The sequence below is a fragment of the Acidovorax sp. Root219 genome (genome assembly GCF_001428665.1).
In the GTDB taxonomy this organism is placed as follows: Bacteria; Pseudomonadota; Gammaproteobacteria; order Burkholderiales; family Burkholderiaceae_C; genus Acidovorax.
The window spans coordinates 277,267-328,464 of record NZ_LMIJ01000030.1 but is presented as its reverse complement, the minus strand read 5'-3'; the positions used below and the strand labels follow the sequence as shown (position 1 = coordinate 328,464).

46 protein-coding genes are annotated in these 51,198 nt (G+C 67.1%); 34 read left to right on the top strand and 12 right to left on the bottom strand.

Translation table 11 applies throughout. From position 1 onward, the window contains the following. Window positions 1-118 precede the first annotated feature (118 nt). Window positions 119-1,237 carry an MBL fold metallo-hydrolase gene (locus ASE28_RS26765; protein ID WP_057269171.1) on the bottom strand — a complete coding sequence of 373 codons (1,119 nt, stop codon included), beginning with the start codon at window positions 1,235-1,237 and terminating at the stop codon, window positions 119-121. 117 nt (window positions 1,238-1,354) lie between these two features. On the opposite strand from ASE28_RS26765, the gene ASE28_RS26760 reads away from it, so the two are divergent. The 9 genes from ASE28_RS26760 (at window position 1,355) to ASE28_RS26720 (ending at window position 10,295) form a co-directional block, all read left to right on the top strand. Continuing rightward, window positions 1,355-1,750: a MerR family DNA-binding transcriptional regulator gene (locus tag ASE28_RS26760; protein WP_057269170.1), complete on the top strand. Its 396-nt coding sequence runs from the start codon at window positions 1,355-1,357 to the stop codon at window positions 1,748-1,750. Between the two features lie 53 nt (window positions 1,751-1,803). Beyond that, entirely contained in the window at window positions 1,804-2,265 is a 462-nt protein-coding gene (locus ASE28_RS26755; RefSeq protein WP_057269169.1) for a PaaI family thioesterase, read from the top strand. Window positions 2,266-2,312: 47 nt separating this feature from the next. Continuing rightward, the gene (locus ASE28_RS26750) at window positions 2,313-3,503 is read left to right on the top strand and encodes an isovaleryl-CoA dehydrogenase (protein WP_057269168.1); all 1,191 of its coding nucleotides are present in this window, start codon (window positions 2,313-2,315) and stop codon (window positions 3,501-3,503) included. A gap of 40 nt (window positions 3,504-3,543) precedes the next feature. Further along, entirely contained in the window at window positions 3,544-4,203 is a 660-nt protein-coding gene (gene can, locus ASE28_RS26745; RefSeq protein ID WP_057269167.1) for a carbonate dehydratase, read from the top strand. A gap of 33 nt (window positions 4,204-4,236) precedes the next feature. Next, window positions 4,237-6,039: a bifunctional isocitrate dehydrogenase kinase/phosphatase gene (aceK, locus tag ASE28_RS26740; RefSeq protein ID WP_057269166.1), complete on the top strand. Its 1,803-nt coding sequence runs from the start codon at window positions 4,237-4,239 to the stop codon at window positions 6,037-6,039. Between the two features lie 78 nt (window positions 6,040-6,117). After that, a complete protein-coding gene (locus tag ASE28_RS26735) occupies window positions 6,118-7,302 on the top strand; it encodes an acetyl-CoA C-acyltransferase (protein ID WP_057269165.1) in 1,185 nt (394 codons plus the stop codon). A gap of 70 nt (window positions 7,303-7,372) precedes the next feature. Beyond that, window positions 7,373-8,413: a hypothetical protein gene (locus tag ASE28_RS26730; RefSeq protein ID WP_057269164.1), complete on the top strand. Its 1,041-nt coding sequence runs from the start codon at window positions 7,373-7,375 to the stop codon at window positions 8,411-8,413. A gap of 33 nt (window positions 8,414-8,446) precedes the next feature. After that, window positions 8,447-9,115: an SDR family oxidoreductase gene (locus ASE28_RS26725; RefSeq protein ID WP_057269163.1), complete on the top strand. Its 669-nt coding sequence runs from the start codon at window positions 8,447-8,449 to the stop codon at window positions 9,113-9,115. A gap of 49 nt (window positions 9,116-9,164) precedes the next feature. After that, window positions 9,165-10,295: an acyl-CoA dehydrogenase family protein gene (locus ASE28_RS26720; RefSeq protein ID WP_057269162.1), complete on the top strand. Its 1,131-nt coding sequence runs from the start codon at window positions 9,165-9,167 to the stop codon at window positions 10,293-10,295. A gap of 169 nt (window positions 10,296-10,464) precedes the next feature. Here ASE28_RS26720 and ASE28_RS26715 read toward each other — a convergent pair whose 3' ends face one another. The 3 genes from ASE28_RS26715 to ASE28_RS26705 are packed head-to-tail and all read right to left on the bottom strand — an operon-like array spanning window position 10,465 to window position 14,753. Then, the gene (locus tag ASE28_RS26715) at window positions 10,465-12,246 is read right to left on the bottom strand and encodes a hybrid sensor histidine kinase/response regulator (protein WP_057269161.1); all 1,782 of its coding nucleotides are present in this window, start codon (window positions 12,244-12,246) and stop codon (window positions 10,465-10,467) included. A gap of 15 nt (window positions 12,247-12,261) precedes the next feature. After that, window positions 12,262-14,088, bottom strand: a complete 1,827-nt coding sequence (locus ASE28_RS26710) for a hybrid sensor histidine kinase/response regulator (protein ID WP_057269160.1) — start codon at window positions 14,086-14,088, stop codon at window positions 12,262-12,264. Next, window positions 14,088-14,753: a response regulator transcription factor gene (locus ASE28_RS26705; protein WP_082608268.1), complete on the bottom strand. Its 666-nt coding sequence runs from the start codon at window positions 14,751-14,753 to the stop codon at window positions 14,088-14,090. The genes ASE28_RS26710 and ASE28_RS26705 overlap by 1 nt, the downstream gene beginning before the upstream one ends. Window positions 14,754-15,014: 261 nt before the next feature. Between ASE28_RS26705 and ASE28_RS26700 the strand changes: the two genes are divergently transcribed. Continuing rightward, window positions 15,015-16,154 carry a hypothetical protein gene (locus ASE28_RS26700; RefSeq protein WP_235516225.1) on the top strand — a complete coding sequence of 380 codons (1,140 nt, stop codon included), beginning with the start codon at window positions 15,015-15,017 and terminating at the stop codon, window positions 16,152-16,154. 6 nt (window positions 16,155-16,160) lie between these two features. Here ASE28_RS26700 and ASE28_RS26695 read toward each other — a convergent pair whose 3' ends face one another. Next, a complete protein-coding gene (locus tag ASE28_RS26695) occupies window positions 16,161-16,640 on the bottom strand; it encodes a DUF421 domain-containing protein (protein ID WP_057269157.1) in 480 nt (159 codons plus the stop codon). A gap of 150 nt (window positions 16,641-16,790) precedes the next feature. Between ASE28_RS26695 and ASE28_RS26690 the strand changes: the two genes are divergently transcribed. The 4 genes from ASE28_RS26690 to ASE28_RS26675 all read left to right on the top strand — a co-directional run bounded on the left by ASE28_RS26690 (window position 16,791) and on the right by ASE28_RS26675 (window position 20,331). Continuing rightward, window positions 16,791-17,495, top strand: coding sequence for a DUF4197 domain-containing protein (locus ASE28_RS26690; RefSeq protein ID WP_057269156.1), 705 nt, complete (start codon window positions 16,791-16,793; stop codon window positions 17,493-17,495). Between the two features lie 257 nt (window positions 17,496-17,752). Next, window positions 17,753-18,166, top strand: a complete 414-nt coding sequence (locus ASE28_RS26685) for a YchJ family protein (RefSeq protein WP_057269155.1) — start codon at window positions 17,753-17,755, stop codon at window positions 18,164-18,166. Window positions 18,167-18,198: 32 nt separating this feature from the next. Beyond that, on the top strand, window positions 18,199-18,855 hold the full coding sequence (locus tag ASE28_RS26680; protein ID WP_057269154.1) for an HAD family phosphatase: 657 nt from the start codon (window positions 18,199-18,201) through the stop codon (window positions 18,853-18,855). An 81-nt stretch (window positions 18,856-18,936) separates the two neighbouring features. Further along, entirely contained in the window at window positions 18,937-20,331 is a 1,395-nt protein-coding gene (locus tag ASE28_RS26675) for a patatin-like phospholipase family protein (RefSeq protein ID WP_200964001.1), read from the top strand. Window positions 20,332-20,337: 6 nt separating this feature from the next. Here the strand turns inward: ASE28_RS26675 and ASE28_RS26670 are convergent, their stop codons facing one another. After that, entirely contained in the window at window positions 20,338-21,006 is a 669-nt protein-coding gene (locus tag ASE28_RS26670; protein ID WP_057269153.1) for a glutathione S-transferase family protein, read from the bottom strand. Between the two features lie 70 nt (window positions 21,007-21,076). After that, complete coding sequence (locus ASE28_RS26665) at window positions 21,077-22,159, bottom strand: AraC family transcriptional regulator (RefSeq protein WP_057269152.1); 1,083 nt, start codon at window positions 22,157-22,159, stop codon at window positions 21,077-21,079. Between the two features lie 142 nt (window positions 22,160-22,301). On the opposite strand from ASE28_RS26665, the gene ASE28_RS26660 reads away from it, so the two are divergent. The 13 genes from ASE28_RS26660 (at window position 22,302) to ASE28_RS32635 (ending at window position 35,396) form a co-directional block, all read left to right on the top strand. Then, complete coding sequence (locus tag ASE28_RS26660; protein WP_057269202.1) at window positions 22,302-24,020, top strand: AMP-binding protein; 1,719 nt, start codon at window positions 22,302-22,304, stop codon at window positions 24,018-24,020. Between the two features lie 12 nt (window positions 24,021-24,032). Continuing rightward, window positions 24,033-25,640, top strand: a complete 1,608-nt coding sequence (locus tag ASE28_RS26655; RefSeq protein WP_057269151.1) for a carboxyl transferase domain-containing protein — start codon at window positions 24,033-24,035, stop codon at window positions 25,638-25,640. Window positions 25,641-25,652: 12 nt separating this feature from the next. Continuing rightward, window positions 25,653-26,453 carry an enoyl-CoA hydratase/isomerase family protein gene (locus tag ASE28_RS26650; protein WP_057269150.1) on the top strand — a complete coding sequence of 267 codons (801 nt, stop codon included), beginning with the start codon at window positions 25,653-25,655 and terminating at the stop codon, window positions 26,451-26,453. Between the two features lie 20 nt (window positions 26,454-26,473). Next, window positions 26,474-27,193 carry a DUF4126 domain-containing protein gene (locus ASE28_RS26645; RefSeq protein WP_057269149.1) on the top strand — a complete coding sequence of 240 codons (720 nt, stop codon included), beginning with the start codon at window positions 26,474-26,476 and terminating at the stop codon, window positions 27,191-27,193. A gap of 6 nt (window positions 27,194-27,199) precedes the next feature. Further along, window positions 27,200-29,212: an acetyl/propionyl/methylcrotonyl-CoA carboxylase subunit alpha gene (locus ASE28_RS26640; RefSeq protein ID WP_057269148.1), complete on the top strand. Its 2,013-nt coding sequence runs from the start codon at window positions 27,200-27,202 to the stop codon at window positions 29,210-29,212. Between the two features lie 30 nt (window positions 29,213-29,242). Continuing rightward, window positions 29,243-30,163, top strand: a complete 921-nt coding sequence (locus tag ASE28_RS26635; protein ID WP_057269147.1) for a glyoxylate/hydroxypyruvate reductase A — start codon at window positions 29,243-29,245, stop codon at window positions 30,161-30,163. Between the two features lie 36 nt (window positions 30,164-30,199). Beyond that, window positions 30,200-30,673 carry a DUF3592 domain-containing protein gene (locus tag ASE28_RS26630; RefSeq protein ID WP_057269146.1) on the top strand — a complete coding sequence of 158 codons (474 nt, stop codon included), beginning with the start codon at window positions 30,200-30,202 and terminating at the stop codon, window positions 30,671-30,673. 29 nt (window positions 30,674-30,702) lie between these two features. Further along, a complete protein-coding gene (locus tag ASE28_RS26625) occupies window positions 30,703-31,611 on the top strand; it encodes a hydroxymethylglutaryl-CoA lyase (protein ID WP_057269145.1) in 909 nt (302 codons plus the stop codon). Window positions 31,612-31,694: 83 nt separating this feature from the next. After that, window positions 31,695-32,219, top strand: a complete 525-nt coding sequence (locus tag ASE28_RS26620) for a YbaK/EbsC family protein (RefSeq protein WP_057201566.1) — start codon at window positions 31,695-31,697, stop codon at window positions 32,217-32,219. Further along, a complete protein-coding gene (locus tag ASE28_RS26615) occupies window positions 32,216-32,485 on the top strand; it encodes a DUF1289 domain-containing protein (RefSeq protein ID WP_057201567.1) in 270 nt (89 codons plus the stop codon). The genes ASE28_RS26620 and ASE28_RS26615 overlap by 4 nt, the downstream gene beginning before the upstream one ends. Then, window positions 32,482-33,135 (top strand): 2-hydroxychromene-2-carboxylate isomerase, encoded by a 654-nt coding sequence (locus ASE28_RS26610; RefSeq protein ID WP_057201568.1) that lies wholly within the window; start codon window positions 32,482-32,484, stop codon window positions 33,133-33,135. The genes ASE28_RS26615 and ASE28_RS26610 overlap by 4 nt, the downstream gene beginning before the upstream one ends. Window positions 33,136-33,382: 247 nt before the next feature. Continuing rightward, window positions 33,383-35,053, top strand: a complete 1,671-nt coding sequence (locus ASE28_RS26605; RefSeq protein ID WP_057269144.1) for an MFS transporter — start codon at window positions 33,383-33,385, stop codon at window positions 35,051-35,053. 184 nt (window positions 35,054-35,237) lie between these two features. Next, window positions 35,238-35,396, top strand: a complete 159-nt coding sequence (locus tag ASE28_RS32635; RefSeq protein WP_007858372.1) for a hypothetical protein — start codon at window positions 35,238-35,240, stop codon at window positions 35,394-35,396. Window positions 35,397-35,600: 204 nt separating this feature from the next. Here ASE28_RS32635 and ASE28_RS26600 read toward each other — a convergent pair whose 3' ends face one another. After that, window positions 35,601-36,668, bottom strand: coding sequence for an ABC transporter substrate-binding protein (locus ASE28_RS26600; RefSeq protein WP_057269201.1), 1,068 nt, complete (start codon window positions 36,666-36,668; stop codon window positions 35,601-35,603). A gap of 157 nt (window positions 36,669-36,825) precedes the next feature. Continuing rightward, the gene (locus ASE28_RS26595; RefSeq protein ID WP_057269143.1) at window positions 36,826-37,944 is read right to left on the bottom strand and encodes an ABC transporter substrate-binding protein; all 1,119 of its coding nucleotides are present in this window, start codon (window positions 37,942-37,944) and stop codon (window positions 36,826-36,828) included. Window positions 37,945-38,125: 181 nt separating this feature from the next. On the opposite strand from ASE28_RS26595, the gene uvrA reads away from it, so the two are divergent. The 4 genes from uvrA to ASE28_RS26575 all read left to right on the top strand — a co-directional run bounded on the left by uvrA (window position 38,126) and on the right by ASE28_RS26575 (window position 46,182). Then, window positions 38,126-44,002, top strand: a complete 5,877-nt coding sequence (gene uvrA, locus ASE28_RS26590) for an excinuclease ABC subunit UvrA (RefSeq protein ID WP_057269142.1) — start codon at window positions 38,126-38,128, stop codon at window positions 44,000-44,002. A 224-nt stretch (window positions 44,003-44,226) separates the two neighbouring features. After that, on the top strand, window positions 44,227-44,949 hold the full coding sequence (locus tag ASE28_RS26585) for a hypothetical protein (protein WP_057269141.1): 723 nt from the start codon (window positions 44,227-44,229) through the stop codon (window positions 44,947-44,949). Between the two features lie 236 nt (window positions 44,950-45,185). After that, complete coding sequence (locus tag ASE28_RS26580) at window positions 45,186-45,686, top strand: hypothetical protein (protein ID WP_057269140.1); 501 nt, start codon at window positions 45,186-45,188, stop codon at window positions 45,684-45,686. A gap of 148 nt (window positions 45,687-45,834) precedes the next feature. After that, window positions 45,835-46,182 (top strand): hypothetical protein, encoded by a 348-nt coding sequence (locus ASE28_RS26575; protein ID WP_057269200.1) that lies wholly within the window; start codon window positions 45,835-45,837, stop codon window positions 46,180-46,182. A 16-nt stretch (window positions 46,183-46,198) separates the two neighbouring features. Here ASE28_RS26575 and ASE28_RS26570 read toward each other — a convergent pair whose 3' ends face one another. Together ASE28_RS26570 and ctlX are read right to left on the bottom strand one after the other, a co-directional pair. Then, the gene (locus tag ASE28_RS26570) at window positions 46,199-47,092 is read right to left on the bottom strand and encodes an SMP-30/gluconolactonase/LRE family protein (protein ID WP_057201575.1); all 894 of its coding nucleotides are present in this window, start codon (window positions 47,090-47,092) and stop codon (window positions 46,199-46,201) included. An 81-nt stretch (window positions 47,093-47,173) separates the two neighbouring features. Then, a complete protein-coding gene (ctlX, locus tag ASE28_RS26565; RefSeq protein ID WP_057269139.1) occupies window positions 47,174-48,100 on the bottom strand; it encodes a citrulline utilization hydrolase CtlX in 927 nt (308 codons plus the stop codon). Window positions 48,101-48,224: 124 nt separating this feature from the next. Here ctlX and ASE28_RS26560 point away from each other — a divergent pair, with 124 nt between their 5' ends. Further along, window positions 48,225-48,656, top strand: a complete 432-nt coding sequence (locus ASE28_RS26560) for an Lrp/AsnC family transcriptional regulator (protein WP_057201577.1) — start codon at window positions 48,225-48,227, stop codon at window positions 48,654-48,656. Between the two features lie 110 nt (window positions 48,657-48,766). Continuing rightward, window positions 48,767-49,735: a tripartite tricarboxylate transporter substrate binding protein gene (locus ASE28_RS26555; protein ID WP_057202438.1), complete on the top strand. Its 969-nt coding sequence runs from the start codon at window positions 48,767-48,769 to the stop codon at window positions 49,733-49,735. 49 nt (window positions 49,736-49,784) lie between these two features. On the opposite strand, the gene ASE28_RS26550 is transcribed toward ASE28_RS26555, so the two are convergent. Beyond that, on the bottom strand, window positions 49,785-50,762 hold the full coding sequence (locus ASE28_RS26550) for a magnesium and cobalt transport protein CorA (protein WP_057201578.1): 978 nt from the start codon (window positions 50,760-50,762) through the stop codon (window positions 49,785-49,787). Between the two features lie 184 nt (window positions 50,763-50,946). On the opposite strand from ASE28_RS26550, the gene ASE28_RS33260 reads away from it, so the two are divergent. After that, window positions 50,947-51,198: TorF family putative porin (locus tag ASE28_RS33260; protein ID WP_235516224.1), on the top strand; the 252-nt coding region annotated here is incomplete at its 3' end.

Below are 51,198 nucleotides of genomic sequence, written 5' to 3'. Positions count from 1 at the left end.
GTGTGGCTTGCGCAGGCTCGGATGTTGTTGGGGCGGTTGAAATAGATTTCTTCTACACCCTCTCGGACACGGCCAAAAAATTCCCAGCCTCTGAGCGGCCGGCGCCTTTACCTTCGCTTTAGGCTACGGCGGCGCTGGCCGTCTCCTGCTGCTGTGCAGCGGCAAGGGACCCTGCCGGTCCGAATCGGTACACCCCTTTGGCGTCCATCACCCGGTCGAAGCGCCCATCGAGCCACAGCAGGTGCAGGTGGGCGAGCGCCTCGCCCAGCGCAAAGGTCATCTGGTGCGGGTCGAGCGGGCGCTTGAACATCACCGGCAGCACGTCGGTGGCCGACAGCGGGCCGCTGCGGCTGGCCTCCAGGATTTCCTGCAAGCGGTCCTGGTGGTGGCTTTGCAGCTGCCCTATGCGCACGTGCATGCCGGTAAAGGGCTTGCCGTGCGAAGGCAGGGTCAGCGTATCCGCCGGCAGGTCCAGGTAGCGCGCAATCGAGCTGAGAAACAGCCGCAGTGGGTCGGCTTCGGGCTCGGCCGCATGCACGCTCACATTGGTGGAGATGCGCGACAGCACCATGTCGCCGCTGATCAAGACCGACAGCCCGGGGCAGTGCAGCGCGATATGTTCGGGCGCATGGCCATAGCCGCTGATGCAGTTCCAGGTGCGCCCGCCGATCTCGATGGCATCGCCGTCCATCATGCGCCGGTAGGTGGTGGGCAGGTCCGGCACCAGCGAGTGGTAGTAGGAGCCACGGCCGTGCACATGGCTGAGGAACGCCTCGTCACGCGCACCGTGCGAGGTGTAGAAGTCGGTCCCGGCCTCGCCACTGAATCCGTCGCGGCTGCCGATCGCTGCGCGTGCAGCGTAGTAGTCGGTGGCACTGATCCACAGGCGTGCATTCCAGCGCGCGCACAGCCAGTGCGCCAGGCCGATGTGGTCAGGGTGCATGTGCGTCACGATCACACGCAGCACGGGCAGCCCGTCCAGGCTGGAGGCGAACACGTCCTCCCACTGTGCACGCGTGAGCGGGTTATCGATGCAGCAGTCCACCACCGTCCAGCCGTCCACCAGGGTGTTGGCCACGCGCTGGCGGTCGCGCAGCAGCCACAGGTTGATGTGGTCCAGCGCAAACGGCAGCCCCATGCGGATCCAGCGCACCCCTAGTGCCACGTCCATCGCCACCCCGGGTGCGGGAAGGGTGTCGCCCATGGGGTAGGTGATTTGGTGTTCGAGGGGGTTCATGCGGTGCCTGCTTGGGTTAGCATTGACGTTAACGTAAACGTCAGATTCACTGCATTGTAGGGACGGTTCGCGAAGCGACTGTCGCCAGTGCGAAACCTGCATTCTCCCGACAGCCCCATGGCCACCTCCTACACCATCAGTGACCTCGCCAAAGAGTTCGACCTCACCACGCGTGCCATGCGCTTCTACGAAGACATGGGGCTGCTGCAGCCCGAGCGCACCGGCCCGGCCGGGCGCAACCGCATGTACAGCGCGCGCGACCGCACGCGGCTGCGACTGACCCTGCGCGCCAAGCGACTGGGCTTGTCGCTGACCGAGGCCAAGGAGATCATCGACCTCTACGACAGTCCGCGCGACACGGGCGCGCAACTGCGCAAATTCCTCGAGGTGCTGGGCTTGCACCGCAAGCAGTTGGAGGAGCAGTTGGCCGACCTGCAGGCCAACCTGGAAGAGGTGGAAGAGCACGAGCAGGAGGCCCGGGCACTGCTAGACAAGGTGGAGCAGCAAAAATGAGCCATAATTGACGTTTACGTAAACGTCAACCAATTTCCTTCCAGGAACCTGCCGTGACCAGCCCAGCTTTCGAGGTAAGAAGCCCGCGCTATGCGGACCGCGTGAGAGACAGCTTTGCGCTGCAGGGCGCCATGCAGACGCTGGGTGCGCGCCTGGCCCGCATCAAGCCGGGTGCGGTGGACATCGAGTTCGATTGGGCTGCCAGCCTCACGCAGCAGCACGGTTTCCTGCATGCCGGCATGGTCGCCACAGCGCTCGATTCCGCCTGCGGCTATGCGGGGTTCACTTTGATGGGCGACGATGCGTCAGTGCTCACCATCGAATTCAAGATCAACCTGCTGGCCCCTGCCCAGGGCGAGCGCTTTCGCGTGGAAGGCCGGGTGCTCAAGCCCGGCCGCACCATCACCGTGACCGAAGGGCGCGCCTATGCCCTGGGCGCCCAGGGCGACAAGCTGGTGGCCACCATGGGCTGCACGCTGATGGCCGTGACCGGCCGAGACAACATCCGTAACTGAGACGTTCGTACCCCGAATCCGCATTACTTCCTACCAGGAGACAAACCATGAGCATCCCCGCCAACCTGCCAGGCCTGAACTTCCAGGTGGGCGAAGACATCGACGCGCTGCGCGACGCCGTGCGCGATTTCGCCCAAGCCGAGATCGCCCCGCGCGCCGCCGAGGTGGACAAGAATGACCAGTTCCCCATGGACCTGTGGCGCAAGATGGGCGAGCTCGGGGTGCTGGGCATCACCGTGCCCGAGCAGTACGGAGGTGCCGCCATGGGCTACCTGGCGCACATGGTGGCCATGGAGGAGATCTCGCGTGCAAGCGCTTCCGTGGGCCTGTCCTACGGCGCGCACAGCAACCTGTGCGTGAACCAGATCAACCGCAACGGCAGCGAGGCGCAGAAAGCCAAGTACCTGCCCAAGCTGATCAGTGGCGAGCATGTGGGTGCGCTGGCCATGAGCGAGCCGGGCGCCGGCTCCGACGTGATCAGCATGAAGCTCAAGGCCGAGGACAAGGGCGGCTACTACCTGCTCAACGGCAGCAAGATGTGGATCACCAACGGCCCCGACGCCGACACCCTGGTGGTCTATGCCAAGACGGAGCCTGAGCTGGGCGCGCGCGGCGTCACCGCCTTCCTGATCGAAAAGGGCATGCCCGGCTTCAGCGTGGCGCAAAAGCTCGACAAGCTCGGCATGCGTGGCAGCCACACGGGCGAGCTGGTGTTCAACAACGTCGAGGTGCCCGCCTCGCAGATCCTGGGCGGCCTGAACCAGGGCGCCAAGGTGCTCATGAGCGGGCTGGACTACGAGCGTGCGGTGCTGACCGGTGGACCCCTGGGGATCATGCAATCGGTGATGGACAACGTCATCCCTTACATTCACGACCGCAAGCAGTTCGGCCAGAGCATCGGCGAATTCCAGCTCATCCAGGGCAAGGTGGCCGATATGTACACCGTGCTCCAGGCGGGGCGCTCGTTTGCCTACACCGTGGCCAAGAACCTGGACATGCTGGGGACCGACCATGTGCGCCAGGTCCGCAAGGACTGCGCCAGCGTCATTCTCTGGTGTGCCGAGAAGGCCACCTGGATGGCGGGCGAGGGCGTGCAGATCTTCGGCGGCAACGGTTACATCAACGAGTACCCCCTGGGGCGCCTGTGGCGTGATGCCAAGCTGTACGAGATCGGCGCGGGAACGAGCGAAATCCGCCGCATGCTGATTGGCCGGGAGCTGTTTGCCGAGACCTGCTGAGCCTGCGGGCCGATTCCACCTTTTTGAGAGCCAGAGACCCATGTCCACATCCATCGAAGAACTCTTTGTCCACAACCGCGCATGGGCGGCCCAGATGGAGCGTGAACGCCCTGGCTTCTTCACCGGCCTGCTGGCACAGCAAAAGCCCAAGTACATGTGGATCGGCTGTTCCGACAGCCGCGTGCCGGCCAACCAGATCACGGGCCTGGAGCCCGGCGAAGTCTTCGTGCACCGCAACGTGGCCAACGTGGTGGTGCCTACCGACCTCAACTGCCTGTCCACCATCCAGTACGCGGTGGACCAGTTGCACATCGAGCACCTCATGGTCGTGGGCCACTACGGCTGCGGCGGCGTGCTGGCCGCACTGGAAGGCACGCGCGTGGGCCTGGCCGACAACTGGATCCGCCACGTGCAGGACGTGCGCGACCGCCACCGTGAGCTGATCGCCGCCACCGCACCCGAATGGCGCCACGACGTGCTGTGCGAGCTCAACGCCATCGAGCAGGTGGTCAACATCGCACAGACCACGGTGATGCTCGACGCCTGGGGTCGCGGCGACAAGGTCACCCTGCACGGCTGGTGCTATGGCCTGAAAGACGGGCTCATCAACGACCTGCACATGACCATCGCCGGCACCGAAGGCCTCGACTCACTGTACAGGGCCGCCATTGCCGGCGTGGCCGCCACCCAGCGGGGCTGAGCCTACAGGCTCTGCAGGATCGGTAGGCAGACCATGTTCCCACAACGACTCGACTCGCCCCAGGCGTACGACATCGCCAAGGCGATGATGGATGGTTTCAACCGCCACTACCGCCTGTTCCGCACCGAGTCCGCGCGGGCCAAGCACCGCTTCGAGACCGCTGACTGGCATGGCCAGCAGCGCGCCCAGCGCGAGCGCATCGAGTTCTACGACCTGCGCGTCAAGGAGTGCGTGCGCCGGCTCGAAAAGGAATACGACGCGGGCACCCAGCCCATGGACGTCTGGCACCAGGTCAAGCTCCACTACATCGGCCTCCTGGTCAACCACCACCAGCCAGAACTGGCCGAGACCTTCTTCAACTCGGTGACCTGCAAGATCCTGCACCGCACGCACTTCCACAACGACTTCATCTTCGTGCGGCCCGCAGTCAGCACCGAGTACATCGAGAACGAAGAGCCTGCGGCACGACCCACCTATCGCGCCTACTACCCCTCGCGCGAGAGCCTGCACGACACGCTTACCCGCATCATCGACAACTTCCAGCTGCAGGGCAGTTTCGCCGACCTGCCGCGCGACACCGGCCATGTGCTGCGCGCCATGCAGGGCCGCCTGGACAAGGTGCGCCTGCGCGCCAACTTCCAGATCCAGGTGCTGGCCAGCCTGTTCTTTCGCAACAAGGGCGCCTACGTGGTGGGCAAGATCATCAACGGCTTCCAGGAAGTGCCGTTCGCCCTGCCCATCCTGCACGACGACGAGGGCCACCTGTATATCGACGCGGCCCTGTTCGGCGAGGACGATCTGCAGATGCTGTTCAGCTTTGCGCGCGCCTACTTCATGGTGGACATGGAGATACCGAGCGCCTACGTGCAGTTCCTGCGCAGCCTCATGCCGCGCAAGCCGCGCGCCGAGATCTACAACGCCCTGGGCCTGGCCAAGCAGGGCAAGACGCTGTTCTACCGCGACTTCCTGTACCACCTCAAGCATTCGAGCGACCGCTTTCGCATCGCGCCCGGCATCAAGGGCATGGTCATGCTGGTGTTCGACCTGCCGTCGTTCCCCTTCGTTTTCAAGCTCATCAAGGACTTCTTTCCGCACCAGAAGGAGACCACGCGCGAGCAGATCAAGGCCAAGTACCTCCTGGTCAAGCAGCACGACCGCGTGGGGCGCATGGCCGATACGCTGGAGTACAGCGAGGTGGCCTTTCCGCGCGACCGCTTCGACGACGAGCTGATCGCCGAGATCCAGAAGTTCGCACCCAGCCAGCTCGAGATCAGCGACCGCGACGGCGATGGCCAGACCGAGGTCATCATCAAGCACCTGTACATCGAGCGGCGCATGATCCCGCTCAACATCTACCTGCAGGAGGCCTTCGACACCGGCCTTTCGGACAACCGCGCGCGCCAGCAGATGGAACACAGCGTCATCGAATACGGCAATGCCATCAAGGACCTGGTGGCCGCCAACATCTTCCCGGGCGACATGCTGTGGAAGAACTTCGGCGTCACGCGCAACGGCAAGGTCGTGTTCTACGACTACGACGAGATCGAATACCTCACCGACTGCCACTTCCGCCGTGTGCCCACGCCGCGCAACGAGGAAGAAGAAATGAGTGGCGAGATCTGGTACGCCGTGGGACCGCGCGACGTGTTTCCCGAGACCTTCGGCCCCTTCCTGCTGGGCAACGACGCCGTGCGCGCCGTGTTCATGCAGCACCACGCCGACCTGCTGGACGCCGCGTTCTGGCAGTCGCACAAGGAGCGCATCCAGGCGGGCCATGTGTACGACGTGTTCCCCTACGACACCGACCGGCGCTTCACGGGCGCCCCGCGCGACTGACGAGCCAGCCCTTTCAGCCCGTGGCATCCCACCGCAACCCTAGCGATTCACTCCCCCCACCTTTCAGGAGACAACACCATGAACCAGGACCCCATTGTCATCGTCGGCGCCGCACGCACCCCCATGGGCTCGCTGCAGGGCGATTTTTCCAGCCTGTCCGCCCATGACCTGGGCGGTGCCGCGATCAAGGCCGCCATGGAGCGCGCCGGTGTCTCGCCCGACGCGGTGGGCGAAGTGCTGTTCGGCAACTGCCTGATGGCCGGCCAGGGCCAGGCGCCTGCGCGCCAGGCGGCTTTCAAGGGCGGTCTGCCCAAGGGCGCGGGTGCGGTCACCCTGTCCAAGATGTGCGGCTCGGGCATGAAGGCGGCCATGATGGCGCACGACATGCTGCTGGCCGGCACGCACGATGTGATGGTGGCCGGCGGCATGGAGAGCATGACCAACGCCCCCTACCTGCTGCAGAAGGGCCGCGGCGGTTACCGCCTGGGCCACGACCGCATCTTCGACCACATGATGCTCGACGGGCTGGAGGACGCCTACGAGGCCGGCCGCTCCATGGGTACCTTCGGTGAAGACTGCGCCGCCAAGTACCAGTTCACGCGCGAGCAGCAGGACGCATTCGCCACCGCCAGCGTGCAGCGTGCCAAGGCCGCCACCGAGTCGGGCGCGTTCGCGGCTGAGATCGTGCCCGTCACCGTCAAGACCCGCGCGGGCGAGACCGTGGTGTCGGTGGACGAAGGCCCGGGCAAGGTCAAGCTCGAAAAGATCGCCAGCCTGAAGCCCGCCTTCAAGAAGGACGGCACCATCACCGCTGCATCGAGCTCCAGCATCAACGACGGCGCCGCCGCGCTGGTGATGATGCGCGAATCGACGGCCAAGAAATTGGGCTGCAAGCCCATCGCCCGCATCGTGAGCCATGCCACGCACGCGCAGGAGCCCGAGTGGTTCGCCACCGCCCCCCTGGGCGCCACGCAGAAGGCGCTGGCCAAGGCCGGCTGGGCAGTCGGCGACGTGCAGCTGTGGGAGATCAACGAGGCCTTCGCCGTGGTGCCCATGGCGCTGATGAAGGAGCTCGACCTGCCGCACGACAAGGTCAACGTGAACGGCGGCGCCTGCGCCCTGGGCCACCCCATCGGTGCCAGCGGCGCGCGCATCATGGTCACGCTGATCCATGCGCTCAAGGCCCGGGGCCTCACCAAGGGCCTGGCCACGCTGTGCATCGGTGGCGGCGAGGCCACGGCCATGGCGCTGGAACTGGTCTGATTTCGGCCAGCATATTCGGCCAACAATAGTGCCTTCACCACCACCATCCTCCGCACCGGAGCACGCTGCCATGGAATCCAGCACCGCCGCCATCACCGCCTTCTGGCGCGAGTTCGCCGATACCGAGGCTGCCCTGCATGCCATGCCTTTGCGCGAACGTGTGGAGGAGGGCAATGTGCTGCTGGAGCGGCACCTGGAAGGCCTGGCGCTGGAGATGTCCGGTGGCGATGGGGATGCGGTGGTGGACATGATCGTCACCGCCCACGGCAGCATCGACTGCTTTCCCCTGCTGATGCAGGTGGTGGCGGCCGCGCCCAGGCTGCAGCACCACACGCTGCGGGCGTTCCGCGAGCGCACGCAGCAGCCGGACTTTCCCATCGGCATGGACGGCTTCGAGCTGTCCACCTCCGAGGTGCTGATCGCCTGCAGCCAGGACGACGGCCAGGCCGCGCTCGAGATCCGCTTCGACCGCGAGATCCCGCAGGATTTTCAGGACCATGCGCGCAACATGGCGTTCATCATGCTCGACCACGTGCTGGGCGAGTACGACTTTGCCGTGAAGGTCGGTGCCGTGGACTTCGTGGAGGAGTCTGCGGACCCGGATGCCGAGTGGACCCCGCTCAGCCTGCTGCCCCCCGTGTTCGACCGCTACTGGAGCGAAACCCTGGGGCGCACCGGCGACTTCCCCAGCGGCGAGCATGTCTGGGGGGGCATGACCCTGGCCTTTGGCGGTTCGGACGACGAAGACGCCGGCGAGCCGCAGGACACGGCGCTGGTGATGGTCAATCGCAGCGCCAACCCGGTCGCGATGCGCGCCGACCTGGCCTATGCCCTTACGCTGGACATGCCCGTCGGTGACCGCGACGAGCTTCAGGTTGCGCAGGACCTGCACGACCAGGCGGCCACCCTGCTGGAACTGTCGCAGCTGGGCATCCTGGCCTACACCATGACGCGCAGCGGGCGCCGCAAGGCCGTGTACTACGTGGGCGATGAACAGCTGGCCAAGCAGGCGCTGGCGCCGCTGCTGCTGCGCGATGAGGCCGCCTCGCTGGAAACCACCACGAGCTTCGATCCCGCCTGGTCGGGCTATTTCGAGTTCGCCATCCACTGACCAGCGCTTTCATCTGACAAGGATTCCCATCCCATGGCAACGATTCTCATCATCGGCGCATCGCGCGGCATTGGCCTGGAGTTGGCGCACCAGTACGTGGAGGCGGGCGACCGCGTGATCGCCACCGCGCGCGATGACGCCGGGCGGGAGCGCCTGCAGGCACTGGGGGCCCAGCCGCTCACCGTGGACGTGGCCAACCCCGCCAGCGTGAGTGGCCTGTCCTGGCTGCTCGATGGCGAGAAGATCGACCTGGCGCTGTACGTGGCGGGCGTGATCCGCCGGCCCAACGCGCTCACGCCGCCCACGCAGCAGGATTTTGACGCCGTCATGCACACCAACGTGCTGGGTGCCATGCAGGCCCTGCCTCAGGTAGCGCCGATGGTGGCAGACGCGCAGGGCGTGTTCGCCTTCGTGTCCAGTTCCATGTCGCAGATCGGCAGCGTGGACGACAGTGGCTCCTGGCTCTACCGCACCAGCAAGGCCGCGCTCAACATGGCCGTGGCCTCGGCCCAGCACGACTACCCGGGCGCCACCCTCGTCACCATCGACCCCGGCTGGGTGCAGACCGAGATGGGCGGCGGCGAGGCCCCGCTCACGGTGCAGGAGAGCGTGCGCGGCATGCGTGCCACCCTGGCCAGCGTGACCGATGCCGACAAGGGGCGCCTGCTGCACCATGACGGCCGGCGTGCTGCGCACTGGTAGCCGTGCCCGCCTTTCTTCCTTTCCAACAACAAGTGCTTTCGGAGACCCCATGCTGCTGACCCAAGACCAGGAAATGATCCGCGACGCCGTGCGCGATTTTGCACAGGCCGAGCTGTGGCCCCACGCGGCACGCTGGGACAGGGAGCACCACTTTCCCAAAGAAGCGCACCAGGGCCTGGCCGCACTGGGTGCCTATGGCATCTGCGTTCCCGAAGACCTGGGCGGCGCGAACCTCGACTACGTGACCCTGGCCCTGGTGCTCGAAGAGATTGCTGCGGGTGACGGTGGCACCAGCACCGCCATCAGCGTGACCAACTGCCCCGTCAACGCCATCCTCATGCGCTATGGCAATGCGCAGCAGAAGAAGGACTGGCTCACGCCGCTGGCCCAGGGCCGCATGCTGGGCGCCTTCTGCCTGACCGAGCCACATGTGGGGTCCGACGCCTCTGCGTTGCGCACCACTGCCGTGCGCCAGGGCGACGAATACGTGATCAACGGCGTCAAGCAGTTCATCACCAGCGGCAAGAACGGCCACGTGGCCATCGTCATCGCCGTGACCGACAAGGGCGCGGGCAAGAAGGGCATGAGCGCCTTCCTCGTGCCCACCGACAACCCCGGCTACGTGGTGGCGCGCCTGGAAGACAAGCTGGGCCAGCACAGCAGCGACACGGCGCAGATCAACTTCGACAACTGCCGCATCCCGGCCGAGAACCTGATCGGCGCCGAGGGCGAGGGCTACAAGATCGCCCTCGGGGCGCTCGAAGGCGGGCGCATCGGCATCGCCGCGCAGAGCGTGGGCATGGCGCGCAGCGCCTTCGATGCGGCGCTGGCCTATTCCAAGGAGCGCGAGAGCTTCGGCACGGCCATCTTCAACCACCAGGCGGTGGGTTTTCGCCTGGCCGAATGCGCCACGCAGATCGAGGCCGCGCGCCAGCTCATCTGGCATGCCGCCGCGCTGCGCGATGCCGGGCGCCCCTGCCTCAAGGAGGCGGCCATGGCCAAGCTGTTCGCCAGCGAGATGGCCGAGCGGGTCTGCAGCGCCGCCATCCAGACGCTGGGCGGCTACGGCGTGGTGAACGACTTCCCCGTCGAGCGCATCTACCGCGACGTGCGCGTGTGCCAGATCTACGAAGGCACGAGCGACGTGCAGAAGATCATCATCCAACGCGCCCTGGCCTAAGAGGCTGAGAATCTTTCGTCCATGCCCGCCTTGCCCGCCAAAACACCCCGGCTCGTTGTTACAAATGCTCGCCATAGCCCGAGCTATGGCTGTGCTTTGCGCCTAGATCCGAGGCGTTTTGACGCGCACTTCGGACACGGCCAAAAAATTCCCAGCCTCTGGGTCGCGCTCACGCGCCGGTGGGCCGCAGCCACTGCGCCAGCAGGGCGTGCAGCGTGTCGGCGTCGACCGGCTTGCGCAGCACCAGGTAGCCTTGCGCGTCGGCCTCCTGCAACTCGGGCGCATCGAACTCGCCGCTGACCATGGCGCCGTGCGCATCGGGGTATCGCTCCAGCAGGGCTCGCAGCACCTCGAAGCCGCTTTCGCCCGAGCGCAGCCGCTGGTCGCACAGAATGGCCTGCGGCGTGAACCCGGCTTCGATGTGGGCGAAGGCCTCGCTCGCGTTGGAGGCCAGGCGCACTTCCACCTCCCAGGTGCCGAGCAGTGCCGACCAGGCTCCCAGTACCTGCGGGTCATCGTCCAGTACCAGGCAGCGCCCCTGCAGCGGGCCGTGGCGCCCTTGCGCGCCCATCGGCGCCAACTGGGCGGACAGCGGCGGCGCCTCGGTGGCAGGCAGCTCGATCCAGAAGCACGAGCCCTTTCCGAGCTGGGATTGGAGGCCCTGGCGGGCGCCCATCAGTGCCACGCAGCGTGCCACCACGGCCAGTCCCAGGCCATGCCCGCTGCGGTGCAGCTCCCATGCGTGGTGGGGGCGGTAGAAGGCCTGGTAGATCTGGCCCTGCTCTTCCAGGGCCACCCCCACCCCGGTGTCCCACACCTCGATGCGCCAGTGCTGGCCACGCCGCCGCGCGCCCACCAGCACCCCGCCGTGCGGCGTGTAGCGCAGCGAGTTGTGCACCAGGTTGGCCAGTGACTGGCGCACCAGCGCAGGGTCGGCCAGCACGGTGGCCTCATGGGGCGGCCGGTGCAGGCGCAGGGCCAGGCGCCTGGCCGCCGCTTCCGTGGAGAACTGGGTCTGCAGGTCATCGAACAAGCTGGCCAGTGCTACGGGTGCGGGCCGCAGTTCCACCGCGCCCGACTCGATGCGCGACAGGTCCAGCAAGGCATCGAACATGTGGCTCACCGAGCGCATGCTGAGCCGCCACTGCGTTAGCAGGCCCTCCAGCCGCGGGATGCCCTGGCCATGCAGGGCAATGGCTTCGGCCAGCAGGCCCATCGCATGCACGGGCTGGCGCAGGTCGTGCGCGGCGGTGCTCAGAAAGCGGTTTTTCTCCGCCAGGGCCGTCTCTGCGGCGCGGCTGGCCCGGAGGTAGCGCTCGGCCAGGTCCCGGCTGCGCTCCTCAAGCACGATCTGGCGCACGAAGAAGCGGTGCGCATGGAAGGCACTGCGGTAGATCACCAGGTTCATCACCAGCGTCATGGGCAGGATGAAATACCAGTGTCCCGGAAACGACCAGGGCAAAAGCGCCAGGCTCCAGGCCATGCCGAAGAACAGCGCGCGATAGATGCCCCAGTGAGCGGTCATCTGCGCCGCATTGACGGCTGCGATGCCCATGAGGGTGGTGTGCAGCAGCAGCATGAAGTCATAGGTCGCACCTGTGATGGACAGCGCGACCGACAGGGACAGGGCCCCTCCGTGGCCCAGCGCGAGCCATTGCAAGCGTGGCTGCCAGGTGGCGAGCACCTCCATGGCCTTGCGTTCCGACTGATCCCGCAGGTAGCGGCGATGCAGCCGCCATACGGCCCACAAGGCCGGCAGGTACAGCGCCCCCCACACGAAAAGCCCTACGGGGTTTCCGCCCAGCCAGGCCAAAAGTCCTCCGAACAGCAGGCCCATGGAGGGCATGGCCATCATGCTCAGGCGCAGGCGGGCAAAGGCGGCACTGAGCAGCCGCAAACGGCCTTCGTCGCTGGGCGTGCTGGTTTCCAACAGGTGCTCTGGCGTGTCCATGCGCAACGGGCTTCGTCAGTGGCTGTACCGGGGCGCCAGCCACTGGGCCAGCACGGCATGCAGCCGGACCACGTCGAGCGGCTTGGACAGCACCAGGTAGCCTTGGTTCTCGGCCTCCTGCAGATCGGGCGAATGCAGTTCGCCGCTGACCATGGCGCCATAGGCGTCGGGGCAGTGCGCCATAAGCGCCCGCAGGATGTCGAAGCCGCTCTCGCCCGAGCGCAGGCGCTGGTCGCACAGGATGGCGCGGGGGCGAAAGCCGCCGTCCACCAGGTCCCAGGCCTCGCTGGCACAGCTGGCAAAGCGGGCGTCGATGCCCCAGGCCTGCAACAGCGCTGACCAGGCTGCGGCCACCTGCGGGTCGTCGTCGATGACCATGCAGGTGCCCGCCAGCGAACTCAGGTCGGGGCGGTCGCTGCCCTCGCCTGCGTCCCATGCCAGGCCTCTGTAGCGTGCCTGCTGGGGGTCGCTCTCGACCAGGGTGGCACGGGGCAGGTGCAGCCAGAACCGAGACCCCTTGCCCAGGCGCGAGGCCAGTCCATAGTCTGCGCCCATCAGTTTTGCGCAGCGCGCCACCACGGCCAGTCCGAGGCCGTGGCCGTTGTTGTCGATGTTCCAGGCGTTCTGCGGGCGGTAGAACGGCGAGTAGATGCGCAATTGGTCCTCCAGGGCCACGCCCACACCGGTGTCCCATACCTCGATCTGCCAACCCCCGCGGCGCGGGCGGGCGGTGAGCAGCACGCCGCCGCGTACGGTGTAGCGCAACGCGTTGTGCACCAGGTTCACGACCGACTGGCGCAGCAGGTCCGCATCGGCCTGCACGGCGGCATGGGGGCCTGGCGGGCGCACGCGCAGCCGCAGCCCACGCGTGCGCGCCTCCTCGCGAAAGAGCGCGAGCACGTCGTCGAAGAGCGCATCCAGCGCTACGGGCCCGGCATGCGCGGTCACATGGCCGCTTTCGATGCGCGACAGGTCCAGCAGCGAGTTGAACATCAGGTTCACCGAGCGCACGCTGCGCTGCAGGTCGGCCAGGGGTGCATCCAGGCCTCCATCGCGGTTGCGCCGCGCAATGGCTTCGGCGAGCAGGCCCATGGCGTGCACGGGCTGACGCAGGTCGTGCGCGGCAGTGCTCAGGAACCGGTTCTTCTCTTCCAGGGCCGCCTGGGCTTCATCACGTGCCGCCAGGTAGCGCGCTGCCATCTGCGCGCCGCGCTCCTCCAGCCGGATCTGCTGCACGAAGAAGCGGTGCGTCGTGTGTGCGTGGCGGTAGATGATCAGGCTGTGCAGCAGCGCCAACGGCAGGATGAAAGGCCAATGGTCCGGAAACACCCAGATCAGCAGGGGCAGCGATGCATTCCAGCCCGCCATGAACAAGCGCATGAACACGCTGAGCACGGGTGTCTGGAGTGTGGCGTTGCCGACGATGATGGCGGCGTTGGTCACCAGCAGCAACAGTGCGAAGTCGTAGCTCGCGTGGCCCGCCACGATGGCCATGGGCGCGGTGATGCCCGCTCCGTGCAGCAAGGCGCATGTTTCGAGCCGGGGCTTCCATTTGCGCACCAATGCCTCGGCATCCAGGCGCTTGCGGTCGCGCAGATGCAGGCGCCGCTGCACGACCATCACCCCGGCAAACAGGGCGTAGAAGCCGCACCATGCCCACATCCAGCGCGCATCGTGCCCTCGCGCATAGAACAGCGTGAGCGTCAGTGCCAGCAGCGGCAGCACGAAGATGCTGGTGAGCAGAAGGCCAAAGGTCATCTGCAGCAGGCGGGCTCGCCCCTCCATGCTGATGGGGGCGTCGTCGGACCACTCGGCCGGTGGCGCTGCCGCAGGCGAGGCCATCAGCCCGCAGATCCCGCCAGAACCAGCCTGCGCCCACGCAATTGCGTAATGGCCTCGATGCGGTTGCGTGCACCCAGGCGCTGCAGGATGGCGGTGATGTGTTCCTTCACCGTGCTCTCCGACAAGGCCAGGTCCAGTGCGATGCGCTTGTTGGGCTGGCCCAGCAGTACCAGGGCGAGGATCTCGCCCTGGCGTGCGGACAGGCCCAGCTCGGCCGGTGTCACCGGCAGCTCGCGGCTGCGCAGCCCGCCGGGCTGCACGCGACCGCCGGGTACAAACCAGGTCAGCCCGCCCAGCAGCGCATGCACGGCCTGGGCAAATGTGCCCGGGCTCTCCTGCTTGTGCACAAAGCCACGTGCTCCACCTGCGCGGGCGCGTTCGGCCAGGAGCGGGTCGTCATCGCCGCTCATCACCGCGATGGCGGTGCCGGGGCAACTGGCACGCAGCTGCGCAATGAGGCCCAGGGCCGCCCCTTCCACCAGCCAGAAGTCGATGAGGGCCAGCGCCGGTGCCCCATGCACCGCCACCTGCTGCAGGCAGTCTGCCGCATCGGTGGCCAGCCGCATTTCCATGTCAGGGCGCAGCGAACGCAGGAACTCTGCAACCCCGCGCGCCACCAGGGGATGGTCGTCAAGAATGATGGCGTAGGGGGACGTTGGAGGCATTGGGTGGGGGGAGACCGCTGTGGCAGGCAAATTCTGCCAAGTGTTCCGCAAGATGGGTGCGGCGCAAACCCTACCGGAGTAGGGTTGGCAAAAGCGCGGCTACATCCTGATACCTTGAGGACCTGTTCCCGGGGCACTGCTGGTGATCCGCATCACCGGCCCATTGCACCCGGTGATTGGACACTGGCAGTACACCAACCAGGTGGGGCCAGAGTGCATGCCATGCGCCCAGAGCTCCCACCATCTTGAGAGGAGCTGCCCATGTCTGTTCATTTTCGCGCGCGGCGCGTTGTCCCCGATTCTTCCCACTTGAATGCCCGCGCTGTCTGGCGCTTTGCGCCGCTGGGACTGGCTGCTGTCCTGTTGTGCGCCTGCGGCGGTGGTGGTGGGACCGACAGCCCGGCTGCGCCCGACCCCTCCACTCCAATGCCACCGGGCCCATCCGTACCGCCGCCAGCGCCGGCGCACTACACGGTGGGCGGCACCGTCACCGGCTTGGCCGCTGGCCAGATGCTGGTGTTGCAGAACCAGGGCGCGGACGATTTCACGGTGGGGGCCAACGGCAGCTTCGTGATGGCCGCCAGTTGGCCTGCGGGCAGCAGTTATGCCGTCACCATCAAGACCCATCCCACCGGCCAGCAGTGCTCCGTCTCGCAGGGTGCAGGCACGCTGTCCTCCACTGTTGCCAGCGTACTGGTCGATTGCGTGAGTCTGCCTGCAGCAACCTACACGCTGGGCGGTATGGCAAGCGGGCTATCAGCAGGTCAGTCGGTGGTACTGACCAATGGCGGCAGTGAAGACCTGACCGTTTCAGCGGATGGAGGTTTCACCTTCACCAAGGCATTGGTCGATGGTGCGGTGTACGCGATCACCGTGAAGACTGCGCCCGCCGGTTCAGGCTGCGTGGTGCGCAACGGCTTCGGATCGGTGGCTGCCACCAGCGTGGACAGCGTCGCGGTGCGGTGTGCCCCCCTTGCCACCTTGTCCGAAGGCCCATGGGAGCAGGACCAATGCCTGCCCGTGACCGGCGCATCGGCCGGGCTGCGGGATCTGTGGCGCGTCTCACGCTCCGGCAATTCTGTTTCTGTAGGCGCTGGAATGGTGTCTTACCGCAGCCCCCAATGCGATGGCGCTGGCACCGCGTCCTCAGGCCCATTGAACGGCACGTTCTCATTCGAGCAGGAGCGAACCGAGGCCACTGCCGAGCTTGCGGCTTTCTGGGGCAACCGGCGCTACATCGCCACGAGCATGGGGCCGACCAAAGTGGTGTTGGTGCGCAAGGCCAACCACCTGTGTCTGCTGGAGGACACGGCCACGCCATCGGCCTTCCCCGATGCCGCCAGCCTGGGGCCTGCCGTCACTGCGGCCATTGCGGCCGGCAAGTGCTATACGCCGCGCTGAAGCGGTTCAACCGGCGCTGTCGCGTTTGCGCAGCACCACGGTGATCTGCCCGTTGGTTTCGATGGTGGCACGCTCCACCTCGTGCAGGTGCAGGCAGCCGCTGGCGCGCAGGGCGGCCTCCAGGTCGTCGGTGGAGAGCAGTTCCTTGTGCATCAGCTCGGTGTGCACCTTGCCCTGGTCCACCAGCACGCGCGGTTTGCCGTCGATCAGGCGCTCCAGCCAGGCGAAGCGGAAGGTCATGTTGGCCAGCACCACATGGCAGCCCATGAGCGTGCTGGCCGAGATCAGCCCGCCCACCAGGGAGTTGTCGCCCGCGTTCATCGAGTTCTGCACGGCGTTGGACAGGATCAGCAGCAGCACCAGGTCGAACGGCGCGTACTGCCCCGTCTGGCGCTTGCCCGTGAGCCGCAGGAAGACCAGCAGGAACACATAGACCAGGACGCCGCGCAGCACAAACTCCCACCAGGGCACGCTCATTTCCCACATGGTTCGACTCCTCGGGTGGTGATATTCATGCGTGCCAGTCTACGGCGTGCGAGTGTCGGCGAAAATCGGACACCATCGCGCTTCCACGCAGGCCGGCAGGCCTGGGTGGATGACCTGATTTTTAATCGTGTTTGATCAGAGAGGCCACGCATGCTGCGTCGCGAATTCCACCAAGCCAGCCTGGGCGCCCTGGGCACCTTGCTGCTGGCCTACGCCAGCAACGTGCAGGCCCTGTCGCTGGGCGATCTGTCGGCCGCCGATGCCTCGGGCGGCCTGAAGGCGGCCCTGTCGCAGGGCGTGCAGGCCGCCATCGCCTCCCTGGGCCGGCCCGATGGCTTCCTGGGCAACCCGCGCGTGCGCATCGGGCTGCCGGGCACCCTGGACGATGCCGCCAAGGTCATGAAGTCGCTGGGCCAGGGGCGGCGCATCGACGAGCTGGTCACCTCCATCAACCGCGCTGCCGAGGCTGCCGTGCCACTGGGCCAGGACCTGCTGGTTCAGGCCGTCAAGAATATCAGCGTGACCGACGCGAGGAACATCCTGACCGGTGGCGAAACCTCGGTGACGGCCTTTTTTGCCGAGAAGACGCGCACTGCGCTGGGCGAGCGCTTCCTGCCCGTGGTGAACCAGGCCACCGAGAAGGTCGGCCTCACGCAGAAGTACAACGCCTTCGCCGGCAAGGCCGCCAGCTTCGGCCTGCTCAAGGCCGAGGATGCCAACCTGGCCCAATACGTCACCGGGCGCACGCTCGATGGCCTGTACCTCATGATCGGTGAGGAGGAGCGCCGGATTCGCCAGAACCCTGCGGCCTCCGGCAGTGCCTTGGTCAAGAAGGTATTTGGCGCAATGAAATGAAGCACCCCTTGAGTCGCTTCGCGCCTCGGTGCATCCGCCAGAGGCGGCCGCTCTTCGGGCACGTCCAAGCCTGCGCAGGCAGGCTTGGAGCCGCGGCCCTCAGCCCCTCTCTCATATTGCTTCGCAATCTGGGAGGGGGACGCCCTCGGTGCGGCGGGGCGGCCCTTGCACGGGGGCGCTGGCCTTGGCCGCGCCAGTTTCATGCGCTGCGGGTGATTCCCAGCATTGTGGATAACTGATATGGCAGTCTAAAACCCATGGCATCCCCTGAACCCACCAACGCCTGCCCCTGCGTCCAGACCAACGCGCGCCAGCAAGCCCTGGCCTATGCCGCATGCTGCGGCCGCTATGTCGACCATTTCGAAACCGCGCCTGCGCCCGATGCGCCCAGCCTCATGCGCTCGCGCTACAGCGCCTTCGTGCTCGAACGGGCAGACTACCTGCAGGCCACCTGGCACCCGCGCACCCGGCCTGCCCAACTGGACTTCGATCCCGGCGCCCGCTGGCTGGGCCTCACGGTGCGCAGCCAGCGCAGCACGGGCGAGGACACGGCCGAGGTCGAGTTCGTCGCACGCTACCGCGTGGGCGGCCGCGCCGTGCGCCTGCACGAGACCAGCCGCTTCGTGCGCGAGGACGGGCGCTGGTTCTATGTCGATGGCGACCAGCAATGACCCACTCCTTTCTTTTTTGTGAGCCTTGATCCATGACCTTCGAAGCCATCCTGTTCGACTGCGACGGCGTGCTCGTCGACAGCGAGCACATCACCAACGGCGTGCTGCGCACCATGCTCAACGAAGCGGGCTGGGCCATCACGCACGAAGAGTGCATGGACTATTTCATCGGCCGCACGGTGCGCAGCGCCACCGCCCGCATCGAGGCCGAGACCGGCCGGCCGCTGACCGACGAGTGGATGGCATCCTTCTATGCCCGCCGCAATGCCGAGCTGGACCAGCACCTGGTTGCCATCGAGCACATCCACCCCACCATCGAGCGTGTGCACGCCCACCACGGCGGGCGCATCGCCTGCGCCTCGGGGGCCGACCGCTTCAAGGTGGAGATGCAGCTGGTCAAGGTCGGGCTCATGCCGTATTTCGAGGGGCGCATCTTCAGCGGCCACGAGGTTCCCCACACCAAGCCTGCGCCCGATGTCTACCTGGCAGCGGCCGCAGCACTGCAGGCCGACCCCGCGCGCTGCGCCGTGGTGGAGGACACCACGATCGGCGTGACGGCCGGCGTGGCTGCCGGCGCTACGGTGTTCGCCTATTCTCCACTGGGAATGGGCGACGAGGCACTGCGCGCGGCCGGGGCGTCACAGGTGTTTCGCAGCATGGCCGAGCTGCCCGCCTTGCTGGGCTGCTGAGCCAGGCAAGCCAAGGCTCCACCTTCTCTTAAACTCCCCCGCAGAGCGCGCGTTATTGCCGCGCCGGGAAGGGGGAAGCCTGTGACAACACTGCAATCGATGGTGCGTTGGGTGGGGGCCGCACTGGTGGTCGTGCTGGCCGGGTGCTCGTCCGTGAGGCCCTGGGTCAACGAACCCATGCCGCGGGAGGAGCAGGCGGTCATGCAGCGGCCGTCCCAGCGTGATCCCAGCATCCTGGTCGCCGTCACTCTCTCGGGCGGCGGTGCGCGCGCGGCGGCCTTCGGTTTCGGCGTGCTCACCGAGATGCAGAACACGGTGTTCGAGTGGAACGGCCGGCGCACCACGCTGCTCGATGCGACCGATGTGGTCAGCGGCGTTTCGGGCGGCAGCATCGTGGCCGCCTACTATGCGGCGCACGGCATCGAGGGGCTGCCGCGCTTCGAGCACGAGTTCCTGCGCCAGAACTTCCAGAACAGCCTGATCACCCAGGCCCTGCGCCCTGGCAACCTGGTGGACCTGACTTCGCCCTGGCTGGGCCGCACCCACCTGCTGGCGCGGCGGCTCGACGAGCTCTATGCCGGCAAGACCTTCGGCGACGTGGAAAGGCGCCCGCGCCACCCGCAGCTGTTCATCACCGCCACCGACATGTCGCTGGGCACGGGTTTCGAGTTCACCTGGGACCAGTTCGCGCTGATCTGCTCGGACCTGCGCACCGTGCCGCTGTCCTTCGCGGTGGCCGCCTCGTCGGCCGTGCCGCTGCTGCTCAGCCCGATGACGCTCAAGAACCATGCGGACCAGTGCGCCAACCGCCCAGCCGGCAGCCACCTGGCGCGCGCCAATGCTGGCGACTACCGCTCGCGGCTGTATCGGGTCAACGAGCAGAGCTACCTCGATGCCAGGCGCAAGCCCTACATCCATCTGGTCGATGGTGGGTTGTCTGACAATCTGGGCGTGCAGCGCCTGCTCGACCGCGCGCTGGCTGGCGGCGGCCTGCGCGAGAGCTTCAGCGAGGTGGGTATTCCGCCGGGCAGCATCCGCAAGCTGGTGCTGATCACGGTAAACGCCGAGCGCGACCCCTCGTTCAACATCGACACCAGCGACAAGGTGCCCGACATGCTGCAGGTGGTGGATTCCCTTCTGTTCGGCACCGGCGCGCGCGCCACACGCGAGACGCAGGAATACCTGCGCGACATCACCGAGCAGTGGCGCAAGACCCTGGCCGTGAGTCCGCACAGCGGCGGCGACGTGTTCGCGCCGAACGCCGAGATCCACGTGGTGTCGGTCAATTTGCGCGACTCGCCCGACGACGTGGCGCGCCCGCGCCTGCTGCAGATCCCCACGGCGTTCTCCATCGAGCAGCACGAGGTAACGGACCTGATCGAGGCCGGGGGCAGTGTGCTCCGGCACTCGCCCGAGTTCCGGGCGCTGGTGAAATCGCTGCCGGTGTACCAAGCATCCCAAGGGGCGCCGCAGTAGCCTGACTCAGGGTCTTGTGTCCGGAGCGGGTGTGGTGGGCACGTCCTGCTCCTCGGCCGCCTCGATCTGCGCGGCCATGGCGCGCTGGTAGCCGGGGCGCTGCTGCAGGCGGTGCCAGTACATCAGCGTGCGCTCGCCGAACTCGGGCGACAGGCCCAGGTGCTCGGCCAGCAGCAGCGCATAGCCCACCGATACATCGGCGGCGGTGAAGCGGCCGGCGCACAGGTACTCGCCATGGGCGAGGGCGGTTTCCACCGCGCGCAGGCGGGCCAGGAACCAGCGGCGGTAGTCCTCGACCACCTGGGGCTGCTGGCGTGCCTTTTGCTCGAAGCGACTGTAGCGCAGCACCAGGGTCTGCGGAAAGGTCAGCGTCGCCTCGCCCATGTGCAGCCAGTTGAGGTAGGCACCGTAGGCCGGGTCCACGGCACGCACGTCCAGCCCGGCATCGGGGTGGGCTGCAGCCAGGTACTGGCAGATGGCGGCCGATTCGGTCATGCGCACGGCGTCCTGCACGAACAGGGGCACGGTGCCCAGGGGGTTGAGCTCCAGGAAGCTGCGCGCCTTCAGCCGTGGAGGAAAGGGCAGCATGTGCAGCGAGTACGGCAGCTGCAGCTCCTCGAGCATCCACAGGGGACGGAACGAGCGTGCGCTGACGCAGTGGTACAGGTGGATCATCGGCATTGGGGTTCAGTGTAGTGCGCGGCCATGGCCGCAGGGTTCCCCACGCTGCCAGTGCGGTTGCAGATCACGCCGCCGTCCGGGCCAGGCGGCGGTACTCGGCCGGCGAATGCCCGGTCCATCCCTTGAAGGCGCGGATGAAGCTTTTCTCGTTGACGAAGCCTGCCGCCTCGGCCACTTGCTTGATAGGCCGGTCGCTGCGGTGCAGCAACTCCATGGCGCGGCCCTGCCGCACCTCGTCCTTCAGGCCCTGCAGGGTGGCGCCTTCCTCCTTGAGCTGGCGGTGCAGCGTGCGCGGTGATACGTGCAGCAAATGCGCCAGCGACTCGGCGCTGTGCGAGGCCAGTGCCTGGCCTGGGTGGCCCTGCACGGGGGCTCCCAGCAACTGGCGCACGCGGGCTACCAGTAGCCGGTCGCGCCGGTACTGCAGCACCGTGAGCGGCAGCGCATGCTGCAGCATCTGGCGCAGCGCGGCCTCGTCGCGCCGCAGGGGCAGGCTGAGGTAGCGGGCGTCGAAGTGGATGGCGGTCTGCGGGGCGCTGAAGCGCACCGATCCCCCGGGGAACAGCACGCCATACGCCTCGGCATGCGGCGGCGCGGCAAAGGCGAACTCGGCCGCTAGCAGCGGCACGCGCGAGTCCACCATCCAGCAGCCCAGGCCCAGTGCGTTGCGCAGCACCGAGACCAGGCAGAACTCGCGCAGGGAGCCCAGGTCGCGGTTCTCCTCGATGGAGAGTGTGGATGTGGTGTCGGCTTGCGTGAGGCGCAGGGTGATGTCGTCCGCCAGCAGACCATGGTGGCGGCACCAGCGCTTGAGCGCCACGCCCAGGTCGGGCGAGCTGATGGAGGCGCGTGCCAGCATGCCGTAGCTGCCCCAGGGCAGGCGCCGGCCGAACCAGCCCAGGGCCTCGTCGTCGAGCTCGCGCATGGCTGCGCCCGAGATCTCCTCCATCTGCCAGGCGGTGATGCGGGCGCCTTCGTCGAACAGCAGGCCGGGCGCAATCTGTGCCTGGGCCAGCGCCCAGGCGGGGCTCATGCCGCGGCGCCTGTAAGCGAGTGCAATCGCCTGCACAAAGGCAATCGGGGTGGCCGCAGGGGCGGCCTTGGGGGCGGGAAGCCCGCTGGAGGCGACGGGGGCAGGGGATTTCACGGGGTACAGTGTGCATGAGTCGTGGCACGATTTGCAACCTTTGTGTCCACCACGGGCCGCGTTGGGCTTCTATGCTTGGGGTGACATTGCCCATGCCGCGCGGGCAAGCGATACGCAAGGAGACAAGACAATGGGTGCAGCCATGCCTTCCGCCACCACCCCACTGGTCACCAGCCTGGCCCGTGGCGCCACCGACGTGCCGCTGATCGAGCAGACGCTGGGCGATTTCTTCGATGCCATGGTGGCCCGCCAGCCCGAGCGCGAGGCGCTGGTCAGCGTGCACCAGCAGCTGCGCTACACCTACCGCAGCCTCCAGGCCGAGGCCCGCCGCTTGGCCAGTGCCCTGCTGGGCTTGGGCCTGGTGCCCGGCGACCGCGTGGGCATCTGGTCGCACAACAATGCCGAGTGGGTGCTGATGCAGTTGGCCACGGCGCAGGTGGGCCTGGTGCTGGTGAACATCAACCCCGCTTACCGCACCTCCGAGGTGGAGTACGCGCTCAACAAGGTCGGCTGCCGGCTGCTGGTGAGCATGGCGCGCTTCAAGACCAGCGACTACCTGGGCATGCTGCGCGAACTGGCGCCCGAGTGGCAGCGCCAGGAGCCGGGCCGCCTGGGCGCGGTGAAGCTGCCGCACCTGAACACCGTGGTGTGGATCGACGAGGCCGGGCAGGGCGTCGATAAACCGGGGTTGCTGCGCTTTTCGGACCTGCTGGCGCGCGGCGATGTGGCCGATGTGCGCGTGGCCGAGGTGGCCTCCGGCCTCAAGGCCACCGACCCCATCAACATCCAGTTCACCAGCGGCACCACGGGTTTCCCCAAGGGTGCCACGCTCACGCACCGCAACATCCTGAACAACGGCTTCTTCATCGGCGAGTGCATGCGCCTCACCCCGGAAGACCGGCTGTGCATCCCCGTGCCGCTGTACCACTGCTTTGGCATGGTGCTGGGCAACCTGGCCTGCTTCACGCACGGCGCGACCATCGTCTACCCCAACGACGGGTTCGATCCGCTCACGGTGCTGCAGACGGTGCAGGACGAGCGTTGCACCGGCCTGCACGGCGTGCCCACGATGTTCATTGCCGAGCTGGACCACCCGCGCTTTGCCGAGTTCGACCTGTCCACTCTGCGCACCGGCATCATGGCCGGCTCACCCTGCCCGACCGAGGTGATGAAGCGCGTGGTCGAGCAGATGCACCTGTCCGAGATCACCATCGCCTACGGCATGACCGAGACCAGCCCCGTGAGCTGCCAGAGCAGCACCGAGACGCCACTGGAAAAGCGCGTCTCCACCGTGGGCCAGGTGCAGCCGCACCTGGAGGTGAAGATAGTGAATCCCGATACCGGCGAAGTCGTGCCCGTGGGCGAGCGCGGCGAGTTTTGCACGCGCGGCTATTCGGTGATGCACGGCTACTGGGGCGACGAGGCCAAGACCCGCGAGGCCATCGACGCCGGGGGCTGGATGCACACCGGCGACCTGGCCACCATGGATGCCGAGGGCTACGTGAACATCGTCGGCCGCATCAAGGACATGGTGATCCGCGGCGGCGAGAACATCTACCCGCGCGAGATTGAGGAGTTTCTCTACCGCCACCCGCAGGTGCAGGACGTGCAGGTGGTGGGCGTGCCCGACGCGAAGTACGGCGAGGAGCTGTGCGCCTGGATCGTGGTCAAGCCTGGCCAGGAACTGACCGAGGAGGCCGTGCGCTCCTTCTGCAAGGGCCAGATCGCGCACTACAAGGTGCCGCGCTACATCCGCTTCGTCACGGGCTTTCCGATGACGGTGACGGGCAAGATCCAGAAGTTCAAGATCCGCGACGAAATGAAGGACCAGCTGCGGCTGGCCGAAGAAAAGACTGCTTGAAAGATTCGCTGCATGACCATCCTCGATACCCAACTGAACGCCCGCTCGGCCGACTTCCTGGCCAACGCGGCCGCCATGCGCACCCTGGTCGATGACCTGCGCGGCCACCTGGACAAGGTGGCCCAGGGCGGCGGCGAGGCCGCGCGCGCCAAGCACACGGCGCGCGGCAAGCTGCTGCCGCGCGAGCGCGTGCAGATGCTGCTGGACCCGGGCACACCCTTCCTGGAGCTGGCGCCCCTGGCCGCGCTCAACATGTACAACAACGATGCACCGAGCGCGGGCCTGATCGCCGGCATCGGCCGCGTGAGCGGCGTGGACTGCATGGTCGTGTGCAACGACGCCACGGTGAAGGGCGGTACCTACTACCCGCTCACCGTCAAGAAGCACCTGCGCGCGCAGGAAGTGGCGCAGCAGAACCACCTGACCTGCATCTACCTGGTGGACTCGGGCGGCGCCAACCTGCCCAACCAGGACGAGGTCTTCCCGGACCGCGACCACTTCGGCCGCATCTTCTTCAACCAGGCCAACATGAGCGCCCAGGGCATCTCGCAGATCGCCGTGGTCATGGGCAGCTGCACGGCCGGCGGCGCCTATGTGCCGGCCATGAGCGATGAGTCCATCATCGTCAAGAACCAGGGCACCATCTTCCTGGGCGGCCCGCCGCTGGTGAAGGCCGCCACCGGCGAGGTCGTCACGGCCGAGGACCTGGGCGGCGGCGATGTGCACACGCGCCTGTCGGGCGTGGCCGACCACCTGGCGCAGAACGACCTGCATGCGCTGCAGCTGGCGCGCAATGCGGTGCGCAACCTCAACAAGGCCAAGGCCGCAGCGCCGGCGGACAGCGCGCCGCTGCCGCCGAAGTTCGCCGGTGAAGAACTCTACGGCGTGATCCCGGTGGACACGCGCAAGCCCTTTGACGTGCGCGAGATCATCGCCCGCATCGTCGATGGCAGCGAGTTCGACGAGTTCAAGGCGCGCTATGGCACCACGCTGGTCACGGGCTTCGCGCGCATCGAGGGCATGGCCGTGGGCATCATCGCCAACAACGGCATTTTGTTCAGCGAGTCGGCCCTCAAGGGCGCGCATTTCATCGAGCTGTGCTGCCAGCGCAAGATCCCGCTGGTGTTCCTGCAGAACATCACCGGCTTCATGGTCGGGCGCAAGTACGAGAACGAAGGCATCGCGCGCAACGGCGCGAAGATGGTCACGGCCGTGGCCACGGCCGCCGTGCCCAAGTTCACCATCATCATCGGCGGCAGCTTCGGCGCCGGCAACTACGGCATGTGCGGCCGCGCGTACAGCCCGCGCTTTCTTTGGATGTGGCCCAACGCGCGCATCAGCGTCATGGGCGGCGATCAGGCCGCCGGCGTGCTCGCCACCGTCAAGCGCGATGGCATCGAGGGCAAGGGCGGCCAGTGGAGCGCCGAAGAGGAAGAGGCCTTCAAGGCTCCCATCCGCCGCCAGTACGAGGACCAGGGCCACCCCTACTACGCCACTGCGCGCCTGTGGGACGACGGCGTGATCGACCCGGCCGACACGCGCCGCGTGCTGGCGCTGGGCCTGGCCGCGACACGCAACGCGCCCATCGAAGACACCAAGTTCGGTTTGTTCCGCATGTAAGGACTGATTGCCATGGGAACGAACAACCTCGCCATCACCTATGCAGGCGCCGTGGCGCGCATCACGCTCACGCAGCCCGAGATCCGCAACGCCTTCAGCGACGAAGTCATCGCCGAGATCACCGCCGCTTTCACCGAGGTGGGCGCACGCGCCGACGTGCGCGCCGTGGTGCTGGCGGCCGAGGGCCCGGCCTTCTGCGCGGGCGCCAACCTCAACTGGATGCGCCGCATGGCCGACTACACGCGCGACGAGAACGTCGCCGACGCAGGCAAGCTCGCCGAGATGCTGCGCGTGATCTACGAATGCCCCAAGCCCACCATCGCGCGTGTGCAGGGCGATGTGTACGCCGGCGGCGTGGGCCTGGTGGCCGCCTGCGACATGGCGGTGGCGGTGGACACGGCGGGCTTCTGCCTGAGCGAGGTGAAGCTGGGCCTGATCCCTGCGACCATCAGCCCTTACGTGATCCGCGCCATGGGTGCGCGCGCGGCGCACCGCTACTTTCTCACGGCCGAGCGCTTCAGCGCAGCCGAGGCGCTGCGCATCGGCTTCGTGCACGAGGTGGTGGCGGCCGACCCGGGCATGGAGGCGCTGGACGCCAAGGTCAACGAACTGCTCAAGGCGCTCACCAGCGCCAGCCCCGCAGCCGTGCGTGCCTGCAAGAAGCTGGTGATCGACGTGGCTGAGCGCGAAATCAACGCACAGCTGATCGACGCCACGGTACAGGGCATCGCCGACATCCGCGCCAGCGAGGAAGGCCGCGAGGGCGTGCAGTCCTTCCTGCAAAAGCGCAAGCCCGCCTGGCTGGCCGTTTGATCTTCTGACTGGAAATCCCCATGGACGCACTCTGGCTCAGCATCGTTCAGTGGCTGCACACCATCGGCCTGCACGTGGATGCGGGTACCGCACGCGACGTGGCCGGCGGGGTGGCCCGCGCCACCCAGCAGCTCGACATGCCCGGCCTGCTGGCCCTGGCGGCGGCTTTGGGCTGGGCCAGCGGCGTGCGCCTGTATGCCGTGGTCTTCATGGTCGGTGCCATGGGCTGGGCCGGCTGGCTGCCGCTGCCGCCGGGCCTGGCGGTGCTGCAGAGCCCGATGGTGTTGGCGGTCAGCGGTTGCATGCTGGTGGTGGAGTTTTTCGCCGACAAGGTGCCATGGTTCGACAGCCTGTGGGATGCCGTGCATGCCTTTATCCGGGTGCCCGCCGGGGCGCTGCTGGCGGCCGGCGTGTTCGGCGCTGACAGCGCCACCATGGGGCTGGTGGGCGGGCTGATGGGGGGCTCGCTGGCCGCCACCTCCCTGGCCACCAAGATGACGGCGCGCGCTGCGGCCAACACCTCGCCCGAACCGTTCTCCAACTGGGGCCTGTCCTTTCTTGAGGACGGGCTGGTGGTCGGCGTGGTCTGGCTCGCCACGCAGTACCCGGTGACCTTCGGTGTGGTGCTGGTGGTGATGCTGGTGGTCTCGGTGCTGCTGCTGGTGGTGCTCTTCAAGTTTCTGCGCGCCGTGCTGCGGCGCTTGTCTTCTCTTTTTTCGGCGCCCGCTAAGGCGGTTTGAAACCCTATGTTTAACAAGATTCTTATTGCCAACCGCGGCGAGATCGCCTGCCGAGTCGCTGCCACCGCCCGCCGCATGGGGGTGAAGACCGTGGCCGTGTACTCCGATGCAGACGCCGGTGCCAAGCATGTGGCCGTGTGCGACGAGGCCGTGCACATCGGCGGCAGTGCTCCCAAGGAAAGCTACCTGCAGTGGCAGCGCATCATCGCCGCCGCCAAGGCCACGGGTGCGCAGGCCGTGCATCCGGGCTACGGCTTCCTGAGCGAGAACGAGGAATTCGCCCAGGCCTGCGCCGACGCGGGCCTGGTGTTCATCGGCCCGCCTCCTTCGGCGATCCAGGCCATGGGGCTCAAGGCCGAGTCCAAGCAGCTCATGGAGAAGGCCGGTGTGCCGCTGGTGCCCGGCTACCACGGTGCCGACCAGGACCCGGCCCTGCTGCAGCGCGAGGCCGACCGCATCGGCTACCCGGTGCTCATCAAGGCCAGCGCCGGTGGCGGTGGCAAGGGCATGCGCGCGGTGGATTCGGCGGCCGAGTTCGCCGATGCCCTGGCCTCGTGCCAGCGCGAGGCCATCAACAGCTTCGGTGACGACGCGGTGCTGATCGAAAAGTACGTACAGCGCCCGCGCCACATCGAGATTCAGGTGTTTGGCGACACATTGGGCAACTGCGTCTACCTGTTCGAGCGCGACTGCTCGGTGCAGCGCCGGCACCAGAAGGTGCTGGAGGAAGCACCGGCCCCGGGCATGACCGAGGCCATGCGCCAACAGATGGGCAATGCCGCCGTAGCCGCCGCACGCGCCGTGAACTACGTGGGCGCCGGCACGGTGGAGTTCATCGTCGAGCAGCGGCCTGACGGCAGCATGAACTTCTTCTTCATGGAGATGAACACCCGCCTGCAGGTGGAGCACCCCGTGACCGAGGCCATCACCGGCCAGGACCTGGTGGAGTGGCAGCTGCGCGTGGCTGGGGGTGAGCCGCTGCCGCTGGCACAGGACCAGCTGCGCATCACCGGCCACGCCATCGAGGCGCGCATCTGCGCCGAGAACCCCGACAACAACTTCCTGCCCGCCACAGGTGCGCTGCATGTCTACGGCCTGCCGTCCCACGTGGCCTTCGAGCGTGGCACGGTGCGCGTGGACTCGGGTGTGCGCCAGGGCGATGCCATCAGCCCCTTCTACGACTCCATGGTGGCCAAGCTCATCGTGCACGGCGACACGCGCGAGCAGGCCCTGGCCCGCCTGGACGAGGCCCTGGCCCAGACCCACATCGTGGGCCTGGCCACCAATGTGCAGTTCCTGCGCCGCGTGGCGCGCACCGATTCGTTCGCCCAGGCGAAGCTCGACACGGCGCTGATCCCGCGCGAGCAGGCCGTGCTGTTCAAGCGGGAGGACGTGGGCCTGCCGCTGGCCGCCGCCAGCGCCGTGGCGCAGACCCTGCTGCACGAGCGCGCGGAGCAAGGCGCTGACCCGTTCAGCCGCCGCGATGGCTTCCATACGCATGGCGTGGTGCAGCGCCGCTTCGAGTTCGAGTTTGGTGGCGAGCATGCCAAGGCTTGGCTGACCTACGAGCGCGGCGGCAGCCTGCACCTGGCGGTGGGCGAGGGCGCTGCCCAGGTGGCCGGGCCGCTGGTGTTCGCCGCCGTGGGCGATGCCATCGACCTGCAGTTCGCCGGCCAGCGCACGCGTGCCGCCGTGTACGCCCAGGGCGAGGTGGACCATGTGTTCACGCCCGTGGGTGCCACGCAGATCGTGGCCATCGACCTGCTGGCCCATTCCGGTGAAGCGGCAGCCGAGGGCGGGCGCCTCACGGCCCCCATGCCCGGCAAGGTCGTGTCGTTCGCCGTCAAGGCCGGTGACAAGGTTGCCAAGGGCCAGGCCCTGGCCGTGATGGAGGCCATGAAGATGGAGCACACCATTGCAGCCCCGGTGGACGGCGTGGTGCAGGAGCTGCTCTATGCGCCCGGCGACCAGGTGGCCGAAGGCGCCGAGCTGCTCAAGCTGGTGGCAACTGCTGCCTGACTCCCTGCAGGCGCGGTACGCTTACGGCCCATGAACATCACTTTTTGCTGTACCGATACCAAGGCCGAGCCTTGGCTGCAAGGCCTGCAGGCGGCCCTGCCCGACGCCTCCATCTCCGTCTGGCAACCGGGTGCACCCCAGGCCGACTACGCCGTCGTCTGGGCGCCGCCCCAGCAGTTCATGGACGAGCAGCAGGCCCTGAAGGCGCTGTTCAACATCGGCGCGGGCGTGGATGCGCTGCTCAAGCTGCGCCTGCCGCCCGGCGTGCGCGTGGTGCGTCTCGACGATGCCGGCATGGCCGTGCAGATGGCTGAGTATGTGTGCCACGCCGTCATCCGCCACTTCCGCGAGTTCGACGCCTACGAGGCCGATATGCAGGCCGGCCGCTGGGGCTACCGCAAGCCGCGCCTGCGCAGCGAGTTCCCGGTCGGCGTGATGGGGCTCGGCGTGCTGGGCGAGCGCGTGGCGCGGGCGCTGGCGCAGTTCGACTTTCCGGTCAATGGCTGGAGCCGCTCGCACAAGGCCATCGAGGGCGTGCGCGGGTTCAGCGGTGCCGACGGGTTCAACGAATTTCTCGCTGCCAGCCGTGTGCTGGTGAACCTGCTGCCGCTCACGCCGGACACTGCAGACATCATGGACCGCGAGACCCTCTCGCGCCTGCAGCCTGGCGCTTACGTCGTCAACGTGGCGCGCGGGGCGCACCTGGTGGAAGAGGACCTGCTGGCCCTGATCGACAGCGGACATGTGGCCGGCGCCACGCTGGACGTGTTCCGCCACGAGCCCCTGCCCGTCGGCCATGCGTTCTGGAACCACCCGCGTATCGCGGCCACGCCGCACACCTCGGCGCGCACGCTGCGCGAGGAGAGCATTGCGCAGATTGCGGGCAAGATGGCGGCGCTGCAGCGCGGCGAGGCGGTGGCCGGGATCGTGGATCCGGGGCGCGGATACTGAGGTTCGCAGGGCACCGACGCACCGGGCAACCACGCCATGGCCACCTCCTTTCTCCGCCCGTTCCTGGGCCTGCTCGGCTGGTTCCTGTTGTTGCCGGGTGCGCTGTCTGCGCTGGGCGCTGCCTGGCTGCTGGCCGTGAGCCTGAATCTGGTGGGCGACATGCGCTCGGCCCAGGGCCGGGTGGTGGCCCTGGTGCCGGGCACCGTGGGCACGCAAGGGCGTCTGGGCCAAGGCAGCAAGAGCGTGGTGGAGTTCACGGCCCATGACGGCCGCACCCTGCACGTGACCGATCCGGTGCTGCGGAGGCTGCAGGCAGAGCACGCCATCGGCGAAGCCGTCACGGTGCGCTACCCCGCCAAGGACCCGCTGCAGGCCGAGATCAGCAGCTCCCGCTGGATCAAAAGCTTCATCGGCATCGCCATGCTGCTGGCGGGCCTCGTCGGCATGGCCCTCGGCTGCCTGCTGTTGCGGCTTCGGCCCAAGCCGGCCATGGCCGCTTCCACGGCCTGAACACCCACATCCCCATCGGAGAATTCCCCATGAGCATCCCCGCCAAAGTCAAACTCGTCGACGTGGGTCCGCGCGACGGCCTGCAGAACGAGAAATCCCCCGTACCGGCCGAAATCAAGATCGGCCTGGTGCACCGCCTGCAGGATGCGGGCCTCAAGAACATCGAGGTCACCAGCTATGTCTCGCCCAAGTGGGTGCCGCAGATGGCGGACAACCACGAGGTCATGGAAGGCATTGCGCGCCAGGCGGGCATCGTCTACTCGGTGCTCACGCCCAACCTCAAGGGCTATGAAGCCGCGGTGATTGACCGTCCCGACGAAATCGTGGTCTTCGGTTCGGCCAGCGAGGCCTTCAGCCAGAAGAACATCAACTGTTCCATTGCGGAGAGCATCGAGCGCTTTGCCCCCGTGGTCGAGGCCGCGCGGGCGGCCGGCATCCATGTGCGCGGTGCCATGAGCTGCACGGTGGGTTGCCCCTACGAAGGCGAGATAGCGCCCGAGCGCGTGGCCTACCTGGCCGGCCTCATGAAGGGCATCGGTGTGCAGCACGTGGGCGTGGCCGACACCATCGGCGTGGGCACACCACGCAAGGTGCAGCGGGCCATGGAGGCCACTCTGCAGCACTACGGCATCGACGACGTCTCTGGCCATTTTCACGACACCTACGGCCAGGCCCTGGCCAACACCCTGGCCACGCTGGAGATGGGTGTGTGGCAGTACGACACCTCGGTGGCAGGCCTGGGCGGCTGCCCCTATGCCAAGGGCGCCACGGGCAATGTGGCCACCGAAGACGTGGTCTACATGCTGCACGGCATGGGCATCGATACCGGCATCGACCTCGACAAGCTCATCGATGCGGGCGCCTACATCAGCAATTTTCTGAACCGCAAGCCCAACTCGCGCGCGGCCAATGCCCTGCTGACCAAGCGGGCGGGCTGACCACGGGGCCTGAAGGCCCGACAATGGGGGACCAGAGGGCGGCACCGTGCCGCCCCACCATGACCAGTGCGGGAACCTTGGATATGTGCGGAGCGGAACTGAAGAACTTGCCGGAAGGCGTGCAACGGGTGGCAGCGGCGCTGCAGGCGCAGGGCCATCCCCACATGCCGCAGATGCTCGACGACGCAGCGCGCACCGCCCAGCAGGCGGCCGATGCCCTGGGCATCCTCGTCGGCCAGGTGGCCAAGAGCATCATCTTTCGGCGCAAGAGCGACGACGCGGCGGTGCTCGTGGTGACCTCGGGCGACCGGCGCGTGGACGAAAAGAAGGTCGAAGCCCACGTGGGCAAGGTCGGCCGGGCCGATGCCGAGTTCGTGAAGGCACGCACCGGCTTTTCCATCGGCGGCGTATCGCCGCTGGCGCATGCCACGCCGCCCGTCACGCTGATCGACCGCGACCTGCTGCGCTTTGACGTGGTGTGGGCGGCGGCAGGGCATCCGCACAGCGTGTTCCCGCTGCACCCGAACGACCTCACGCGCCTGACCGGGGCGCCCGTGGTGGACGTGGTGCAGGAGCCCGCACCAACTGTGCCACCTGCAGCGGCATGACCCCGGTCGAGCTGCTGGCCAACCACGCCCGCCAGATCGGCGTGGCTGGGCACTTCGACGCCCGCAGCCAGGAGCCCATGCCCTCGCCCTGCATCTCGGTGTGCCGCATGTCGCCCGACCGCAGCCACTGCGAGGGCTGCTTTCGCACGCTGGACGAGATCCGCATCTGGGGTGGCGCCGATAGCGCCGTGCGCCGTACCATCTGGGCGCAATTGCTGCTGCGCGCGGGCATCGCTCCGTTTGACGCCAAGGGGATATCTCCATGAAACGCATCACGTTCTACCTGGACTTCATTTCGCCCTATGCCTGGCTGGCCTTCGAGCGCCTCCCCGAGGTGCTGGAGGGCCTGAGCTACAGCGTGGCCTACCAACCGGTGCTGCTCGGTGCCCTGCTGGCACAGCACGCAAATCCGGGCCCGGCCGGCATCGCGCCCAAGCGCGAATGGACCTACCGCCATGTGACCTGGCTCGGCCACGCCCACGGCATCGGCCTGCAGATGCCGGCGCGCCACCCCTTCAACCCGCTGCCGCTGCTGCGCCAGGCGCTGGCCTGCAGCGATGACGGCACCATCAACCGCTACGTGGCTGGCACCGTGCTGCGCCATGTCTGGCTGGGCGGGCAGGACGCGCTGGACCCGGCGCGCATGGCCGATCTGGCCACCGCATTGGCCGAGCAGCTGCGGCCCGGCCAGGACATTGCGAGCGAGGCCCCCAAGGCGCTGCTGCGTGCCAACACCGAGACCGCCCAGGCTGCCGGGGTGTTCGGCGTGCCCGCCTTCGCGGTCGATGGCAAGCTGTTCTGGGGGCTCGATGGCCTGCCCATGCTGCGTGCCTACCTCGATGGCGATGCCTGGTTTGAGGGGTCGGACTGGGATGGTGTTGCGGCGCTCCCTTCGGGTCTCGCGACCAAGGGCTGATGACGGTGGGCTGGCCGGCGCTTCCTGACAGCGTGCCTGTCAGCCTGTCGGGGTAAACACCGCCCTCCGTGCTCGCCTTCTCGCATGCTGAAAGCGGGCGCAAGGGTTTCACCTTAAGTTGTCAGAGCGCGGTCAGTTTGGTGAAAGGCCCTGTTGGTTTCGTGTCAGAGGGGGGTCAGTGCAATCTCCAAGAATGTGGGCAGCCGCACCAGAGGGCGGTCTGAATACATCACACAGGAGACAAACCATGGCAACCCATCCCGCACCGCGGCCGATGACCGCCGAAGAGAAGAAGGTCATCTTCGCTTCGTCGCTCGGCACCGTTTTCGAGTGGTACGACTTTTATCTGTACGGCTCGCTCGCAGCCATCATTGCCAAGCAGTTCTTCAGCGGTCTGGATGCGGGCGCAGCCTTCATCTTCGCGCTGCTGGCCTTCGCGGCGGGTTTCCTGGTGCGGCCTTTCGGCGCCATCGTGTTCGGCCGCCTGGGCGACATGATCGGGCGCAAGTACACCTTCCTGGTCACCATCCTGATCATGGGCCTGTCGACCTTCATCGTCGGCCTGCTGCCTAGCTACGCCACCATCGGCGTGGCCGCCCCCATCATCCTGATCGCGCTGCGCATGCTGCAGGGCCTGGCACTGGGCGGTGAGTACGGCGGTGCCGCCACCTACGTGGCCGAGCATGCCCCGCACGGCAAGCGCGGTGCCTACACCTCCTGGATCCAGACCACGGCCACGCTGGGCCTGTTCCTGAGCCTGCTGGTGATCCTGGGCGTGCGCCTGAGCCTGGGTGAGGCGGTGTTCTCCGACTGGGGCTGGCGCGTTCCGTTCCTGGTGTCCATCCTGCTCCTGGGCATCTCGGTGTGGATCCGCCTGTCGCTGTCGGAATCGCCGGCTTTCCAGAAGATGAAGGCCGAGGGCAAGACCTCCAAGGCCCCCCTGGCCGAGTCGTTCGGCCAGTGGAAGAACCTGAAGATCGTGATCCTGGCGCTGGTGGGCCTGACCGCCGGCCAGGCCGTGGTCTGGTACTCGGGCCAGTTCTATGCACTGTTCTTCCTGACGCAGCAACTGAAGGTGGACAACACCACGGCCAACCTGCTGATCGCCGCCGCCCTGCTGCTGGGCACGCCCTTCTTCGTGGTGTTCGGTACGCTGTCGGACAAGATCGGCCGCAAGCCCATCATCATGGCCGGCTGCCTGCTGGCCGTGGTCACCTACTTCCCTGTCTTCAAGGCGCTGACCGAAGCCGCCAACCCTGACCTGGCCAAGGCCCAGGCCACGGCCGGCGTGGTGGTGACGGCCGACCCTGCCTCGTGCTCCTTCCAGGGCAACCCGGTGGCCCGTGAGATCGACTTCCGCACTTCCTGCGACATCGCCAAGCGCTACCTGGTGCAGAACTCGGTGAGCTACGACAACGTGGCAGGCCCCGCAGGCTCCCCAGCCGTGGTCAAGATCGGTACCAAGACCGTCGAGGCGCCTACCGGCACCGTGGTGAACCTCAAGTTCGACGAAGCCTCTGCCAAGTCCATCGCGGCCTTCAAGAAGGAAGTGGCCGAAGACCTGAAGATCGCCGGGTACCCGACCAAGGCCGACCCTGCCAAGACCAACAAGGTTCTGACGGTGGTGCTGCTGTTCTGGCTGGTGCTGCTGGTGACCATGGTGTACGGCCCCATTGCCGCCATGCTGGTGGAAATGTTCCCGACCCGCATCCGCTACACCTCGATGAGCCTGCCGTATCACATCGGCAACGGCTGGTTCGGCGGCCTGCTGCCCACCACGGCCTTCGCCATCGTGGCACAGACCGGCAACATGTACAACGGCCTGTGGTACCCCATCATCATCGCGGGCATGACCCTGGTGATAGGCACGCTGTTCATCCGCGAGACCAAGGACGTGGACATCTACGCCAACGACTGACGATTACGGCAACTGCGACCAGTGCGCGCCTCCCCCGGGGCAGGCACTGTGTTCCAGAAAAGGGCCTCGCACGCACCATGCGGCGCTGCGAGGCCCTTTTGTTGAGCAAGCAACCAAGCAAGCCCCTTAAAACCTGTTCGAAAAGCTTTCGGACCGGTCCTTGCAAATTCAGGAGATATGAGCCATGTGGAAGATCGTTGTCGGATTCGTGCTGTTTGCGGCCCTGTCGCTGTTCGTCATCATGAAGGCGGGTGACAAGGTGGACATGGGTGGCGAGCAGCATGGCGGCGACTCCCTGCATGTGCCCGCCGCACCTGCCTCCGGGGCCAGCGCAGCGCATTAAAAAAAGCACCCCCTGAGTCGCTTCGCGCCTTCACCCCTCTCTCGACTCGCAATGCGAGTCGGGAGGGGGACGCTCCCAGCGCGGCGGGGCGGCCCTTGCGCGGGAGCACTGGCATGGGCCGCGCCAGTTTCATAGACCATGGGCCTATGCCACAGCCTTATCGTCATGCACCATTGACGAGAGGCAGACTCAAGCAATCCGCGTTTAACGCTTGAAGCGGCCGTCGGTGCCGATGATGGAGAGGTCCGAGAAATCCAGGCCTGAATGGTCGGTACTGCTGTAGGAGAGGGTAAGTCCACCCATGTCCCAGTTGCGGATGCCCTCCAGGCCCGCGTGCAGCTTTGCGCGATCGGGCTTGGGGCCGGCGCGCTTGAGGCCTTCCACGAGCACCTTGGCACTCACGAAGCCCTCCACCATGGCCGGGGTCAGTTCGCTCACGCCACCGGCCTTGGCCAGGTCCATGGCCTCCTTGATCAGTGCGTAGTTCACCGAGCGCTCGGAGGGGAAGACCTGCGTCACCACCACGCCGCGCGCACTTTCGCCCAGGGCCTTCACGAAACCACCCGAGGCGTTGTTCGACAGCGTCACGATCTGCCCCGTGACGCCCGCAGCACGCAGCGCCTTGATGCCGTCCACCACGGCGGCACCGGTGCCGACGAAGACCACGGCCTGGGGCTGCTTCTGTGCCACGCGCGGCGCGATGGCGGAGTAGTCGGGCTTGGCCCGGTCGAACTTTTCGATGAACAGGGCCTCGATGCCGTTGGCCTTGAAGCCGGCCTGGGCGCCTGCCAGCCCGTCGGCCCCGAAGGTGTCGTCCACGTGCACCACGCCGATCTTCCGGATACCCAGGGTGTTCAGGTGGGTGATGGCTTTTTCCACCTCGCGCTGGTAGGTGGCGCGCACGTTGAAAACGTACTTGAGCACCGGCTTGTGCAGCACCATGGCGCCTGTGGAAGGGCCGATGAGCGGCACGCCGTGCTGCTCCAGCACCGGCGCGATACCCTGGGTGTGGGGCGTGCCGCGCGTCATGAAGAGGCCGATCACGCCCCGCTGCTCGATCAGCGTGCGGGTGTTCTCCAGCGTCAGCTTGGGGTCGAACTTGTCATCAAGCGTGATGACCTCGACCTTCTGCCCTGCCACACCACCGCGTGCGTTGATGTGGTCGATATAAAGTGCCGCGCCTTTCATGGACTCCTGCACGGTGGCTGCGGCCGACCCGGTCACGCCCACCGTCTGGCCGATCAGGATCTGCGCATGCGCCGCACCCCCCATGGCCAGCAGGGCAAAGACGGCGCTGGCCGTGAAGGGGTGGATGGCGGCAACGTTCTTCATGGGGACCCTGACGGAGGTGCGTGGCAGTGTAGGATGAAGGTGTGACAAATGGTAGCCAAAATGGGCTGCGGGTGCCACCCCGTCCACAAGACCGGGCTCAGCGGCGGAACTTGCCGTCCGTTCCGATGATGGACAGGTCGGCAAAGTCCAGACCCGTGTGGTCGTCGGGGCTGTAGCTCAGCTCCAGACCCCCGAGGTCGAGTTTGCGGATGCCTTCCAGCGCTGCCTGGATCTTCTCGCGCGTGGGTTTGGGGCCGGCGCGCTTGAGGCCCTCGACCAGCACCTTGGCGGCGGCAAAGCCTTCGAGCATGGCCGGGCTGATGTCGCCCACGCCCTTGGCCTTGGCCAGTTCCTGCGCCTCCTTGACCATGCCGTAGGTGACGGCACGCTCGTTGGGGTACACCTGGGTCACGATCACGCCGCGTGCATTGGGCCCCAGGCTCTTGATGAAGCCGCCCGAGGCGTTGTTGGACAGGGTCACGATCTGCGCACCCGAGCCCGCGGCGCGCAGCGCGGTGCCGGCATCCACCACGGCCGAACCCGAGGCAACCATCAGCACGGCCTGCGCCTGGGCCTTGGCGACCTTGGCGGCAATCGGGGCAAAGTCCGGCTTGGCGCGGTCGAACTTTTCCAGTACCACGGCGGTCAGCTTGCTGGCGGCCAGGCCTTTCTGGGCACCCGTCACGCCGTCGGCGCCAAAGCTGTCGTCGGCGTACATCACCGCGATGCGGGTGATGCCCATGGAGGCCAGGTGGGTCATGGCCTTTTCGGCCTCGCGCTGGTAGGTGGCACGCACATTGAAGATGTTCTTGCGCACCGGCTGGTGCAGCACCATGGCCCCCGTCGAGGGGCCGACCAGCACGACGCCGTGCTTGTCCAGCAGCGGACTCATGGCCTCGGTATGGGGCGTGCCGCGCGTGAGGAACATGGCCAGCACGTTCTTGTCCTCGATCAGCACGCGGGCGTTCTCGGCGGCCAGCTTGGGGTCGAACTTGTCGTCCATCGAGACCAGCTCGATCTTCTGCCCGTTGACGCCCCCCTTGGCGTTGACGGCATCAATGAACAGCTTCGCGCCGTCCGAGGTTTCTTTCACGCCCGCCGCCACCTGGCCCGAGTAGCCTGCCGTCTGCCCGATCAGGAGCTGGGCATGGCCCATGCCGCACAGCGCCGCAGCGAGGACGGTTGCGGTCCCCCATTGTTTCCATGTGGTGTTCATGGTTGTCTCCTTGAATTATCTGGTCACTCTAAACAGAAGCGCCCCGTTTGCGAACCGGCATAACCCGATGCTGTGACAGGACATGTCAGCAGATGCGCCATCAGGGGCTATTGCGCAGGCGCCGGACGAAGCCCGTGGCGGTGCCTAGAATGTCCCGCCTCACCCTCGAAAGACTGCCTCCATGACCCAGGGACTGATCCGTATCCGCGGCGCACGCCAGCACAACCTCAAGAACCTGGATCTGGACATCCGAACCGGGGAGCTCACGGTGGTCACGGGGCCCAGCGGCTCGGGCAAGTCCAGCCTGGTGTTCGACACCCTGTATGCCGAAGGGCAGCGGCGCTACGTGGAGACCTTCAGCGCCTATGCGCGCCAGTTCTTGGACCGCATGGACAAGCCGGCCGTGGACAAGGTCGAAGGCGTGCCGCCGGCCATCGCCATCGACCAGACCAACCCGGTGCGCAGCTCGCGCTCCACCGTGGGCACGATGACCGAGCTCAACGACCACCTGAAGCTGCTGTTCGCGCGCGCCGGCCAGCTGTTCGACCGCGAGACCGCCCAGCCGGTGCGCCACGACAGCCCCGAAACCATCTACGCCGAGCTGCAGCGCCGCTGCGCCGCAGGCGGTGATCCGCGTGTCGTGCTCACCTTCCCGGTCGAGTTGCCCGCCAACACCTCGGCCGACCAGGTCGAGCAGTGGCTGTCGGCCAGCGGCTTCACCAAGGTGCAGGCCGAGCGCGAGGTGGCCACGCCCACCGGCCCGCGCAAGCTGCTGGACGTGGTGGCCGACCGTTTTCGCCTGGGCAACGCCGAGAAGGCGCGCGTGATCGAGGCCATCGAGGTGGCCTTGAAGCGCGGCACCGGGCGCCTCAATGTCTACCGCCTGGCCGATGCGCCCGAGGCCGAGCCCGAGCTGTGGCGCTTTTCCACCGGGCTGCACTGCCCCGACAGCGACCTGCGCTACAGCGACCCGATCCCGTCGATGTTTTCTTTCAACTCCGCCGTGGGCGCCTGCGAGACCTGCCGCGGCTTCGGCCGCGTGATCGGGGTGGACTACGGCCTGGTGATCCCCAACGACAAGCTCACCTTGCGCGCTGGCGCCATCAAGACCATCCAGACCCCGGCATGGAAAGAGGCGCAGGACGACCTCATGCGCCACGCCGAGGCGGCAGGTGTGCCGCGCGACACGCCCTGGTACAAGCTGACCGAGGACCAGAAGAAGTGGGTCATCGGCGGCACGCCCGGCTACAAGGACGGGCAGTGGAGCAAGCAGTGGTACGGCATCAAGCGCTTCTTCGAATACCTGGAGAGCAAGGCCTACAAGATGCACATCCGGGTGCTGCTGTCCAAGTACCGCAGCTACACCCCATGCCCCACCTGTGCCGGGGCGCGCCTCAAGACCGAGAGCCTGCAGTGGCGCATCGGCAGCAAGGACGCGGCCGATGCAGTGCTCGAGCCCGGCCTGCGCTTCATGCCCGAGGGCGTGCAATGGAGCCGCGCCCAGCTTGAAGCCTTGCCGGGCCTGTGCCTGCACGACCTGATGCTGCTGCCCATCGACCGGCTGCGGCGCTTTTTCGACCGCATCGACTTCGTGGCCGCTGGCGGGCAGGGCAACGAAGGCGATGCCCAAGCGCTCAAGCTGTTGTTCGAGGAGATCACCACGCGCCTCAAATACCTGTGCGACGTGGGCATCGGCTACCTCACGCTCGACCGGCAAAGCCGCACCTTGAGCGGCGGCGAGGTGCAGCGCATCAACCTGACCACCGCGCTGGGTACCTCGCTGGTCAACACCCTGTTCGTGCTCGACGAGCCCAGCATCGGCCTGCACCCGCGCGACATGCACCGCATCACCGAGGCCATGCTGCGCCTGCGCGATGCGGGCAACACCCTGGTGGTGGTCGAGCACGACCCCGCCGTGATGCTCGCGGCCGACCGCATGATCGACATGGGCCCCGGCCCGGGCCGCCTGGGCGGGCAGATTGTGTTCGACGGCACCACGGCCGACCTGCGCCATGCCGACACCCTCACGGGTGCCTACCTGAGCGGGCGCAAGCACGTGGGCTTCGGCTTCAAGCGCATGGTGACCGAGGCCACGCCGCGCCTGGTGCTCGAAGGGGCGCGCGAGCACAACCTGAAGGATGTGTCGGTGGAGTTCCCGCTGCAGCGCCTGGTCACCGTCACCGGCGTCAGCGGCTCGGGCAAGTCGAGCCTGATCCAGGACGTGCTGGCCCCTGCGCTGCTGCGCCACTTCGGCAAGGCCACCGATTCGCCGGGCGCGCACGACCGCATGCTCGGCGCCGACCACCTGTCGGACGTGGTGTTCGTGGACCAGTCGCCGATTGGCAAGACTGCGCGCTCCAACCCCGTGAGCTACGTGGGCGCGTGGGACAGCGTCCGCGAGCTGTTCGCTGTGGCGCCCCTGGCCAGGCAGCGCAGCTACACCGCCGCCAAGTTCAGTTTCAACAGCGGCGATGGGCGCTGCCCGACCTGCGGCGGATCGGGCTTCGAGCATGTGGAGATGCAGTTCCTTTCCGACGTGTACCTGCGCTGCCCCGATTGCGATGGCAAGCGCTACCGCCCCGAGATCCTGGAGGTCACCATCGAGCGCGGTGGCCGCGCGCTCAACGTGGCCGACGTGCTGGCCCTCACCGTGGCCGAAGGCGCCGACCTGTTCGCCAGCGACCGCGACGTGATCCGTGCGCTGCAGCCCATCGTCGACGTGGGGCTCGAGTACGTGGCCCTGGGCCAGCCCGTGCCCACGCTGTCGGGTGGCGAGGCACAGCGCCTGAAGCTCGCTGGCTTTCTGGCCGAGGCGGCGCGCACGGCGGCCAAGTCGCGCCAGGCGATTGCGCGCAAGGGCACGCTGTTCCTGTTCGACGAACCCACCACGGGCCTGCACTTCGACGACATCGCCAAGCTCATGCGTGCGCTGCGCAAGCTCATCGACGCAGGCCATTCGCTGATCGTGATCGAGCACAACCTGGACGTGATCCGCGCCAGCGACTGGCTCATCGACCTGGGCCCTGAGGGCGGCGACGGCGGCGGCCTGGTGGTGGCCGAGGGCACGCCCGAGGACGTGCGCCAGCACGCGACCTCGCACACCGGCCAGGCGCTGCGCGATTACGAACTGACCTTGGGCGCCGGCGGCCATTCGGTGCACGAGAAGGCGGCGGTGCTGCGCAACCAGCAGCGCCTGGCCCATACCGGCCAGGCCAATACCTCCAAGAACGCCATCGAGATCATCAACGCCAAGGAGCACAACCTCAAGAACCTGAGTGTGGACATACCGCGTGGCCGCTTCAACGTGGTCACCGGGGTCAGCGGCTCGGGCAAGTCCACGCTGGCCTTCGACATTTTGTTCAACGAAGGGCAGCGCCGCTATCTCGAATCGCTCAACGCCTATGCGCGCAGCATCGTGCAGCCTGCAGGCCGGCCCGAGGTGGATGCCGTCTACGGCATTCCGCCCACGGTGGCCATCGAGCAGCGGCTGTCGCGCGGCGGGCGCAAGTCCACCGTGGGCACGACTACCGAGGTCTGGCACTTCCTGCGCCTTTTGTATGTCAAGCTCGGCACGCAGCACTGCGTGAAGGACGGCGCGGCCGTGCAGCCGCAGACGCCCGAGAGCATTGCCGCGCAGCTGATGCGCACTTTCCGCGGCCAGCATATCGGTCTGCTGGCGCCACTGGTGATGAACCGCAAGGGCGTGTACACCGAGCTGGCCGACTGGGCGCGCCCGCGCGGCTTCACGCACCTGCGGGTGGATGGCAACTTCTTGCCGACCACGGGTTTCCCGCGCATCGACCGCTTCAAGGAGCACACCATCGAGCTGCCTGTGGCCAGCATCGACGTGTCGGCCGAGGGCGAGGCGCTGCTGCGTGAATGGCTGGCCCAGGCACTCACGCATGGTAAAGGCGTGGTGCACGTGCTCAGCAGCCTCGAAGGACTGCGCGAGGCCATGGTCGCCGGCACGCCCACGGCGGCCATCGGCACGCTGCAGGCTTTCTCGACCAAGCGCGCCTGCCCGGTGTGCGCCACCTCGTATGCCGAACTCGACCCGCGCCTGTTCAGCTACAACAGCAAGCACGGCTGGTGCCCCGACTGCGTGGGCACGGGCGTGAAGCTCACCAAGGACCAGCGCAAGGTCTTCGACGACTCGGTGCAGGACGACAAGGAAAAAGGCCGTGAGCAGACCTTTGCCGAGCCCGAGGTCGAAGACCTGGCCGACACCGCCTGCCCCGGCTGCCAGGGCACGCGCCTGAACCCCACAGCGCGCGCCGTGCGCTTTGCGGGCATCGGCATCACCGACATCGCGGCCCTGTCGGTCACCGACGTGCGCCGCTGGGTCGAGACGCTGCAGATCGAAGGCGGCATGACGCGGCGCGAGGCAGACATTGCGCGCGACCTGGTGCCCGAGATCAAGAGCCGGCTCGAATTCCTCGAAGAGGTGGGCCTGGGCTACCTCACGCTGGACCGTGGCGCACCCACGCTCTCGGGCGGCGAGGCGCAGCGCATCCGCCTGGCGGCACAGCTTGGCAGCAACCTGCAGGGCGTGTGCTACGTGCTCGACGAGCCCACCATCGGCCTGCATGCGCGCGACAACCAGATTTTGCTCAACGCCCTGCACAAGCTCGGCGACAAGGGCAACACGCTGGTGGTGGTGGAGCATGACGAAGACACCATCCGCCGTGCCGACCACATCATCGACATCGGCCCGAGCGCGGGCAAGCGCGGCGGGCGCCTGGTGGCGCAAGGCAGCGTGGCCGACATCACGGCCGCCGAAGATTCGCAGACCGGCCGCTACCTGCTGCACGCCATGAAGCACCCGCTGCAGCTGCGCCGCAGCATGCTGCCGAGCGCGCTGAGCGCCGCCGATGCCGCCTTGGGCGATCCCGTGGATACGCCCAAGGGCCGGCAAAGCGCGGCGGTGAAGAAGCGCGCCGCGCAGGCCGCAGCGCTCACTGCACAGGCGCTGGACGATGCCAAGGCGCGAGCCGCCATCCGCTGGCTCACCGTGCATGGCGCGCACCTGCACAACCTGCAGAACGTGACGGCCACCGTGCCGCTGCACCGCCTGGTGGCAGTCACCGGCGTGAGCGGCTCGGGCAAGTCCACGCTGGCGCGCGACGTGCTGCTGACCAATGTGCAGGCCTGGGTGCAGCAGCGCTCGACCAAGGCCGGGCGCGACGCCATGGATGCGGGCAAGGCCCCGGCCCTGGTGGGTTGCACGGGCCTGGCGGGCTTCGAGTCGGTGGACCGGGTGCTGGAAGTGGACCAGACACCCATCGGCAAGACGCCACGCTCCTGCCCCGCCACCTACATCGGCTTCTGGGACACCATCCGCAAGCTGTTTGCAGAGACGCTGGAGGCCAAGGCGCGCGGCTATGCCGCCGGGCGCTTCAGCTTCAACACCGGCGAGGGCCGCTGCCCGACCTGCGAAGGCCAGGGCATCCGCACCATCGCCATGAGCTTTCTGCCCGACGTGAAGGTGCCTTGCGAGGCCTGCCACGGCGCGCGCTTCAACCCCGAGACGCTGGCCGTGACCTGGCGCGGCAAAAGCATCGGCGACGTGCTGCAGATGGAGGTGGACGAAGCCGTGGACTTCTTCGCCGCCATGCCCAGCATTGCGCACCCGCTGCAATTGCTCAAGGACGTGGGCCTGGGATACCTAACGCTGGGCCAGCCTTCGCCCACGCTCTCGGGCGGCGAGGCGCAGCGCATCAAGCTCGTGACCGAGCTAACCAAGGTGCGCGACGAGGTGGGCCGCCGTGGGCAGAAGGCACCGCACACGCTCTATGTGCTCGACGAACCCACGGTGGGCCTGCACATGGCCGACGTGGACAAGCTCATCCGCGTGCTGCACCGCCTGGTCGATGGCGGGCACAGCGTGGTGGTGATCGAGCACGACCTGGACGTGATCGCCGAGGCCGACTGGATCATCGACCTGGGACCCGAAGGGGGCAAGGAGGGTGGCCGCATCGTGGCCGCCGCGGCGCCTGAAGCGGTGGTGCAAATGGGCACGCACACAGGGGTGGCGTTGGCGCCGGTGCTGGCGCGCTGAGGGGGTTGAGGGGACAGTGCGCGGGCCTCTGACGCAGCGGCTGGGATGGGGACAGGAGACAAGGGCAGGGCCCACGCAAGGGTTGGGCGACGTCCTACGGGAGGCACGGAACTCGGCGCACGCGGCCGGCGCGGGGAAAAACCTACTCTTCGTTCCATGGGTAACGGCGGATAGGCGCCAAGCCCAAAAGCCCTGACCCACCCCCTAACTACCCGCCTACTGCCATGACCTCACACACCAAAACCCTGACTGCCCTGGCCCTCGTATCCGTACTGCTCACCGCCTGCGGCGGTGGTGGCGGTGGCGGCGGTAGCGGCAGTTTCAGCAGCACCAGCAGCAGCGAAGTCGCCCTCGCCGCCGACCCCGATCCCAGCACCGAGCCCGGCGTTCTGACCGTTACCGATGCAACCGTACCCAGCCTCAACGGCGTTTACGGCAGCGGGCAGCTCACGCTGACCGAGGTGTACTACCAGCAAGCGATGGGCGCGAAGCCTGCCGTGTGTGCCTACCAGTTCAAGGGGGCCGACAAGGTGGACGTTGCCGCCACTGCCAGCGCCACCACAGGCACGACGGGTACTGCGACGGTGGGCACGACCACTACGCCCGTGTCCATCGTCGGCACGTCCACCACACAGGCTGCTGTGGTGGGCAACATCACTGCACCCGTTTCGCTCACCGGCGCGGCCGCTGATGCGGTGAGCCCTGCCGTTGCCACGGCATCCGGCAAGATCACCTACCGCCCTTCGGCCACCGGCCTGTACTTCGCCTACCTGACCTTCAATGGCAAGGAATACGCCAGCCTTGACTCCGTGGACACCTTGGTGGACCGCAGCGGCAACCTGGTGCGCTTCACCAGCAAGACCATGGGGGCCACCGATGGATCGACCGACACCCTGAAGCTGACGGCCATCATTCCCCTGCACGCCACCCGCAATGCCAATTGCTGAACTGGCGGTGCAGGCTCTCCCACACGCATCGGGATTTTCCTCTTCCCCCGGCCGGTCTTCAGTCTCCGATCGGCCAGTTGGCCCGCCTTCCGCAATGGGAGTCGGGCTTTCTTGTTTCAGCCTTCGCATTGGGCTGTAGGCACCGGTCCTACGCAAGGCATGGGTGTTGCCGCACGCAGTTGGCAGGAACTCGCTCCTACGATGCTATCTACCACCACAAGACAAAGCTGCCCGCCATGAACTCCCTTCTCAAGACCTGTTCTGCCATTGCTGCCGCCAGCGCGCTGCTCGTTGCCTGCGGCGGCGGCAACAGCGACGATCCCACGCCCAGCAGCGAACCTGGCGTGCTCACGGTGGGCAACGCCACTCTGCCTGGGCTCAATGGCGTGTATGGCAACGGCGCACTCAACCTGACCGAGGTCGACAAGAAGAATCCCGTGGGCTCGGTACCCGAGTTGTGCACTTTCCGCTTCGATGGTGCGAACAAGGTGGGCTCCAGCGAAACCGCCTTCGGCGACGTGCGCTACCGCCCGGATGCCACCGGCCTGCACCAGATCTTCGTGACCTTTGCCGGCAAGGAGTACAGCAATGGCGACCCGGTGGACACCTCGGTAGCGCGCGACAGCAACCAGGTGCGCCTGACCAGCAAGACGCTCACGGCCACCGACGCGTCGGGCAACACCCTGCAGGTCAGCGGGGTCATTCCCATGCGCCCCAACCGGCCTTTCGGCTGCTGACCCGCGCGCCATCGGCCTCCAATTTGTTTCCCCCTCGGCCGGCGAGTCCCCTCCCACCGGTCATTGGCCCCGTTCATCTCAGTGGTGAACGGGGCCTCTTTTTTTCGGCGGCGCCGTCACAATGAGTGGCTTTCCCCGCCCCATCACCATGTCGCCCTCACCCCCTTCGCCATCGCCCCAGGTGGTGTGGCTGCACCCCGAGGCGCCGCCCAAGCCGGCGCAGGGCGCGCCCTGCAATGGCTGCGGCCTGTGCTGCCTGGCAGAGCCCTGCCCGCTGGGCGTGCTGGTGTCGCGCCGGCGTACCGGCGCGTGCGCCGCATTGCGCTGGAGCGATGGCGAGGGCCGCTACCTGTGCGGCATGGTGGCCGATCCGGGCGGGGTGACCGGCTTCACCCATCCCTGGATGGTGCGGGCCATGGCCGCGTGGGCCCGGCGCTCGATTGCCGCCGGGGTGGGCTGTGACGCGCAGCTGCACGCCGAGGCACCGCCGCGCTGAACAGGGCCTGGGCTTGCTACCAGCCTGCGCCGGGTACATCCACCTGGGTGGTCCAGATAGCGGCTTCGCGGGCGGCCTTGCGTGCATGCTCGGCAAAGTCGGGGGCGGTGCACAGGAACAGGGTCTTGCCGTCCGGCCCGCCCAGCGTGCAGGCGTAGACGCCCATGTCACCGGTGGAAACCTCGGCCAGCACCTTGCCGCCTTCGGCCACGCGCAGGACGCGGTGGCCCAGGGCGTCTGCGGCCCAGACGGCGCCTTCGGCGTCGAGCGTTGCGCCATCGGGCGCCACCTTGAGCTGGGCCATCACGGCCGAAAGCTCCTGGCCCTCGGGCGCGGGGGCAAACGTGGCCCAGTCGCGGCGCGGCCCCAGGCTGCCGTCGGCCGCTATGCTGAAGGCGGAGAGCCGGTTGCCCAGCGTCTCCGCCACGATCAGGGTGCCGCCGTCGGGCGTGATCATCGCGCCGTTGGGGAAGAACAGGCCGTCGGCCACCACGCTCACGGTGCCATCGGGCGCCACCCGCGCCAGGCGCGCAGTGCTCACCGTGGCGCCGCTCATCAGGTCGAAGCCGAAATTGCCCACATAGGCATTGCCATGCCGGTCCACCACCATGTCATTGGTGTTGGCCGTGGCAATGGTCGACAGGTCGGCGTGCTGTACCAGCGTGCCGTCGGTCTCCAGGCGCATCAGACGGCGGTCGCGCATGGAGACCACCAGCAACCGCCCATCTGGCAGCCAGCCCAGGCCCGAGGGCTGCCCTGGCACCTCGGTGATCTTTTCCACCTGGCCCGCCATGTCGGTGGCGATCACCTGGTGCGTGTAGAAGTCCGACAGCCAGAGGCGGCCGTCGCGCCAGCGCGGCGCCTCGAGAAAGCTGTAGCCCGATATCAGGGTGGAAAAGGCAGTGGCCATGGTGTCGTGTCTCCTGCGGTCGTTGTGGTTGGGTCGATCCTGCGGCGCCGTTCATCCTAGACCGCATGGAGCGCGAGGCTGTCACCTGCGCGCCAGGTGGATGCCTGCCAGCATGCAGCGCACCGAACCTCCAGCGAGTTCGATGGTGGGAACGGCCAGGGGGAGCAGGGCGGCGCTGCGCTCGATCACGGCTTTCTGCTCGGCGGTGAGGCTGGCCGCTGCGCGCGCCGACAGCGCCAGCACCCGCCCCTGCGCGCCCGAGAGCTCCAGTGCGTTGCCCGCGAAGTCGCCGATCTGCTGCGCGCTCAGCTCCACCAGCGCGCGGCCCGATTCGGCGAGGCGGTCCCGTACGGCCTGGCGGCGCGCTGGGTCGCTGATCAGGTGGAAGCCACCCAGCGCAAAGTCGGTGCCGATGCACAGCATCACATTGGTGTGGTAGCAGGGCCGGCCCTGCGCATCGGCCGTGGCGAAGGCCATGGGCTCGTAGTTGAAGTGGGTGCAAAAGCGCTCCAGCGCCACCGGGTTGGCGCGGTTCGACTGCGCGGTGTAGGCCACGCGCGCGATGTGGTCGAGCACCATGGCACCGGTGCCTTCGAGGAACATGCCGTCCTGCTCCAGGCCCGAGTAGTCGATCACATCCTGCACACGGTATTCGGCCTTGAGCATCTCGATCACGTCTGCGCGCCGCTCGCGCCGGCGGCTCTCGGCGAACATGGGGTACAGGGCCACATGCCCGCCAGCGTGGGTGGAAAACCAGTTGTTGGGGAACACCGCGTCCGGCGCATCGCGCTCGCCGGTGTCGTCGAACAGGTGCACGCGCACACCGGCGGCTTGCAGTTGGGCCGAGGCGGCGGTCACCTCGGCGTCGGCGCTGCGGGCGATGGCGTCGCGCGTTTGGGCCGAGCGCGACTGGAAGGCGTTGTCCGCCGCCGTTTCGGGGTTGGGGTGAAAACGGAGCGGACGCACCATCACGGCGGCACACGGGGCTTGGGCGGAGGGATGGGGCATGGAAGTCAGGCGGGTGGATGCAGGGCGGTGCCGGAAATTCTCCAGGGAGCCCGTGCTACACAACAGTCATCAAACTGGTCAAAATGCGCTGAAAATTGGCGCAATGCCACTTCACTTAATCACTATGAGCAATCTCGACGACACCGACCGCGAAATCATCGGCATCCTGCGCACCGACGCCCGCACACCCGTGGCCGTGCTCGCGCAAAAGCTGCGCGTATCGCGCGGCACGGTGCAGAACCGCCTGCGCAAGATGGAGGACAGCGGTGTGATCACCGGTTACACCGTGCGCCTGCGCCCGGATTCTGAGCCCCAGCGCATACGCGCCTGGATGAGCATCGCCGTGGAGGGCAATGCCGCGCCCGAGGTCATTCGCGCGCTGCGCGGCGAGCCCACGGTAGGCACCTTGCACAGCACCAATGGCCGCTGGGACATCGTGGCCGAGGTGCGGGCCGAGAGCCTGGAGGCCTTCGACATGGCGCTGGGGCGCATTCGCCTCACGCCGGGCATCGGCAACACCGAGACCAGCATCCTGCTGTCGACCTACAAGGCCTGAGCCAGACAAGGAGTGCCTCATTGGCGACAGGAGCTAGGGAGTTTCCTGCATGCCCATGCAGGCGGGACTGCAGTCCAATGCAGGGATCTATGTCTTCCAAGGATCCCACCATGCAACGCCGCCGCCAGATCATCCAGTGGGGTGCCGCCGCAGTGGCCGCGCCCGCCTCTTTGCTGGCCCGTGCCCAGAGCTTTCCGAACAAGCCGATCAAGCTCGTGATCGCCTTCCCTGCGGGCGGGCCCACCGACATCACCATGCGCTCCTTGGCCGATAGCGCCGGCAAGATCCTGGGCCAGCCCGTGATCGTGGAAAACAAGCCCGGTGCCGGTGGCACGCTGCCCGCGCAGCAATTGCAAAGCGCGGCGCCCGATGGCTACACCGTGGCGCAGATTCCGCTCGGTGTGTTCCGCCTGCCCTACACCACCAAGATCAACTGGGACCCGGTCAAGGACATCGCCTACGTGCTCAACGTGACGGGTTACGCCTTCGGCCTGGTGGTGCCCGCCGACTCGCAGCTCAAGACCTGGACGCACTTCGTGGCCTGGGCCAAGGCCAATCCCGGCAAGCTCAGCTACGGCTCCACCGGCACCATGACCAGCCCGCACCTGACCATGGAGCTCATTGCCCAGCAACTGGGGCTGGAACTGCTGCATGTGCCCTACAAGGGCAGCGCCGACCTGATGCAGTCCATTCTGGGCGGGCAGATCATGGCCGCGGCCGACTCCACGGGCTTTGCGCCGCAGGTCGAGGCGGGCAAGCTGCGCGTGCTCAACACCTGGGGGGCCGAGCGCCTGGCCAAGTTCCCCGATGCGCCCACGCTCAAGGAGCTGGGACTCAACCTGGTGCAGAACTCGCCGTTCGGCATCGGCGCGCCCAAGGGCACGCCCGACGCCGTGGTCAAGCGCCTGCACGACGCCTTCAAGAAGGCCATGGAGCAGGAAAGCTACCGCACGGCCCTGGCCCGCTACGACATGGTGCCCATGTACATGAGCACCTCGGCCTACCAGAAGTTTGCGCAGGACACCTTCGCACGCGAGAAAGCGCTGGTCGAGAAGCTGGGGCTGGCCAAGCCGTCCTGACCCGAAGGCGGTGGCTCTGACCCTCTCTGCACCTTTGGCGCAGAGAGGGTCAGAGCCAGCCGGCCTTGCGGAACCGGTAGTACAGGAAACCGCACGCAGCGCCGATGGCGGCCAGGGCCGCCGCATAGCCATAGCGCCACTTGAGCTCGGGCATGTGCTCGAAGTTCATGCCCCAGATGCCGGCGAAGGCCGTGCACACCGCGAACAGGCTGGCCCAGGCGGCCAGGCGCTTGACGACCTCGCCGTCCTCGATGGTCACCATCGACAGGTTGACGTGAATGGCCGTGCCGATGGAGTCGCGGATGGAGTCGATGGAGGCGTTGATGCGGCCCAGGTGGTCCACCACGTCGCGAAAATACTCCTGCGAGGCGTTGCACAGTTGCGGTACGCGCCCGCCGTGCAGCCTGCCCGCGCTCTCCAGCAGCGGTGCCACCACATGCTTGAGCACCGTCAGCCGCTGCTTGAGCGCATACAGCCGCTGCACACTGCCGCGCGCCTCGCCCTGGGACGAGAAGATCTGCTGCTCGATGGTCTCCAGCTCGACTTCGAGCGCGTCAATGACGGGGAAATAGCGGTCCACCACCGCATCCATCAGCGCGTAGAGCACGAAGCCCGGCCCGGTGGCCAGCAGTTCGGGCTCGCGCTCGCAGCGCTGGCGCACGTCGGTGAAGCCCTGCTCGCTGCGGTTGCGCACCGAGATCACGTAGTTGCTGCCCACAAAGACATTGAGCTCGCCGATGCGCGCCGGCGTGGCGTTCAGGCCATCGATCTCCAGCAGGTGCAGCACCACGAAGAGCGAGTCGCCGTACTCCTCCACCTTGGGCCGTTGGTGGCCGTGCTGGGCATCCTCGATGGCCAGCGGGTGCAGGTGGAAGGCCTGCTGCAGTTTGGCCAGCTCCTGTTCGGTGGCATCGTGCAGGGCCACCCAGACGAAGCAATTGGGCAAGGCGATGTGCTCGCCGATCTCGCTGACGGGGATGTCGGCAAGCTTGGTTCCGTTTTCATAGACAACGCAGTTGATCAGCATGTCGGCTCCGGGCGCAGGGGGATGGCAACGATCTTGCCATTGCATCGCATGGCGGTGCGTACGCGCGGGTGGCTGGGCGGCATTTCTGGCAAAAGCTTTACGCCAGGTGCCGAAGTCTTTATGCGGTCTTTATGGGCGCCTGCCTACGCTCAATCCCCTGTCCATCTGCGTTTGATTGCAAGCCATGAAATTTCCCCGCACCCCTTTCGCTGTTGCCCTGCTGGCCGCGTTTCCCCTGCTGGCCAGCGCCCAGCTCACCGGCAGCGTTACCCTGACCACCAACTACAAGTTCCGTGGCCAGGACCAGGATGCCTCCAAGGCCCGGGCCATCAAGCCCGCGATCCAGGGCGGCTTCGACTACGCCTTCGGCGAATCCGGTTTCTACGTCGGCAACTGGAACTCCAGCGTCGACTGGCTGCCCCGCAACTCCATCGAG

Excerpts from the sequence above, each read along its gene's own strand:
- ASE28_RS26735 (WP_057269165.1), top strand. The coding sequence starts at position 6,118 with ATGAACCAGGACCCCATTGTCATCGTCGGCGCCGCACGCACCCCCATG.
- ASE28_RS26575 (WP_057269200.1), top strand. The coding sequence starts at position 45,835 with ATGTCGCCCTCACCCCCTTCGCCATCGCCCCAGGTGGTGTGGCTGCAC.
- ASE28_RS26750 (WP_057269168.1), top strand. The coding sequence starts at position 2,313 with ATGAGCATCCCCGCCAACCTGCCAGGCCTGAACTTCCAGGTGGGCGAA.
- ASE28_RS26710 (WP_057269160.1), bottom strand. The coding sequence starts at position 14,088 with ATGGCCTCGCCTGCGGCAGCGCCACCGGCCGAGTGGTCCGACGACGCC.
- ASE28_RS26605 (WP_057269144.1), top strand. The coding sequence starts at position 33,383 with ATGGCAACCCATCCCGCACCGCGGCCGATGACCGCCGAAGAGAAGAAG.
- ASE28_RS26585 (WP_057269141.1), top strand. The coding sequence starts at position 44,227 with ATGACCTCACACACCAAAACCCTGACTGCCCTGGCCCTCGTATCCGTA.
- ASE28_RS26610 (WP_057201568.1), top strand. The coding sequence starts at position 32,482 with ATGAAACGCATCACGTTCTACCTGGACTTCATTTCGCCCTATGCCTGG.
- ASE28_RS26560 (WP_057201577.1), top strand. The coding sequence starts at position 48,225 with ATGAGCAATCTCGACGACACCGACCGCGAAATCATCGGCATCCTGCGC.
- ASE28_RS26570 (WP_057201575.1), bottom strand. The coding sequence starts at position 47,092 with ATGGCCACTGCCTTTTCCACCCTGATATCGGGCTACAGCTTTCTCGAG.
- ASE28_RS26690 (WP_057269156.1), top strand. The coding sequence starts at position 16,791 with ATGCTGCGTCGCGAATTCCACCAAGCCAGCCTGGGCGCCCTGGGCACC.
- ASE28_RS26670 (WP_057269153.1), bottom strand. The coding sequence starts at position 21,006 with ATGATCCACCTGTACCACTGCGTCAGCGCACGCTCGTTCCGTCCCCTG.
- ASE28_RS26655 (WP_057269151.1), top strand. The coding sequence starts at position 24,033 with ATGACCATCCTCGATACCCAACTGAACGCCCGCTCGGCCGACTTCCTG.
- ASE28_RS26720 (WP_057269162.1), top strand. The coding sequence starts at position 9,165 with ATGCTGCTGACCCAAGACCAGGAAATGATCCGCGACGCCGTGCGCGAT.
- aceK (WP_057269166.1), top strand. The coding sequence starts at position 4,237 with ATGTTCCCACAACGACTCGACTCGCCCCAGGCGTACGACATCGCCAAG.
- ASE28_RS26660 (WP_057269202.1), top strand. The coding sequence starts at position 22,302 with ATGCCTTCCGCCACCACCCCACTGGTCACCAGCCTGGCCCGTGGCGCC.
- ASE28_RS26580 (WP_057269140.1), top strand. The coding sequence starts at position 45,186 with ATGAACTCCCTTCTCAAGACCTGTTCTGCCATTGCTGCCGCCAGCGCG.
- ASE28_RS26715 (WP_057269161.1), bottom strand. The coding sequence starts at position 12,246 with ATGGACACGCCAGAGCACCTGTTGGAAACCAGCACGCCCAGCGACGAA.
- ASE28_RS26550 (WP_057201578.1), bottom strand. The coding sequence starts at position 50,762 with ATGCTGATCAACTGCGTTGTCTATGAAAACGGAACCAAGCTTGCCGAC.
- can (WP_057269167.1), top strand. The coding sequence starts at position 3,544 with ATGTCCACATCCATCGAAGAACTCTTTGTCCACAACCGCGCATGGGCG.
- ASE28_RS26595 (WP_057269143.1), bottom strand. The coding sequence starts at position 37,944 with ATGAACACCACATGGAAACAATGGGGGACCGCAACCGTCCTCGCTGCG.
- ASE28_RS26700 (WP_235516225.1), top strand. The coding sequence starts at position 15,015 with ATGTCTGTTCATTTTCGCGCGCGGCGCGTTGTCCCCGATTCTTCCCAC.
- ctlX (WP_057269139.1), bottom strand. The coding sequence starts at position 48,100 with ATGCCCCATCCCTCCGCCCAAGCCCCGTGTGCCGCCGTGATGGTGCGT.
- ASE28_RS32635 (WP_007858372.1), top strand. The coding sequence starts at position 35,238 with ATGTGGAAGATCGTTGTCGGATTCGTGCTGTTTGCGGCCCTGTCGCTG.
- uvrA (WP_057269142.1), top strand. The coding sequence starts at position 38,126 with ATGACCCAGGGACTGATCCGTATCCGCGGCGCACGCCAGCACAACCTC.
- ASE28_RS26630 (WP_057269146.1), top strand. The coding sequence starts at position 30,200 with ATGGCCACCTCCTTTCTCCGCCCGTTCCTGGGCCTGCTCGGCTGGTTC.
- ASE28_RS26760 (WP_057269170.1), top strand. The coding sequence starts at position 1,355 with ATGGCCACCTCCTACACCATCAGTGACCTCGCCAAAGAGTTCGACCTC.
- ASE28_RS26730 (WP_057269164.1), top strand. The coding sequence starts at position 7,373 with ATGGAATCCAGCACCGCCGCCATCACCGCCTTCTGGCGCGAGTTCGCC.
- ASE28_RS26705 (WP_082608268.1), bottom strand. The coding sequence starts at position 14,753 with ATGCCTCCAACGTCCCCCTACGCCATCATTCTTGACGACCATCCCCTG.
- ASE28_RS26645 (WP_057269149.1), top strand. The coding sequence starts at position 26,474 with ATGGACGCACTCTGGCTCAGCATCGTTCAGTGGCTGCACACCATCGGC.
- ASE28_RS26695 (WP_057269157.1), bottom strand. The coding sequence starts at position 16,640 with ATGTGGGAAATGAGCGTGCCCTGGTGGGAGTTTGTGCTGCGCGGCGTC.
- ASE28_RS26615 (WP_057201567.1), top strand. The coding sequence starts at position 32,216 with ATGACCCCGGTCGAGCTGCTGGCCAACCACGCCCGCCAGATCGGCGTG.
- ASE28_RS26680 (WP_057269154.1), top strand. The coding sequence starts at position 18,199 with ATGACCTTCGAAGCCATCCTGTTCGACTGCGACGGCGTGCTCGTCGAC.
- ASE28_RS26600 (WP_057269201.1), bottom strand. The coding sequence starts at position 36,668 with ATGGGGGGTGCGGCGCATGCGCAGATCCTGATCGGCCAGACGGTGGGC.
- ASE28_RS26725 (WP_057269163.1), top strand. The coding sequence starts at position 8,447 with ATGGCAACGATTCTCATCATCGGCGCATCGCGCGGCATTGGCCTGGAG.
- ASE28_RS26555 (WP_057202438.1), top strand. The coding sequence starts at position 48,767 with ATGCAACGCCGCCGCCAGATCATCCAGTGGGGTGCCGCCGCAGTGGCC.
- ASE28_RS26625 (WP_057269145.1), top strand. The coding sequence starts at position 30,703 with ATGAGCATCCCCGCCAAAGTCAAACTCGTCGACGTGGGTCCGCGCGAC.
- ASE28_RS26650 (WP_057269150.1), top strand. The coding sequence starts at position 25,653 with ATGGGAACGAACAACCTCGCCATCACCTATGCAGGCGCCGTGGCGCGC.
- ASE28_RS26765 (WP_057269171.1), bottom strand. The coding sequence starts at position 1,237 with ATGAACCCCCTCGAACACCAAATCACCTACCCCATGGGCGACACCCTT.
- ASE28_RS26640 (WP_057269148.1), top strand. The coding sequence starts at position 27,200 with ATGTTTAACAAGATTCTTATTGCCAACCGCGGCGAGATCGCCTGCCGA.
- ASE28_RS26685 (WP_057269155.1), top strand. The coding sequence starts at position 17,753 with ATGGCATCCCCTGAACCCACCAACGCCTGCCCCTGCGTCCAGACCAAC.
- ASE28_RS26635 (WP_057269147.1), top strand. The coding sequence starts at position 29,243 with ATGAACATCACTTTTTGCTGTACCGATACCAAGGCCGAGCCTTGGCTG.
- ASE28_RS26620 (WP_057201566.1), top strand. The coding sequence starts at position 31,695 with ATGTGCGGAGCGGAACTGAAGAACTTGCCGGAAGGCGTGCAACGGGTG.